Annotated in this window: 53 protein-coding genes and 1 other annotated feature (1 of these 54 running past the window's edge); of the genes, 25 read left to right on the forward strand and 28 right to left on the reverse strand. The window is 46.8% G+C overall.

Translation table 11 applies throughout. The features are described from left to right. Positions 1 to 227: 227 nt before the first annotated feature. Together NE536_RS15390 and NE536_RS15395 are read right to left on the reverse strand one after the other, a co-directional pair. Positions 228 to 587, reverse strand: coding sequence for a TraR/DksA family transcriptional regulator (locus tag NE536_RS15390; RefSeq protein ID WP_261273229.1), 360 nt, complete (start codon positions 585 to 587; stop codon positions 228 to 230). A 251-nt stretch (positions 588 to 838) separates the two neighbouring features. Further along, positions 839 to 1,786, reverse strand: coding sequence for a tRNA-dihydrouridine synthase (locus tag NE536_RS15395; protein WP_106650821.1), 948 nt, complete (start codon positions 1,784 to 1,786; stop codon positions 839 to 841). A 268-nt stretch (positions 1,787 to 2,054) separates the two neighbouring features. Between NE536_RS15395 and NE536_RS15400 the strand changes: the two genes are divergently transcribed. The 10 genes from NE536_RS15400 to NE536_RS15445 all read left to right on the forward strand — a co-directional run bounded on the left by NE536_RS15400 (position 2,055) and on the right by NE536_RS15445 (position 11,906). After that, positions 2,055 to 2,486, forward strand: coding sequence for an HvfA family oxazolone/thioamide-modified RiPP metallophore (locus tag NE536_RS15400; protein ID WP_006082089.1), 432 nt, complete (start codon positions 2,055 to 2,057; stop codon positions 2,484 to 2,486). 115 nt (positions 2,487 to 2,601) lie between these two features. After that, entirely contained in the window at positions 2,602 to 3,471 is an 870-nt protein-coding gene (locus NE536_RS15405; protein WP_261273230.1) for an HvfB family MNIO-type RiPP peptide maturase, read from the forward strand. Beyond that, on the forward strand, positions 3,471 to 4,217 hold the full coding sequence (locus NE536_RS15410; protein ID WP_261273231.1) for an HvfC family RiPP maturation protein: 747 nt from the start codon (positions 3,471 to 3,473) through the stop codon (positions 4,215 to 4,217). Before NE536_RS15405 ends, NE536_RS15410 begins: the two co-directional genes overlap by 1 nt. Before the next feature lie 354 nt (positions 4,218 to 4,571). Next, positions 4,572 to 4,940: a YbaN family protein gene (locus NE536_RS15415; protein WP_261273232.1), complete on the forward strand. Its 369-nt coding sequence runs from the start codon at positions 4,572 to 4,574 to the stop codon at positions 4,938 to 4,940. A 267-nt stretch (positions 4,941 to 5,207) separates the two neighbouring features. Then, on the forward strand, positions 5,208 to 5,759 hold the full coding sequence (apt, locus tag NE536_RS15420) for an adenine phosphoribosyltransferase (RefSeq protein ID WP_086010671.1): 552 nt from the start codon (positions 5,208 to 5,210) through the stop codon (positions 5,757 to 5,759). 37 nt (positions 5,760 to 5,796) lie between these two features. Beyond that, a complete protein-coding gene (gene dnaX / locus NE536_RS15425) occupies positions 5,797 to 9,114 on the forward strand; it encodes a DNA polymerase III subunit gamma/tau (protein ID WP_261273233.1) in 3,318 nt (1,105 codons plus the stop codon). A 237-nt stretch (positions 9,115 to 9,351) separates the two neighbouring features. Continuing rightward, the gene (locus NE536_RS15430; protein WP_028759630.1) at positions 9,352 to 9,681 is read left to right on the forward strand and encodes a YbaB/EbfC family nucleoid-associated protein; all 330 of its coding nucleotides are present in this window, start codon (positions 9,352 to 9,354) and stop codon (positions 9,679 to 9,681) included. 12 nt (positions 9,682 to 9,693) lie between these two features. Then, positions 9,694 to 10,293, forward strand: a complete 600-nt coding sequence (gene recR / locus NE536_RS15435; RefSeq protein ID WP_006082081.1) for a recombination mediator RecR — start codon at positions 9,694 to 9,696, stop codon at positions 10,291 to 10,293. Positions 10,294 to 10,764: 471 nt separating this feature from the next. Further along, on the forward strand, positions 10,765 to 11,256 hold the full coding sequence (locus NE536_RS15440) for a GNAT family N-acetyltransferase (protein WP_259590344.1): 492 nt from the start codon (positions 10,765 to 10,767) through the stop codon (positions 11,254 to 11,256). Positions 11,257 to 11,492: 236 nt separating this feature from the next. Then, positions 11,493 to 11,906 carry a hypothetical protein gene (locus tag NE536_RS15445; RefSeq protein WP_261273234.1) on the forward strand — a complete coding sequence of 138 codons (414 nt, stop codon included), beginning with the start codon at positions 11,493 to 11,495 and terminating at the stop codon, positions 11,904 to 11,906. A 501-nt stretch (positions 11,907 to 12,407) separates the two neighbouring features. Here the strand turns inward: NE536_RS15445 and xthA are convergent. The 8 genes from xthA to NE536_RS15485 all read right to left on the reverse strand — a co-directional run bounded on the left by xthA (position 12,408) and on the right by NE536_RS15485 (position 21,893). Further along, positions 12,408 to 13,220 (reverse strand): exodeoxyribonuclease III, encoded by an 813-nt coding sequence (gene xthA / locus NE536_RS15450; RefSeq protein ID WP_261273235.1) that lies wholly within the window; start codon positions 13,218 to 13,220, stop codon positions 12,408 to 12,410. Next, on the reverse strand, positions 13,220 to 13,519 hold the full coding sequence (locus NE536_RS15455) for a YciI family protein (protein WP_028761008.1): 300 nt from the start codon (positions 13,517 to 13,519) through the stop codon (positions 13,220 to 13,222). The genes xthA and NE536_RS15455 overlap by 1 nt, the downstream gene beginning before the upstream one ends. Continuing rightward, positions 13,519 to 14,064, reverse strand: a complete 546-nt coding sequence (locus NE536_RS15460; RefSeq protein ID WP_012587356.1) for a septation protein A — start codon at positions 14,062 to 14,064, stop codon at positions 13,519 to 13,521. Before NE536_RS15460 ends, NE536_RS15455 begins: the two co-directional genes overlap by 1 nt. 120 nt (positions 14,065 to 14,184) lie before the next feature. Then, positions 14,185 to 15,312, reverse strand: a complete 1,128-nt coding sequence (locus NE536_RS15465; RefSeq protein ID WP_261273236.1) for an IucA/IucC family C-terminal-domain containing protein — start codon at positions 15,310 to 15,312, stop codon at positions 14,185 to 14,187. A 141-nt stretch (positions 15,313 to 15,453) separates the two neighbouring features. Next, entirely contained in the window at positions 15,454 to 17,676 is a 2,223-nt protein-coding gene (locus NE536_RS15470; RefSeq protein WP_261273237.1) for a TonB-dependent siderophore receptor, read from the reverse strand. A 96-nt stretch (positions 17,677 to 17,772) separates the two neighbouring features. Continuing rightward, on the reverse strand, positions 17,773 to 19,698 hold the full coding sequence (locus NE536_RS15475; protein WP_261273238.1) for an IucA/IucC family protein: 1,926 nt from the start codon (positions 19,696 to 19,698) through the stop codon (positions 17,773 to 17,775). 9 nt (positions 19,699 to 19,707) lie between these two features. Further along, on the reverse strand, positions 19,708 to 20,388 hold the full coding sequence (locus NE536_RS15480; RefSeq protein WP_261273239.1) for a GNAT family N-acetyltransferase: 681 nt from the start codon (positions 20,386 to 20,388) through the stop codon (positions 19,708 to 19,710). Beyond that, positions 20,388 to 21,893, reverse strand: a complete 1,506-nt coding sequence (locus tag NE536_RS15485; RefSeq protein WP_261273240.1) for a lysine N(6)-hydroxylase/L-ornithine N(5)-oxygenase family protein — start codon at positions 21,891 to 21,893, stop codon at positions 20,388 to 20,390. Before NE536_RS15485 ends, NE536_RS15480 begins: the two co-directional genes overlap by 1 nt. 99 nt (positions 21,894 to 21,992) lie before the next feature. Between NE536_RS15485 and NE536_RS15490 the strand changes: the two genes are divergently transcribed. Then, positions 21,993 to 22,226, forward strand: coding sequence for a hypothetical protein (locus NE536_RS15490; RefSeq protein WP_261273241.1), 234 nt, complete (start codon positions 21,993 to 21,995; stop codon positions 22,224 to 22,226). Positions 22,227 to 22,748: 522 nt separating this feature from the next. On the opposite strand, the gene NE536_RS15495 is transcribed toward NE536_RS15490, so the two are convergent. The 8 genes from NE536_RS15495 to NE536_RS15530 all read right to left on the reverse strand — a co-directional run bounded on the left by NE536_RS15495 (position 22,749) and on the right by NE536_RS15530 (position 31,118). Next, positions 22,749 to 23,033, reverse strand: coding sequence for a DUF2798 domain-containing protein (locus NE536_RS15495; protein ID WP_261273242.1), 285 nt, complete (start codon positions 23,031 to 23,033; stop codon positions 22,749 to 22,751). Positions 23,034 to 23,269: 236 nt separating this feature from the next. After that, positions 23,270 to 23,680 carry a glycerate kinase gene (locus tag NE536_RS15500; RefSeq protein WP_261273243.1) on the reverse strand — a complete coding sequence of 137 codons (411 nt, stop codon included), beginning with the start codon at positions 23,678 to 23,680 and terminating at the stop codon, positions 23,270 to 23,272. A gap of 383 nt (positions 23,681 to 24,063) precedes the next feature. Further along, positions 24,064 to 24,885: a tryptophan synthase subunit alpha gene (gene trpA / locus NE536_RS15505; RefSeq protein ID WP_261273244.1), complete on the reverse strand. Its 822-nt coding sequence runs from the start codon at positions 24,883 to 24,885 to the stop codon at positions 24,064 to 24,066. Positions 24,886 to 24,890: 5 nt separating this feature from the next. Next, positions 24,891 to 26,081, reverse strand: a complete 1,191-nt coding sequence (gene trpB / locus NE536_RS15510) for a tryptophan synthase subunit beta (protein WP_063884781.1) — start codon at positions 26,079 to 26,081, stop codon at positions 24,891 to 24,893. A 196-nt stretch (positions 26,082 to 26,277) separates the two neighbouring features. Continuing rightward, a complete protein-coding gene (gene trpCF, locus NE536_RS15515) occupies positions 26,278 to 27,756 on the reverse strand; it encodes a bifunctional indole-3-glycerol-phosphate synthase TrpC/phosphoribosylanthranilate isomerase TrpF (protein ID WP_261273245.1) in 1,479 nt (492 codons plus the stop codon). A 6-nt stretch (positions 27,757 to 27,762) separates the two neighbouring features. Next, entirely contained in the window at positions 27,763 to 28,815 is a 1,053-nt protein-coding gene (gene trpD, locus NE536_RS15520) for an anthranilate phosphoribosyltransferase (RefSeq protein WP_261273246.1), read from the reverse strand. After that, positions 28,812 to 29,414, reverse strand: coding sequence for an aminodeoxychorismate/anthranilate synthase component II (locus NE536_RS15525; RefSeq protein WP_261273247.1), 603 nt, complete (start codon positions 29,412 to 29,414; stop codon positions 28,812 to 28,814). The genes trpD and NE536_RS15525 overlap by 4 nt, the downstream gene beginning before the upstream one ends. 9 nt (positions 29,415 to 29,423) lie before the next feature. After that, positions 29,424 to 31,118, reverse strand: coding sequence for an anthranilate synthase component 1 (locus NE536_RS15530; RefSeq protein ID WP_261273248.1), 1,695 nt, complete (start codon positions 31,116 to 31,118; stop codon positions 29,424 to 29,426). Positions 31,119 to 31,216: 98 nt separating this feature from the next. Then, positions 31,217 to 31,324, reverse strand: a sequence feature (Trp leader region). A 210-nt stretch (positions 31,325 to 31,534) separates the two neighbouring features. Here NE536_RS15530 and rnm point away from each other — a divergent pair. The 5 genes from rnm (at position 31,535) to rluB (ending at position 35,428) form a co-directional block, all read left to right on the forward strand. Beyond that, positions 31,535 to 32,395: an RNase RNM gene (gene rnm / locus NE536_RS15535; RefSeq protein ID WP_261273249.1), complete on the forward strand. Its 861-nt coding sequence runs from the start codon at positions 31,535 to 31,537 to the stop codon at positions 32,393 to 32,395. Next, positions 32,392 to 33,012, forward strand: coding sequence for an L-threonylcarbamoyladenylate synthase (locus tag NE536_RS15540; RefSeq protein WP_261273250.1), 621 nt, complete (start codon positions 32,392 to 32,394; stop codon positions 33,010 to 33,012). The genes rnm and NE536_RS15540 overlap by 4 nt, the downstream gene beginning before the upstream one ends. Before the next feature lie 159 nt (positions 33,013 to 33,171). After that, complete coding sequence (locus NE536_RS15545; RefSeq protein ID WP_106650907.1) at positions 33,172 to 33,960, forward strand: segregation and condensation protein A; 789 nt, start codon at positions 33,172 to 33,174, stop codon at positions 33,958 to 33,960. Between the two features lie 3 nt (positions 33,961 to 33,963). After that, positions 33,964 to 34,560 (forward strand): SMC-Scp complex subunit ScpB, encoded by a 597-nt coding sequence (gene scpB / locus NE536_RS15550; RefSeq protein WP_012089553.1) that lies wholly within the window; start codon positions 33,964 to 33,966, stop codon positions 34,558 to 34,560. Then, on the forward strand, positions 34,553 to 35,428 hold the full coding sequence (gene rluB, locus NE536_RS15555; RefSeq protein WP_011847141.1) for a 23S rRNA pseudouridine(2605) synthase RluB: 876 nt from the start codon (positions 34,553 to 34,555) through the stop codon (positions 35,426 to 35,428). Before scpB ends, rluB begins: the two co-directional genes overlap by 8 nt. 63 nt (positions 35,429 to 35,491) lie before the next feature. On the opposite strand, the gene NE536_RS15560 is transcribed toward rluB, so the two are convergent. Next, positions 35,492 to 36,229 carry a YciK family oxidoreductase gene (locus tag NE536_RS15560; protein WP_261273251.1) on the reverse strand — a complete coding sequence of 246 codons (738 nt, stop codon included), beginning with the start codon at positions 36,227 to 36,229 and terminating at the stop codon, positions 35,492 to 35,494. 262 nt (positions 36,230 to 36,491) lie between these two features. On the opposite strand from NE536_RS15560, the gene NE536_RS15565 reads away from it, so the two are divergent. Further along, complete coding sequence (locus NE536_RS15565; protein WP_261273252.1) at positions 36,492 to 38,975, forward strand: VolA/Pla-1 family phospholipase; 2,484 nt, start codon at positions 36,492 to 36,494, stop codon at positions 38,973 to 38,975. Between the two features lie 111 nt (positions 38,976 to 39,086). After that, on the forward strand, positions 39,087 to 40,103 hold the full coding sequence (gene sohB / locus NE536_RS15570) for a protease SohB (RefSeq protein WP_012197295.1): 1,017 nt from the start codon (positions 39,087 to 39,089) through the stop codon (positions 40,101 to 40,103). Between the two features lie 208 nt (positions 40,104 to 40,311). Here sohB and NE536_RS22930 read toward each other — a convergent pair whose 3' ends face one another. Beyond that, positions 40,312 to 40,494 (reverse strand): hypothetical protein, encoded by a 183-nt coding sequence (locus NE536_RS22930; protein WP_261273253.1) that lies wholly within the window; start codon positions 40,492 to 40,494, stop codon positions 40,312 to 40,314. Between the two features lie 209 nt (positions 40,495 to 40,703). On the opposite strand from NE536_RS22930, the gene mprF reads away from it, so the two are divergent. Beyond that, positions 40,704 to 43,256 (forward strand): bifunctional lysylphosphatidylglycerol flippase/synthetase MprF, encoded by a 2,553-nt coding sequence (gene mprF / locus NE536_RS15580; RefSeq protein WP_261273254.1) that lies wholly within the window; start codon positions 40,704 to 40,706, stop codon positions 43,254 to 43,256. A 7-nt stretch (positions 43,257 to 43,263) separates the two neighbouring features. Next, positions 43,264 to 43,989, forward strand: coding sequence for an AcvB/VirJ family lysyl-phosphatidylglycerol hydrolase (locus NE536_RS15585; protein WP_107948118.1), 726 nt, complete (start codon positions 43,264 to 43,266; stop codon positions 43,987 to 43,989). Between the two features lie 90 nt (positions 43,990 to 44,079). Here NE536_RS15585 and NE536_RS15590 read toward each other — a convergent pair whose 3' ends face one another. Beyond that, positions 44,080 to 45,147, reverse strand: coding sequence for a DUF3083 family protein (locus NE536_RS15590; protein WP_006082174.1), 1,068 nt, complete (start codon positions 45,145 to 45,147; stop codon positions 44,080 to 44,082). Positions 45,148 to 45,292: 145 nt separating this feature from the next. After that, a complete protein-coding gene (locus NE536_RS15595) occupies positions 45,293 to 45,892 on the reverse strand; it encodes an arylesterase (RefSeq protein ID WP_261273255.1) in 600 nt (199 codons plus the stop codon). Positions 45,893 to 45,944: 52 nt separating this feature from the next. Between NE536_RS15595 and NE536_RS15600 the strand changes: the two genes are divergently transcribed. The 3 genes from NE536_RS15600 (at position 45,945) to lepB (ending at position 50,145) form a co-directional block, all read left to right on the forward strand. Continuing rightward, complete coding sequence (locus NE536_RS15600; protein ID WP_212600695.1) at positions 45,945 to 46,673, forward strand: ABC transporter ATP-binding protein; 729 nt, start codon at positions 45,945 to 45,947, stop codon at positions 46,671 to 46,673. A gap of 2 nt (positions 46,674 to 46,675) precedes the next feature. Further along, a complete protein-coding gene (locus tag NE536_RS15605; RefSeq protein WP_261273256.1) occupies positions 46,676 to 49,210 on the forward strand; it encodes an ABC transporter permease in 2,535 nt (844 codons plus the stop codon). Between the two features lie 272 nt (positions 49,211 to 49,482). After that, complete coding sequence (gene lepB / locus NE536_RS15610; protein WP_259480561.1) at positions 49,483 to 50,145, forward strand: signal peptidase I; 663 nt, start codon at positions 49,483 to 49,485, stop codon at positions 50,143 to 50,145. A gap of 118 nt (positions 50,146 to 50,263) precedes the next feature. Here lepB and gltS read toward each other — a convergent pair whose 3' ends face one another. The 3 genes from gltS to folX form a co-directional block, all read right to left on the reverse strand. Beyond that, positions 50,264 to 51,487 carry a sodium/glutamate symporter gene (gltS, locus tag NE536_RS15615; protein WP_006082169.1) on the reverse strand — a complete coding sequence of 408 codons (1,224 nt, stop codon included), beginning with the start codon at positions 51,485 to 51,487 and terminating at the stop codon, positions 50,264 to 50,266. 529 nt (positions 51,488 to 52,016) lie between these two features. Further along, the gene (locus NE536_RS15620) at positions 52,017 to 52,910 is read right to left on the reverse strand and encodes a TIGR01777 family oxidoreductase (RefSeq protein ID WP_261273257.1); all 894 of its coding nucleotides are present in this window, start codon (positions 52,908 to 52,910) and stop codon (positions 52,017 to 52,019) included. A gap of 86 nt (positions 52,911 to 52,996) precedes the next feature. Beyond that, positions 52,997 to 53,359 carry a dihydroneopterin triphosphate 2'-epimerase gene (gene folX / locus NE536_RS15625; protein ID WP_006082167.1) on the reverse strand — a complete coding sequence of 121 codons (363 nt, stop codon included), beginning with the start codon at positions 53,357 to 53,359 and terminating at the stop codon, positions 52,997 to 52,999. A 98-nt stretch (positions 53,360 to 53,457) separates the two neighbouring features. Here folX and NE536_RS15630 point away from each other — a divergent pair, with 98 nt between their 5' ends. Both NE536_RS15630 and NE536_RS15635 read left to right on the forward strand, forming a co-directional pair. Beyond that, positions 53,458 to 54,567 (forward strand): AI-2E family transporter, encoded by a 1,110-nt coding sequence (locus tag NE536_RS15630; protein WP_259212727.1) that lies wholly within the window; start codon positions 53,458 to 53,460, stop codon positions 54,565 to 54,567. Positions 54,568 to 54,573: 6 nt separating this feature from the next. Further along, complete coding sequence (locus tag NE536_RS15635) at positions 54,574 to 55,491, forward strand: class I SAM-dependent methyltransferase (protein ID WP_261273258.1); 918 nt, start codon at positions 54,574 to 54,576, stop codon at positions 55,489 to 55,491. 233 nt (positions 55,492 to 55,724) lie between these two features. Here NE536_RS15635 and NE536_RS15640 read toward each other — a convergent pair whose 3' ends face one another. From NE536_RS15640 to pta, 3 genes are all read right to left on the reverse strand, one after another. After that, on the reverse strand, positions 55,725 to 55,949 hold the full coding sequence (locus NE536_RS15640; RefSeq protein ID WP_006082164.1) for a hypothetical protein: 225 nt from the start codon (positions 55,947 to 55,949) through the stop codon (positions 55,725 to 55,727). Positions 55,950 to 56,577: 628 nt separating this feature from the next. Next, the gene (locus NE536_RS15645) at positions 56,578 to 57,012 is read right to left on the reverse strand and encodes a nuclear transport factor 2 family protein (RefSeq protein WP_011847127.1); all 435 of its coding nucleotides are present in this window, start codon (positions 57,010 to 57,012) and stop codon (positions 56,578 to 56,580) included. Between the two features lie 479 nt (positions 57,013 to 57,491). Next, positions 57,492 to 57,671, reverse strand: the 3' portion of a protein-coding gene (pta, locus tag NE536_RS15650; RefSeq protein ID WP_261273259.1) for a phosphate acetyltransferase. It continues 1,974 nt past the right edge of the window; 180 of the gene's 2,154 nt are visible here — the last part of the coding sequence; the start codon falls outside the window, past its right edge; it ends in the stop codon at positions 57,492 to 57,494.

Here is a 57,671-nt window from a genome sequence, read left to right on the forward strand (position 1 = left end):
ACGGTTTCTATTATGTTTAAAGAACATCTAATTTACTAAGTAGACGTTATTGCGAAGAAAGTTAATCGCTGGTTTGGTAGTGTATATTTACTTTAGAAAAAGTATCACTCTGATTAGAGAAAGTTCGCTAGACTTAAATCTCTAACCAAACCTCCGCTTGCGGAGGTTTTTTTGCTTATTTTTTTGCCTGCTTTTCAGGTTGCTTATCGGATATCGGATCAGCGCTGTCAATGCGTGAGGCGCAGCTCGTGGCGGTGTTCGTGTTGATAATGTTCGGCGCAGGAGGCGCAGCGTTGTTCAGTGGGATCTTGGCTTAAGCGTTCGGTTTCGATTTCCGCTTCGCAGTCGGAACAAAGGCCGTAGAGGCCTAAGTCGAGCTGACAAAAGGCGGCATCAAGTTTATTCAGCTGGCAAAATAGCGGGTGATCGGCCATTGGCGTTTGCGCCAATGTATCAATTAATTCTGCCAGACTCAGGCTAGCATAATGCTCCCCTATGGCTTCGAGGAACGGAGGGAGCGCGCCGAGTTCTTTCCTTAGATTAGCTTCAAGCTCTGACAATTCATGTCTGATATGGGTGGTGCTCACGTAAAATCGCCTATTTCATTTGACTCTAGGCGTCCAGTCTAATAGTTCCACTACCAACGACTATGATAAAGATCAAGTATCTGCCATATTTTAAATATTTTCGCCGTTAAAAATCGAAAAAGTACTTCATTCCTATCGCATTATGTGTGCTATGACTAAGTCCCTTTCATTGCACACATTACCGCGTTTGAGTCTCGATTTCTTACCTTTATCAGATAGATTTCCGTTTTGTGGTTGGTCACACTCTATGGTTAGTCGGCTAAGTTTCGCTGCGCAGCTTCTAATACCGCGACGATTTCTTCCGTTGTTTTAAACACGCGCAGCTCCCTAAATAAGGTATCGGCTTCGGGATATTGACGATTGAGGTAGGTAAACCACTGTTTGATCCGGGCGGGATAATAGTCACTCTTGCGACCATTAAGCTCTCTTTGGGTATAACTGAGCATCAGCCCTAAGGTTTGCGCCCAAGTATAAGGGGTTGCGCCTGTCTTGATGGTATCGGCCAAGTTGGGCAATGAAATCGCCCCGCGGCCGATCATAATACTGTCGCAGCCCGTGACGTCGATGCAACGCTTAGCATCGTCGCGGTTCCAAATTTCACCGTTGGCGATCACCGGGATTGGCAAACGTTTACGCACTTCGGTGATGTATTCCCAGTAGGCGGGTGGTTTGTAACCGTCAACTTTACTGCGCGCATGGATGGCAAGCTCAGTTGCGCCGGCTTCATACACAGCGATAGCGTTTTCCATGAACAGTGACTTATCTTCGTAGCCTAAACGTATTTTGGCGGTTACGGCATGTTCTTTCGGTACCGCTTGACGCATGGCTTTGACAATATCGTGCACGCTCTCAGGATATTGCAGTAATACGGCACCACCTTTGCTGCGGTTAACGATTTTTGCCGGACAGCCAAAGTTGGCATCGACACCGTGTGAGCCGAGTTCAATTGCCCGCAGGGCATTTTCACCCATACATTGGGGTTCTTGGCCGAGTAACTGCACTCGCACGGGCGTACCCGAAGGAGTATTCCCCTTGTTGAGTAGCTCAGGACACAGTTTGAGAAAGACTTTTTCAGGCAGCAGTTGGTCTACCACACGCACAAATTCGGTGACGAGCAAATCGTAGGGATTGATGGTCGATAGAATATCACGCATCAAAGCGTCTACTACGCCTTCCATTGGAGCCAAAATCACACGCACTGCAGTAAACCCATATCTATTTGCAAAGGGCGAGCATTCTACCTTATCGGCCTTAAGTTACAAAGTGGCTGAGTGAATGCGGATTAATAGGCGCACTCATAAATAAAATCCACGCTAAACTGATTGTCCTAGCAGGATATTTTGACCATTTCTGTGATTTAGTGATATTTTTTGCAATAGAATTGAAACGGGGCAGGTCTTTTGCAGTAAGCCAGCTACTTCTACTGTTGTTGGTCAACATTACTCAATAAACAAGAAGGAATTATTTATGAATTCAGTTAAAAAAACAGCAGTTGCAGTAGCCTTAGGTTCAGTCGTAATGAGTTCAGCTTTTGCAGTCAATGCTCAAACTAACCCGTTTGGTTTTGAAGCAATGGATGCGGGTTATCAAATTGTCGGCTCAGAAGGCAAATGTGGTGAAGCCAAATGCGGCGCGGATATGAAGAAAGCCGCCGCTGAAAAAGCCAAAGAAGGTAAATGTGGTGAAGCTAAATGTGGCGCCGAGATGAAAAAAGCGGCCGCAGATAAAGCCCATGAAGGCAAATGTGGCGAAGCGAAATGCGGTGCCGATGTGAAAAAAGCCGCGATGGCGAAAGCACACGAAGGTAAGTGTGGTGAAGCGAAATGTGGCGCGGATATGAAGAAAACCGCCGAGAAAGTTGACGCTAAAGTCGAAGCCGTTAAAAAAGAAATGAAATAAATCCGACTGTACTGATTCCCGCAGTGATGGGGGTTATTGAGTCAAAAGAGGCCAGCCCGCGCTGGTCTCTTTTGTTTTATCCTAAAGCGATGACAGCAAGCGTTCGTGAGGTTCTATGAATGATCAAAAAAATGCGGCACAGGTAGGGCTGGGCTTACGGCGAGAAATGCTCAGTGAGTTTTGTGAATCGGTGCCAGAAGTGATTAATTTTTTTGAAGTAGCACCAGAAAACTGGATGACCTTAGGCGGTAAGTTTGGCCGTCAATTTCGTGAACTGACTGAGCAACATAGTTTCTATTGCCACGGTTTGAGCTTATCGATTGGTAGCCCTGAACCCTTAGATCTCACGTTTGTAAAAAACATCAAAACCTTTATGGATTTACACCAAATCCAAGTCTATTCCGAACACTTAAGTTATTGCTCAGGCCAAGGTCACTTATACGATCTCATGCCTATCCCTTTTACCGACGCAGCGGTAAAGCATGTGGCGGCGCGGGTGAAGCAGGTCGAAGATATTTTAGAGCGGCCACTCATTTTAGAAAATGTGTCATTTTATGCCGCCCCCGGCGCGCACATGAGCGAACTTGAATTCGTCAATGCCGTGCTGCAAGAAGCCGATTGTAAGCTGCTACTCGATGTGAACAACATCTATGTGAACTCGATAAATCATCAATACGATGCCGATACCTTTTTACAGGCCATGCCGACGGAGCGTATCGCTTATCTGCATATCGCTGGGCACTACAAGCAAGCTGAAGATTTACTCATCGACACCCATGGCGCCGCCATTAACGATCCCGTTTGGGCACTGTTGCAACGTTGCTATGCCTTACATGGGGTAAAGCCGACCTTGCTTGAGCGTGACTTTAATGTGCCGACAACTGCTGAATTGTTGCTCGAGCTCAATCAAATCCACGCTTATCAAGCGGCAGCGCCCAGATCGCTTGCTCAAAATCGCGCTCATGTTGTAAAGAGGATCGCCTAATGGATTTTAAGCAAGTGCAGCAATCCTTTATCGATTATATCCGCGATCCTTCTCGGCCATTGCCCGCGGATACTGATGTCCGGCGCATGCAGGTTTACCGCGAGTTATTTTTCAATAATGTGCTGGGATTTGTGTCGAATGGCTTTCCCGTGCTGAAAAGTTTGTATTCTGAGGAAGAGTGGTTGGCATTAGTGCAAAGCTTTTTTAGCCAGCACGATTGCCAATCGCCAATTTTTATCGACATCGCGGGCGAGTTTTTAGATTTTTTACAGCAGCAATATCAACCCACGGCGAATGATCCTGTTTTTATGCTCGAATTAGCCCACTATGAATGGCTGGAGTTGGCCGTCGCGGTGGCACAGGGGAGTGGGGATGAATCTCAACTTAGCCCAGCGCAAATTTCGACGCAGGCCTTATGTTTATCGAAGACGGCGAGGGTGGCGCAGTATCATTTTGAGGTGCAGCACATTCGTCAGGATTATCGTCCGCAGCGACAACTCGATACGCCAGTGTTTTTTTGTCTCTACCAAGATGCCGATTGTGAAGTGTGTTTCCTACAGTTAAATCCCTTAAGCGCACAGGTGCTGGCATTTATTCAAGCTCAAGGCCAAGCGAGTTTTAAAGAGATACTTGATTGGTTAACAATCACTTACCCTCAAATGGCACCAGAGATTATTGCGCAAGGTTGTAGCCAGTTACTCGAGCAATTAGCGGCCAAAGGGATAGTGCGCGGACGTCAGTCTTAAGGCTGGGATTATTGCCGAAATAAATGCAATAACCCTACAGTTAGAGGGTTTTTATTAATTTGACAAACCGCTACAATGTCGGCCGTTTTGTGATCTCAATCACTGTACGATTCCTGCGCACTTATACTTGCACATACTAGAGGAGCTGTAATGAGTAGTCAGCCGTTTAAAGACCCATTTAATTTTTTGTATTTTATTGGTTTTATTTTAGTTTTACTGTTGCCGACTCTGCCAGCAAGCCTGTCTTGGTTAAAGCACTTAGGTCTAATTTAAGCGAGCGTTAATCTCGAGCGCATAGACTATTGGCCACTCTTAGAGTGGCTTTTGTTTTTCCGATAAAGGGTAAGTAAATCGATGGTATTAAAGCGCGGATTATTTTTATTGTTAGGTTTAACCGCGTTAGCCTTAGGTTTACTCGGTATCGTGCTGCCCTTGCTGCCGACCGTGCCGTTTATCTTGCTTTCCGCTTTCTGCTTTGCCCGCTCCAGTGAACGTTTACACCATTGGTTGATGACTCACCCTTGGTTTGCCGATGCCTTAACCCAGTGGCAAGAGCAGCGAGCAATGCGTAAGGGGTTGAAACGCAAAGCCATGGTCGTCAGCGCGCTGAGTTTTAGTGTCAGCATTATTGTGGTGCCTATCCTTTGGGTAAAAGGTTTGTTGCTCGTGATGGCACTCGTCTTACTCTGGTATCTCAAAGGGATCCCTGAAATAGAGGGATGATTGAGCGACACTATGGATTCAATGTGTGGCAAATCGTTTTCGTCGCGTCATGGTTGAGGTGATTTAACACTGTGTCGACAGGGTTTGATCTAAGGCACAAATTGATAACCTTTCCATCACTTGTGCGTTGTGATTGTTGCAACTAAAACTAAAGCGGCATAAGCTTTGTCCGACTTTCGACAATGCGTCCACCCAGTGTGGACGTTTTGTTTTATACCGCCAACGCTAGGTTGGTGAATTGATTAAGTAACTTATTAAGTAAATATGATGGCTATGAATACAGAAACCTTATCCTTGATAAAGCAAAGCATTAAAACGATTCCTAATTATCCTAAGGAAGGGATTTTATTTCGAGATGTCACCAGTTTGCTTGAGAATGCAGCCGCCTATAAAGCGACCATCGACTTGTTAGTTGAACATTATCGTGGCCAAGGCTTTACCAAAATTGTGGGCACTGAGGCTCGTGGTTTCTTGTTTGGCGCGCCGCTGGCTTTAGAATTGGGTGTGGGTTTTGTGCCTGTGCGTAAACCGGGTAAATTACCGCGTGCGACTATCAGCCAAAGCTATGAACTGGAATACGGTCACGATAGCCTAGAAATTCATACTGATGCGATTAATCCAAATGACAAAGTGCTAGTGGTTGACGATTTACTCGCGACTGGCGGTACTATTGAAGCGACCGTTAAACTCATTCGCCAACTGGGCGGTGAAGTTAAACATGCGGCCTTTGTGATCTCATTACCTGATTTAGGTGGTGAAGCTCGTTTAACCGCATTAGGGCTTGAGTTGGTTAAACTTTGTGAGTTTGAAGGCGAATAAATCTGCAGCTAAAGGCGCCTTGGGATAGTTTGATGGCATGTCAAATCATGACATGTTATCTTTCAAAGTTCTCGGGGCGCATGCTCCCGCTCTTGTATCACATACTCTGGGGAGTTCCATGTCATATCAGGTGTTAGCCAGAAAATGGCGCCCTGCCACATTTGATCAAATGGTTGGCCAAAGCCATGTTTTGCATGCCTTGACCAATGCGTTAAGCCAGCAGCGCTTACATCATGCTTACCTGTTTACGGGAACGCGCGGTGTCGGTAAAACCAGCTTGGCGCGACTCTTTGCCAAAGGCTTAAATTGCGAACAAGGCGTGACAGCGACTCCCTGTGGGGTTTGCGGCAGCTGCGTGGAAATCGCTCAAGGCCGTTTTGTCGATTTAATTGAAGTCGATGCCGCGTCCCGAACTAAGGTCGATGACACCCGTGAGCTGTTAGACAATGTGCAGTATCGTCCGACCCGTGGCCGTTTTAAGGTTTATCTCATCGACGAAGTGCATATGCTGTCGCGCAGCAGTTTTAACGCACTGCTAAAAACCTTAGAAGAACCCCCCGAGCACGTTAAATTTCTTTTGGCGACAACTGATCCACAGAAACTGCCCGTGACTGTGTTATCCCGTTGTTTGCAATTCAATTTAAAAAGCCTTACCCAAAGCGAAATTGGCACTCAGCTCAATCATATTTTGACTCAAGAGCAATTTCCCTTTGATGCTGAAGCCCTAAAGCTTCTTGCCAAAGCCGCCAATGGCAGTATGCGTGATGCCTTGAGTTTGACAGATCAAGCCATCGCCTTTGGTGGCGGCAATGTGATGCTCACTCAAGTGCAAACTATGCTTGGCAGTATTGATGAGCAGCATGTAGTTGCCTTGCTTAATGCCTTAACCGATGCCGATATTGGTGTGTTAATGCATACCTGTGCCCAAGTGCTCGCGTACGGCGCAGATGCCCAAGAAGTGCTACGCAGTTTACTTGAGTTGTTACATCAAATTACCTTGACCCAATTTGCCCCCGCTTGCGCGCAGCAATCCTTGTATAGCGCACAAATTCGCGCCTTTGCCGAGCAGCTGACGCCGGAGCAAGTGCAGCTTTATTATCAGATTTTATTAACGGGCCGCAAAGATTTACCCCATGCACCCGATCCTAAATCGGGTCTTGAGATGGCGCTGTTACGCGCAGTCGCATTTGTGCCAGAAAAGCCGGTAAAGCGTTGGCAGCCTGAAGCGGTCGCTGAGATCCGTTTACCCGAAGGGCAAACGCCCGTTGCGGCAACTGCTGCAGCGCAAGCTCCTCATGTAAATGAACAACAGTTTGCTGAAACACATACTGCTGAACCACATAGCACTAAACCGCATACCATTAAAACAGTGCCTGCTGAAAAAAAAACAGCATTAATTGAGCAAACTAGCGCTAACCAGCAAGTTGAAACCGCGCAAGCGGACGCTGTTGACATGGCTGACGTGTCAATTGAGCCAGCAGATACTGTAGAGCAGGCGCTTGATGCTGAGCTCGAAGCGGATGCGGCATTAATTGCCGAACAGGCGGTGATTCTAAGTCAGGCGCAGAGTCAGGGATTTAACGCTGACAGCTTAAACACTGACACAGTGAATGCAGAGGTAGAGCCTCAAACTCAAACAGTATCAACCGCTCAAGCGCCTTCTCAAGTTACTGAAGCTGCTGCTGACATTGAGGCAGCGGTTGCGAGTTTAGATGCTCAGAATAGTGAAGTTCCTGAATTAATCGGGGCAACTGCCGAGTCGAGTATTGTTAATCCAGCTATGGCTGAAACGCTTGTTGATTCAACACCTGCTGATAACGACAGCGCAGTTGAGAACACACTGGATAACAATCTCACCGCTAACAACACGCTAGAGCAAAAGGGGCTTGATGAACATAGTCCCTATGGAACTGAAGCAGCGCATTCTTATCCAGCGATGGGAGCTTATGCCCAAGAGTCAGCGCCGCTCGATTCCTATCAAGATGCTTATGTTGAATTTTCTTCTGGCTCTTACAATGATGACGACTTTCATCACAGCTTTGAGGCTCATGCGGTACCTGATGATGTTCAACACTCAGCTAATGTGCAACACTCGGATAGTGTTCAACATTCTGCTGATATTCAAAGCACAGGTATTCAAAGCACAGGTATTCAAAGCATAGGTATTCAAAGTGCAGTTGGCATGCAAGGCTCTGTTGATAGTCAGTCAGTAGTAATGGCTCAAGTGTCTCCTCAGACACTAACTCCAATTTCAATTCCAACACTAGCCTCCGCATCCTTAGCCGATGATGATATTCTCTCGGCTGTGTTGGCTGCGCGGGATTCACTGTTATCGGATCTTGATGCCTTAAGTGTTAAGGACGGTGATGAAAAAAAGTCGTCACTGGACTCAAAATTAAAGACATCAAACAGTAAAGCCAATGGGATCAGTTTATCAAAACCTACCAGTAAAAGTGATGCAAGTCAGGGGTGTACGTCATTCTCTGCCGATCCCGCCGCTGATTTAGACCCCGATTTAACAATAGATTTCGATGATGATTTTGACTTAGATCTTGAGCCAATTGCTCAGCATCAATCAGTGCCTTCGGTTGCAAGAGCCTCTAGTTCTGTCCCAGCTGATCCAGTCAAACCGGCAGCATATGACCGTCCTCCTTGGGAGGCTGCGCCAGAAGTAGCGTCAACAGCTGAGCTTATCGAAACGACTCAGGTTGATAGCGGTAATACTGATATCGCTGATGCTGTGATGGCTCAAGGCTCTGATATAAATGATGACTCTGCCAGCAGTGGCCAAGGATCTTTAGAGGCTAGCAACACTGCTAATGATGCACTAAATCAGACGGCTAGTGCTGTTGAACGCACGCAGGAGACACACGTTGCGCTCAGTTCGACTCAACCTATTAGTGGTCATCCATTAGATTTGCATTGGTACAAGTTGATGGCGAGCTTAGAGATCGGCGGACGAGTGCGGCAATTGGCGGTGAATTCCGTTTGCCAAACCCAGAGCGATCCTTTGCCGCTGTTGCTTAAGCCAAACCAGAAGCATCTAGCGGCCGATGTGGCCATAGTGCAGCTCGAGCAAGCCTTAAGTGCTGCGCTCGGGAACCCAAGACGGGTGCAAGTGGTCATAGGAATCGATGAACAGCGGGAAACGCCTTTAGAGTTACGTAAGCGTTTCCACCAAGAGTTGCTGCAACAGGCGCATCAATCATTGATCCATGATGACAATGTGCAATGGTTGATCCAACGTATGGGCGCCGAACTCGATGCCGATAGTTTAGTGTACCCACCTGAGTTGTTGAATTTACGCAGTCAGCAAATACAAGCTTTACCTGAGCTAACTGAGGCCGCGAGTTAACCACTATCGATTATCAACAATCGACGAGTCCTAGGGGCAAAGTTTGGTCGTTAATTTGTTACGCCGTGGTTTAAATTTGAGCTTAAAGTACCTATTTATAGTAATGCTGCTGAGAAACTCGGCATCGAGATCATAAGTTTATTAACAAGATAACGGCATTGATTGCCAATCCCATTTATTTAAGTAAGATTAGCCGCGTTAATGCTTGCGACTAACCCTAATAGAAGAGAAAAGACTATGTTTGGAAAAGGCGGTATGGGCAATCTGATGAAACAGGCCCAGATGATGCAAGAAAAAATGGCCAAAATGCAGGAAGAAATCGCCCGTATGGAAATGGTGGGTGAATCGGGTGCAGGTTTGGTGAAAGTCACCATGACAGGCGCGCACACAGTACGTAAAGTCGAAATCGACCCAAGCCTGATGGAAGACGACAAAGAAATGCTGGAAGATTTGATTGCTGCAGCTTGTAATGATGCAGCCCGTCGAATTGAAGAAAATCAAAAAACTAAAATGGCCGAAGTCACTGGTGGTATGCAATTACCTCCAGGCATGAAGATGCCATTTTAATTGAGATAGCCGATGAAATTTAGTCCACTGTTAGATGAGTTAATTCAGTCCCTGCGTTGTTTACCTGGGGTTGGGCCTAAATCGGCGCAACGTATGGCGTTTCAGTTACTCGAGCGTGACAGAAAAGCAGGGCTTAAATTAGCCAGTGCGCTGTCCAGTGCGATGAGTGACGTCGGTCATTGTCAGTCTTGCCGAACCTACACTGAAGAAACCCTCTGTCCGATTTGTGCTAGCCATAAACGCGGCACGTCTTCCACCATTTGTGTGGTGGAAACGCCGGCCGATGTGTTAGCCATTGAGGCGGGTGGACATTTCACTGGTCGCTACTTTGTGCTTTTAGGTCATTTATCGCCACTCGATGGTGTTGGGCCAGAAGAGCTAGGTTTAGCGTTACTCGAGCGCCACTTGGCTTCGGGTGATGTTGCCGAGTTGATTTTAGCGACCAATCCGACGGTAGAAGGCGAGGCCACAGCGCATTTTATTGCTGATATGGCCAGACGCCATAAGGTGATGATCAGTCGCATCGCCCACGGCGTACCCGTTGGTGGAGAGCTTGAATACGTGGATAGCACGACGTTAGCCTTGTCATTTAATGGTCGTTTACCGCTTTGACAGAACACAGTGACTCAGTTTAGTTAGTGTAATGTGATTGATTATACTAGCTTAATTTTAATGCTGAACTGTTCGGCTCGACTTAAGTGTCGCGATATCCCATAAACCCGCCAAGAACTTATCTTGAGCGGGTTTTTTATTTGCTTAGTGTTTCAATCTAGATGTCGAGGCAGGATTGTCGAGGCGGTGTGGTAGGGCAATGGAGATAGCACCGTGGTTTTAAATGCTCATCTCAATTGATATCTATCCATATAAAAACTAGGTTTATCAATAGTTTTTTAAATTTCATACTTGTCTTATGCGAGCTTCATCCGTAAAGTCGGTTAGATAAGAAGCGGGCTAAGTTGCGATTCGCCACAGTGTTCGCGCCTTTGTGCCTAAGCTAATTCGTGGATTTAGATCCGTGTGCTTAGCTCTATGTACGTTGAACCGGACAGGTATTTTTTATTAGAAAACCATGGAGGGGACTCATTGGAAAAGATTACGATTAGGCATGCAGAGAAGCGTGACGCCGCAGCCATTCAAGCCGTATATGCCTGCCCAAATGCCTATACGGGTACCTTACAACTCCCTTGGCCATCGACCGATAAATGGGAGTCACGCCTTGCGGCAACATCGAATCATATTAGTCGCTATGTCGCAGAGATTGAAGGTGAAATTATTGGCGAGTTGGGTTTTGAGGTGTACGAGCAACCCCGTCGTAGGCATGTTGCCTCCTTTGGAATGGGGGTAAAAGACAGCTACCAAGGCCGCGGTGTTGGTAGCGCTTTGATTAACGCTATGCTTGAGCTTACCGATAAATGGATGAATATAAAACGAATTGAATTAACGGTTTATACCGATAATCATGCCGCCATTGGTCTGTATAAAAAGTTTGGCTTTGTGATTGAAGGTGAGTCGAAGGATTTTGCTTTTAGAAATGGTGAGTTTGTCAGTGTGTATCATATGGCGCGGATAAAGTAGCATGCTGGTCTTGGCGCTATTTTAACGGTTGCTTAAGGCATTTACTTTAAGAATGGACTCTAAGCGCTCATTCCAAGTCCTAACTTTCTATAGGATCTGACGCTAAGTGCTCAATCTAAGAACTTACTTCAAGCGCTCACTTCACGAACCGAGGTCTGGGATAGCATTAAGCGCCTATTTTCAGAGCTCGCTTTAGGTGCAAAGTGCATGTATATCTCAACTTTTAAGGATAAAAAATGGGACTCATTTTATTGCCACTACTGATACTTTGGTTGGGTGTCGGTATTTATGCCATTCGTATCGGCTATCAAGTCTTGGCCGGGACATCTCAATTAAGCTATACACTCAGCGTTTGTGCGATCGCTATGTTGGCATTGCTGCTTTATCTCTATTTCGGTTTCGCTCAATTTAAGGAAAATAAAGCGTTGTGGGCGTTCGAAATTCCGATGTTTTTTGCCGCGAATAAGCTCGCTTTTGGTGTCATGATCCTTGGTCTTTTACTGCACTGGTTCGGTCAAGGTGTTCTCACTTTCGCTTATTTGAAACCTCTACCTTTCATCATGATTTTCACCGTTTCCTTTGGTGCTATGGCAGGAGTCATATTGTCCGACACCTTCATGGCGAAATTTGAGATCCAAAAAACGCATTGATATCAGAAGTAAACCTTATCACTCGGAGAGTGAAATATGAATAAATGGCCCTCCACTTGATCCAAACTGTTGAACAAGAATAACTCCAACACAACAGAGAGTCAGTGCATAAATTGGGATGAGTGTTTTACTACCTTGATTGCTGGCTTTTTTTACAGGTTTGCTTTGCTTAATGGCTTTGCAATATCCGCATTCTTTGGAGGAGTTCAAGTGTTGCAGGAAAGCTTTATAGCTTCTTTGCCAGCCCCAAAGTAAGCCAGCTGTCTATATAAGAAAACTAATACATTATTGAGCTATCAAGACGCCAGTTATGCTGGTGAATGGGAAGAAACGAGTGATTCGGGTGCGGGCTAATATTTCAAATACTTACATAAAAATCCGATGACATAGGTCATCGGATTTTTAGATTTCAGCGAGATAGTCAAGCAATTTATCTAAACTAATCGGTATTAAGCTTAAGCCGATGTTTTTTATGTCTACAAGATAGTTAATTCTAGCAGATTAAGCCTCTTTGAACGTGCTCCAAATGGGCGCGTGGTCTGAGGGTTTATCTATGCCGCGAAGATCGTAATCGACATCGGATTCGACTAAACGTGCTGCCAGTGAAGGCGTTGCTAAAATCACATCAATTCGCAGGCCGCGGTTGTCGTCAAACCCTTTGCTGCGGTAATCAAACCAAGAATAACGTTCGATGCGCTCTGGATGTAATTGACGGAAAGTGTCGATTAAGCCCCAGTCTTGTAAGGTTTTTAACCACTCACGTTCTTCCGGTTGGAAGCTACATTTGCCGGTTTTCAGCCAACGCTTACGATTGACTTCACCTATGCCTATGTCTAAATCGGTCGGCGAAATATTGATGTCACCTATGATGGCGATATCTTCATCGTTGTTGTGATTTGTCTGCAAGTAGTGCATTAAATCCTGATAAAACTTACGTTTAGCAGGATATTTTGTTGGGTGGTCTATACTTTCGCCCTGGGGGAAATAGCCGTTGAACACAGTCAATGGACGACCATTCGCTTGGGTAAATGTGCCGATAATCATGCGGCGCTGGGCATCTTCATCATCGGTTGGAAAACCCTTTTGCAGCTTTTCTGGTGCGATTTTAGACAGCATGGCAACACCATAGTGAGCTTTACCGCCGTGGTAATGCACTTGATATCCCATGGCTTCGACTTCGGCTAATGGAAACGCCTCATCGTGCACTTTGGTTTCTTGCAGGCCGATGATGTCGGGCTGGTGGCTATCGATTAAGGCTTGCAATTGATGCAAACGTGCCCGCAGACCATTGATGTTAAAGGACACTATTTTCATTAAGGCAGGACTCGTTTAAAGGGTTTAACCACAACACTTTGGTAAACGCCCGCTTCGATATAGGGATCGGCATCAGCCCAGTGTTTTGCTGCCACTAAGGATTCAAAATCTGCGACAACCAGTGAACCACTAAAGCCTGCATCACCTGGGTTTTCGCTGTCGATGGCTGGGTGTGGGCCAGCGATCAGTAAACGACCTTCATCGGCGAGGGCTTGCAGGCGAGCTAAATGGGCTGGGCGTGCGGCTAAACGTTTTTCTAAACTATTCTCAAAATCTTGAGCTGAAATCATATACCACATTATTTGAGTTCCTTGCGTTGATCTTCGGGAAGGTGTTTATAAAGATAAAATACGGTCAGGACAGTATTAATTAAGGTTAAAGCGGTTAAACCAAACACTTTAAAATTGACCCAAGTTTCTAATGGCAAACTAAAGGCGACATAAATATTGACTAGGCCACAGCTGGCGAAGAAGACGACCCAATACCAAGTTACGCGAGCCCAAATCTTGTCTTCTACTTGCATTTCTTTGCCTAACATCGACTTTAATATCGATTTATTGAGCAATTGGCTGACACCTAAGGCGATAGCAAACAAACTATAGATAATGGTCACTTTCCACTTGATAAAAGAATCATCGTGGAACACTAAAGTGAGTGTGCCAAACACTGTCACCATAGCAAAGGTGATTAAGTGCATCTTTTCAAGTTTCTTATATAGCGCATAGGTCACGATCAATTGAAGCGCGGTGGCTGCGATCAATGCGCCGCTGGCGATATAAATATCGAAAAATTTATAGACGGCAAAAAAGATGACGAGGGGCAGGAAATCAAGCAGTTGTTTCATAATTAATCGTGTTAAAGAGACATGGGCTTGAGTGTAGCATGTGCAACATAAGGGCAAAAGCATCATGGGCCTAGGATTGCGATCTTGCCCATTAAACCGATTTAATCTTATAAGCTCGCTTCACGTTTGCTTGGCGGCGTTGACGTTAACCTTTGCACGACTTAACAGCGGGCAATCGTGGCATTGGCCAGTGTTGGCGAGTTGATACCTTAAGCAGCAAGTACGGCGAATGCAGTGGATTTTGGGACTCGTTGAGCTCGATGCTGTACTCGTTACTATTCTCGCAACTGTATTCGGTGTTGCGCTGTCTCGCTCTGGTTCGTTGAGTAAGTTAATGCTGTTATACAGCGGATTTGTGCTGCCATCTAAAAAGGTCGTGCGGCGAAACAGGGCTTGTTTTAGTTGCTGGCTGTACTGCTCGGTAAGTCCCAGTTCCCCAAGATACCAGTGGATAAGATAGCCTAAGTGGCTCCAATATAACTTGGCGGGTACAGGGCTCAGAGTGAGCAGGCGCTCAACACTCGGCTGCAGTAAGTTTAAGATAAAACCTTGTAGGACAAGTTCTTTATCAACTGGCGGCTTATATGGGCTTAATGGCGAGTGCACCTCAGTGTCTATCTTGATACTTGGCTTAGTGTTGGTTTGGGAAAGTGGCTTGATGCCGTGATGTTTTTTAAAAGTCAAAGCAGTAATTGGCTGGTGTTTTGCGATGTTAAATTCAAATTTTGCCACTCGGCCACTGGCATGTAGCTGCATAAACACGGACCGTGGCTGCCAGTGAAGAGTCTCGAATGCGGCTTTTGGGGCATTGAAAATCCATTCCATCATAGGCGGAACTAAGAGGCCGAAATACCATTGGCCCCAAAGTGAATGCAGCGCTTTGCGAGTGTCTTTTCTACTGGGCACAGCGTTTTTACTGACCAAAGCGCTTTTACTGGCGAAAGCGGGCGTTTGGCTGGTTGCAGCTGTTTTATCCGTCTCGGTTTGAATCTCAGCTTCAGTCTGAGTTTCGGCGCTAGGGTGCGCTATAGCAAAACGCGCAATGAGTTTTTGATAAGTATCGGCGCAGCTCCATTCATCGAAACTGAGTCCCGTGGGTGAGGACGTTGCGCTAAGGTGCTCGCCATAGAAGGGCGCCCGCTCATGTAACAGCTGATTGAGTGTCAAAATGGTGTGATTCAAACCGTCGTGGCTGAGCGAGGTATCGCGCAATCGTTGCAGTCTGGTGTCTCCTCGTTGGCTTGCCATAGTGACTCCTTAATGGCTGTAATTCATTGCCGCTGTGATTGATAAGCCCCGCTATTATTGATAAGTCCAATAGATGAGTACCTTGTGAGCCCAAGATTTGGACTCACAAGGGTTTTCGAACTATCTCAATAAAGGTCTGACTTAGAAGCGATAGTCCAAGGTTAAGCTGGCACTGCGCGGTGTACCGTATTGGAACTGGCTGTATTGACCGACTTGGCTGTAGTAGGTTTTATCTAAGGCGTTGTGCAGGTTGGCGCTGAGCTTAAGTTGCTCGGTGAAGGCGTAACTTGCCATCAAACTTGCCAGTGCATAGGAGCCTTGCTCGACTTCGACTCTAATCTTGTCTATACCATTGCCTACCGGTTTATCAGCCTCTTGGTAGACGCGGCTCTGCCAGTTAACCCCTGCACCAATTTGCAATTTATGCCAATCACCACCAAAGGTATAAGTGGTGAAGAGTTTTAACTGCTGACGTGGTGATGTGGTATTGATGCGTTTGCCCTTAGGATCTTCGGTGGTGAACTGGGTGTAGCCTAAGTAAACATTCCAGTCATCAGTGATTTTACCTGTTGATTCAAATTCGAATCCCTGTGTTTTTGTACCGTTTACGCCTTCATACACTTGCGTTGTGGTACCAGGGATCACATCGCCAGTGCTGACTCCGACATTGTCTTGTCTGACCTCAAACACCGACAGCGACATATCTAAAGCCTCATCGAACAGGCTCGCCTTAATCCCACCTTCGTAGTTTTTCCCTTTGACCGGATCTAGATAGCTTTTATCGATTCTTTGTTTAGTTTGCGGTGCAAAAATGTCGGTATAGCTGGCATAAAGCGAATATTGCTCGGTCAGAGCGTATGTGAGGCCGAAGTAAGTAGTGAGTTCGTTGTTGATGTTGAAATTGTATAGGCTTTTAAAGTTATCTTGGTCGGTTTTCCACTCATTGAGGCGTAATCCGACGAGGACTGCTAAAGCGTCGCTGAGATTTAGCTGCGTCGCCACATAGGCTGCACTCTGCTTGGTTTCGCCAGATGAGCCAATGTCTGAGGTATCTTGCCATTGAGGTTTAGGGTACTGGAAGTTCGGATCGCGAAAATCTCCCAGTGGTGGCGCCTTTACTGTGGGATTATAGTAGGGATTGGCGAACTCTTGGCGTTGGCCATTCCAGCCAAACATCAATTGATGTTCCTGACCAAAGAGCTGGAATTGTCCTTCGGCACGCAAATCCACATTGTGTTGGGTGCGACTGCCGTCGACATAGGCAATAGAGCCTGCTGTTGCGCCTATATTGGTTACAGGATCGGGATAGCCCGTGGCCCATAGCACATCGAACTCCAACGAGTTGTCTCCATAAGTGTAAGTCCCTTTTAGGTTCCAGCCATTATCAAATCTGTGTTCTAGACTGGCAAAGGTGTTGAGGCCTTGGGTATGCGCCGAGCCCCAATCGGGCGCTGTTGAAGTGGCGCGATCATAGTTAGTGCGGCTGCCATCACTGTAAAATAGTGGTAAGCCGCCCGACATAGTGCCGCTCGGTGTGGCATCTTGGTAATCAACCCCTAGGGTGAACAAGGTGCTATCGCCAATATCGGTTTCGACTATGCCGTATAAGGTGGTGCGCTGCTGCTCATATCTGTCTTGGAATGAATCTTTATCCTGATAGGCGGCCACCACGCGACCGCGCACAGAACCCGAATCATTTAAGCCGCTGGAAACATCGACCATACCACGCACATTATTCCATGAGCCCACGCTTAACGAGGTGCTGCCCATAAACTCTTGGGTCGGGCGTTTACGGATAAGGTTAATCGCCGCCGATGGATTACCGGCTCCCGTCATGAGTCCCGTCGCGCCGCGTACCACTTCTACTCGCTCGTAGATGGCGGTGTCGATGAGATTATCCCCATAGTTGAAGCGGGTGTCGTAGGTGGTGGGCACGCCATCGTACAAAATGCTGGTCACGGCAATACCGCGGGCACTAATGCTGTATCTGTCGTTATCCATAGGGCGAGCATTGATCCCAGCGACGCTGGTCATAGCATCAATCACACTATTAAGCTGTTGATCGTTCATCATTTGACGGGTGATAGACGTGACCGACTGCGGCGTTTCTAAATAGGATAAATCGAGCCCAGTTGCCGTGTTCATCGCTTGGGTTTTATAGCGATTGTCGTGTAAATCCTTAGCGCCAATGACATTGATGACTTCAATTTCTTTCTGGTGCTTTTTAGTCTTACTATCCGCATCGACAGTGTCAGCTGTGGCATGGGGAACCGTGGCTAACATGGCTGAGCACAGCAATAGCTTCGGGTTAACGAGGGCTTGCCGACAGACGAGTGCGATGCTGGAGAGAGGAAAAGTCTTCATAATGTTGATCTTTAATTCCGTTTAGGTTGGGGGTTAAACAAGCTGGGCCAACATTGGCCCATGCTAAAGTTTCGGGGTTATCCACTTTGTGGTGTGTTAACGTTTCCTTTGCTCAGCGCTGCTAAGCATAGGGCGCTTAAAGGCATGGCTTTGTCTAAAGGCCGCCAAGGGATTGTCGATGCCGCCGGCGAAACGCAGGTTTTTCTCCCTGTCGGCGAGGTCTATCATTTGCTGGTTATTATTCAATTGGATACGATTGAGGCACGTGCGTACAAAGCTGTCCTTAAACAGATCGTATTGGGCAAACTTGTCGGCCAAATGTGGATGCTGGGCTTGGTAATCACGTACATTGTCCGCCACTAACTCCCAGAATTGGCTTTCACTGACACTGGTTTGCTCATCGAGCAGCGGTGCTAAATAGCGGAAAATACAGTCAAAAATATCCAGTAAGATGTAGTTAAGCTTCATCTCTTCTTCAAGGCTTACTGCAAGGCGTTTTACATCATCAGGTAGCGGCTTCGCGCCATTGAGTACCGCGACTTCTTCACCTATGTCTTTCATTAAAATCTTGACTGGCACGTATTCATCGAGCACTAAGATCAGGTTTTCCCCGTGCGGCATAAAGACCAGATCGTAGGCAAAAAAGGCATGTAACAGCGGCGATAAATACAGGTTTAAGTAGCGACTGACCCAATCCTTTGCTGGTAAGCCTGAGGCGGCTATCAAGGCTGCAATAAGGGCCTTATCTTCATGATCCGTATGCAGTAGCGCAGCCATGGTCATCAGATTTTGTTTAGGCTCAATGTGTGGCAGTGGGCTTTCGCGCCACAGGGCAGAGAGCATTTTTTTGTAGGCGCTATCTTGGGTGAGTGCCTGCTCGTAATAGGTGTGGTGATAACCTATGGCGGCAATTTCTTTGAGGATCACAAAGCCTTGTTGGGCAAAGTAAGGATCGTTTTCAACCAAGTTCGCCACCCACGCATTGATTTGCGGTGTGCAGCTCATGTAAAGGGGCGACAGGCCGCGCATAAAGCCCATGTTTAAGATGGAAAGCGCGGTTTTGACATAGCACTTTTGTGGCGATGAAAGATTGAAGAAAGTGCGTATCGATTGCTGTACTTGGTACTGTTCGCTGCCTTCGCCAAGGTAAACCAGATCGCCACGGGCGATGTCGCCGGCAAAGACGCGGGCGATTTTTTCACGCCATTGCCAAGGATGCACAGGCATAAAGTAGAAGTCCTGCGGATCGTGCTGCTGGGTTTTAAGACGTAGTTGGAAGTCAGTGAACTGCTGGCCAAGCTCCTCCTTAAGTAATGCGTCGTGACTCAAGTTTTCGAGGGCGGCAAATGTGGTTTTGCTCTTGCGCACGCCTAGCCAGACTAACTGCATCGGCATCGCGCTTTCTGGGGCAAATTGACGATAATCCTGCATATCAAAGCCAATCCGACCGTTATTGGCAATAAACACCGGATGGCCTTCAGTCATACCCGCTTCTATGCTCTGATAATCGGCTCGCGCCAGTGTGGCTGCGGGGATCGCCTGATGCGCTAACTTGTACGCCTTGCTGTAGAGGGTGCTGGTGATTTCCTCTAAATAAGTGGGCAGTAAGGTTTCGCTGATCCCTAAGTCATTTTTAAGGGAAATGATCAGCGACATCGCATCGAGAATTTGCTCTTGTCCTGCGACTGAAACGCGGATGGAGTCGGTATCAATCGCCAGATGATCGAGCTGATAGTGCCGCGCACTAAAATAGTAAGTGCAGTCTTTGAGCCGCAGTTCATAGTGGTTAAGCCCTGCTTTTTGCCCGTATAGGGTCGGCGTGATGATTTTCTCGTGGGTGAATTCGCAGAGGATTTTCTTCACTAAATGCCGATTAGCCGCTTGCCAATAGGTGGGAGTCAAATGTTCTGGCATAGAAGTCGAGGTTGACGACAGCGTTGGCTCGAGTTGAGCCGCTGCATGAGTTGGATGATCCTGCGTTGGCAATGGATCCATTAGTAAGGCTTTTGTGGGTAAGTTCATCTTGTTCACCTAAAGAGTCGATAATGTTATGGGGGAGGTTGCGGGTGCTTTGAACGAGCTTGGCAGCACTGAGCTTGTCTGGGCTAAGCCCGTCGAAGAGGGCGTGTTCGATGCCAGCTGGCGATCGGCCGCAGTGCAAAATCCGAGGTAAGCTGCTTTAGTACTTAATTGAATCGCTTTTTCATAGCGAATGCCCACTCGGCTATTTAAGCGATGAATTTTGCCATTGAGTTGATCGGGTTCAACCACAAGGCGGCTAAAGGCCAATTTTTCAAGCACAAGCTGCGCTATCGCATCCATCACTTTGAAAGATAAGCCGCTGATTGGGCAGCCATCGGGCGGCGCGATAATCAGGTGCATACCGCAATCCCCCTTCGCAACAGGATAGTGGTGACCGATTTCATCGTGGGCGGGATCGTAGAGCTCCACCATAAAGAGTGATTTGCCCTGCCACTCACCTATCAAGGCAAACTTGTGCTGCGTGGCTGCCATAAGTTTCTCTATGGCGGCGAGACTCAAGCCTTGCATGCCCCAAAACTGCGCGTACTCTTGGTTAAACCAAGACTGGAGTGTTGGTGTGTCTTGCTTAAGATCTAACGCTCTGAACTGGAAACCATTGATGCTTGTCATCGCTGATAGCTGCGTTAAACATAGCTGCGTTAAACAATGATCACAGAAATGACTCGCCATTATTGCGCCTCCTTGTTTGGCGCCATCAAGACCGACATCTTGGTTCCCGCGCCTGCGCTCATACTCGAAGTCGGCGTTTGGCTTGGGTAGAGATGCGGCGATGCATCAGCGGTATTGCTGTGCGGCGACGTCTTAGGGAAATGTTTAGGGTTAAGATTCAGTGTGTTAATTGCATTGCTGCCGCAGGGCTGATGATTGGCAAATTTGGCCGGATCGAAGGTTTGAAAGGCGATGTGTTCTTCGATGTGGTAGGGCGCATAACCAAGCACGGCTTTTAAGATGATGCCGTTGCGATAACAGCCCATTCCCAGATCCGGGGAACTTATTCCATGGGTATGTAAACCGACATTTTGGACAAAAATATCCCCGCGAATATCTATGCTGTAGTCGCGTTGTACCGCAAGTTGTCCCGCATCATCGAACTCGATCTGTTGCTTTATCTCTTTGATAAATTCAGGTAAACGGTAGTGATAGCCAGTGCCTAACACCACTGCACCCGTGGTTTGGCTCAAAGGGGTATTTTGCTCTTGATGCTGGAAATGTAACTTGAGTGCATCTGGATCAGTTTGAATACGGGTTAACGCCACATTGGTCATCAATTGGCACTGGAAATCCGCAATCAAGCGCTTTTGATATAACAAGTCATAGATGTCGTTGATAAGCTCGGCATTAATGCCCTTGTAGAGCGATTTTTGACTGGCGATCAAAGCACAGCGTTTTTCCGGTGCTAATTCGTGGAAGTAATCGACATAGTCTGGCGAGGTCATCTCCAACGTCAGCTTAGTGTATTCCAAGGGATAGAAACGTGCTGACCGTGTCATCCAATTCAGTTGATAGCCATAGGTATCAATATCTTGTAGTAGATCGTAAAACACTTCCGCCGCACTTTGGCCACTGCCAATGACAGTGATGGCACTCTGACTCTGCAGGTAGGTTTTTTGCTGCATATAGCTGGCGGTATGCATGACCCGCGCATCTTGAATGGGGCAATCCTTTGGAAGGTAAGGCTCTGTTCCTGTGCCTAACACTAGCTTTCGGCATTGATAGGTATGGGTTTTGCCACTGCGTCTATCAAAACCTGTGACTCGATAAATACTTTCACCGGCGTTGTAATCTACTTGAGTGACTTTAAAGCCAAATTTTAGATTGCTGAGTTGCTGGCTTACCCATTGGCAGTACAAGTTGTATTCGTGGCGAGGTAAAAAGAAATTCTCACGAATGTAAAAGGGATAAAGTCTGCCCGTCTTTTTGGCAAAATTAAGGTAACTGTAACGGCTGGTAGGATCGGCCATAGTCACCAGATCTGACATAAAGGGGGTTTGCAGTCTTGAGGATTTGAGTAGCATGCCTGGATGCCAGTCAAAGCTGGTTTTAGCATCTAAAAATAAGCAGTTAAAGCCGTCGATAGGTTCTGATAAGGCGGCGAGGCCAAGATTGAATGGGCCAATACCGATACCGAGTAGATCAAAGATTTCGCGATCCATTTCCCTTTGTTGAGTAGTCACTTACGCCTCCTTTGGCAGCATGCTGTTGCGTGTTGCCGATCCAGTAATCAGTTACCTAAGGACGCAAACCAAGTTAATGCGGCTGTCAAAATAGCCTGTTTGGCTATCTATTTTGCTGTGGTTAATTCGCTATGTTTAGCGCAGTCCTTAGGCTATTTCCCTGCTGCCTCTGTCCCGACAACGGCGAGTAAATTAGCACGTGAAAATATTCAAATGCAAACCATTCTCATTTGGGTGGTGGTGAGGGTTAATACTTTTAACTTACGGATAAGCGGGCTAAGTACGGTTAATAACGTATGTGACGGCAAGATAATTGGCTGGCAAAAAGGCTAAACTTAAGGGGTGTATATTCGAGGAGATTACGAGCATCTTGACTTTTAAGGCTATAAATACAAGTGGTTATATCGATATTTGTGTTGGTTTATTAATCGAGGGGAATTGATTTAGATTGCGGTAATGTCGGCTGAGTCCAATGGGGATAGGTGCCGCTAAACAGTCAGTGTAAATCCATTGTAAAGCGCAGGTTGGAGCCTCGCTGAAGGCGCTGGGTAAATGAGTCGGGTGTGGGTTAAGTTTAAATGCATTGGCTCAGATACATTGGCCCAGATGTATTGGCTCTGATAAATGAGTTTAGAGGCATTGCCCCAGGTGTATTCGCTTAGCTTGGTATTTTCTCAGAGAGCTATTCGCTTAAAACTGCTATTGGCTGGAGCTGTAAATAGGGCGGTTATCTCGGCATGGATAGCGGCAGTGCGCGTTTATTAAGGGCATGAACTTAAGCTAAAGCCGTCCTAAGACGGCTTTGAAATGTGGCTGTTAACTCAGAATGCGAGTTCGAAAGGCTAAATCGTAAAGCTAGCGTAAATCGACAAAGTGTCCGGTAATTTTACGCACTAATGGCAACACCATCAGCAGTGTCGGGAAGGCAACCACCCATGAGATCAGCCAAGCACCGAGCCAGAGTTCGATAAACTGCGGTGAAGTGCCAACGCCATTGAAAGTACTGATCCCAGAAACGATACAACTCATTAGAATAGAAAGAAAAAATGGCATTACAACCGTGGCGTACTTGGCTGGTAATTTAGGCGTGCCCAAAAAAGTACGAGGTTTGTCATCGGGCAAAGATTTAGAAATAGTCATCGGATCCTCTATTGGAAATTCATCAGGCGAATGATTTGTCACAGGCTAGCACTGTCAATCCCATTATCGACTTCATTTGCTTTCCCAATTGGGTTCAATAGCGGAAGCAAGGTATTTAAGCGATTGATGAAGTTTAGCCCGCGCGGCGACATTCTAGGTATTGCACCGATAAAGCGCAATCATTAAAGCCACAGCTAGCCTATCTGTACGTTCACAGTTAGCTCAGGGATCAGCACTTAATTCATTCCATTTATTACCCAAAGCTCGCCCGTCACATTGACCCAGTGACCGAGCGAAATAGGGGATTTGCCCAGCTCAGTATCAGAGGGGAGTGCAAGGTTTGATTGCGACAGGTAAATCGTATCTTCGGGTGTTTGGCTGATGTCGACGATTTGTCCTGAAGTTTCAAAGTTCAATTGAATTGGTAGGCGTGGAGCTTGCTCAATGATGTCAACTTGAACACTTGCTAGTCGGCCGAGTAATTCAACCGTCACCCATTGGTTAACCGGAAAGCGCATTTTTGCCTGTTGATCGCTGCCTTGGTAATAAAACCAAATCGGCGCGCCATTGTCGCATTTGCCTGCGACTTCACCTTCAACACCATTGCCACATGGAGTTAGCTCGAGTATATAGATCCGATACTGCATATAAAGTCCATTTCATTTCGATACAGACATGCTACCGAGGAACTGTGACTAAATAACTGCGACTAAATAACCGCTAAGCTATCAGTTTGATTTCTTGTCACGGTAGGGGTGGTTTTTGAGGCGTGATTGTTGAGAAAGATAAGAGCCGTAAGAGAACACTAACAATGAGGTGAGCAAGGCAGGGTAAACATAGGAGTCGGTCAATCTAAAGCAAAATAAGTGAGGCTGCGAATGTGCCCCACTTATTCTGTTTATTTTTCTCTTTCTTCGCGTCTTAAGCACTAGCGATTCAGGCTAGCGATTTAGGCTATCAATTTAAATCAGTGACTTAGTTTATCAATTTCAATCAGTAATTTATCTCAGAGATTGAAATCTTGATTAACTTAGGTCGCCGCTTTCATGGCGCGAGTAAAATCGCCAAGTGTCGCCAGTAGCTTAGCTTCATCGTGCTGGTGGGTTTCGATGATCTTCACAACGGCAGAGCCAGAAATTGCCCCAGCAGCGCCTGCTTTGATGGCGGCGCTCACTTGAGCGGGTTCGGCAATACCAAAACCGAGGAGCGGTGGTGGGGCGTTAAAGGCTTTTAATTTAGATAAAATTTCCTCTACCGGCACGCCAGCTTTCGTGTCTGTGCCTGTGACTCCCGCGCGGGATAAGAGATAGGTGTAACCTTCACCACTTTTACTCACTTGCTCCAGGGTTTCACTGTCGGCATTGGGCGGCGCGATAAAAATCGGCGCAATACCATGGGCTTTAGCGGCTTCGCTAAAGGGCGCGGATTCTTCCACTGGCACATCGGCGATAAGTACTGAATCCACACCCGCCTGCTGCGCTTTGGCGTAAAACGCATTTATGCCGTTAGCAAAGACTAAGTTCGCATACAGCAGCAAACCGATTGGCAGTTCTGGATATTTAGCACGCACTTGCGCCAGTAATTCAAAACACGCCGTTGGAGTCGTGCCTGCGGCTAAAGAACGCAGGTTAGCGCCTTGGATCACTGGGCCATCGGCCAAGGGATCGGAAAACGGAAAGCCCAGTTCTAAGGCATCGGCACCGTTTTGCACTAAGGTATCGATAATTTTCAGCGATAACTCAGGGCTAGGATCGCCAAGGGTGACGAATGGGACAAAAGCGCCACGACCTTCGGCTTTGAGTTTGGCAAAGGTGGCTTGGTAACGGCCAGTGTTGGTAGACGTGTCACTCATGTTTATTATTCCTCTTTACCATTCAAAATGTCAGAAACGGTGAAAATATCTTTGTCGCCACGACCGGAAAGATTGACCACTAAAATGGTTTCTTTGGTGCACTCGCGCGCCATTTTCACGGCATAGGCGATAGCATGTGCCGATTCCAATGCGGGGATAATCCCTTCACAGCGAGCCAGTTGTTGGAAGGCTTCTAACGCTTCATCGTCGGTGGCGGATTCATAACGGGCGCGGCCTGTGGCATTAAGATGCGCGTGCTGCGGGCCAACGGATGGGAAGTCTAATCCAGCTGAAATTGAATAGGATTCTTCGATTTGGCCTTCGCTATCTTGCATCAAAGGCGCTTTCATACCGAAGAAAATACCTGTCTTACCGTGTTTAAGCGGCGCGCCGTGCATTGGCGTGTCGATGCCTTTACCCGCAGGTTCGACGCCAATCAGTTCGACACTTGGCTCGTCGATAAAGTCAGCAAACATGCCGATGGCGTTGGAACCGCCGCCCACACAGGCGATAACCGCATCGGGTAGGCGACCTTCGCGTTCCAGCATTTGCTTCTTGGTTTCTTCGCCAATAATGCGTTGAAATTCACGCACGATTGTTGGGAATGGATGTGGCCCCGCGGCTGTGCCGAGTAAATAGTGGGCTTTTTCGTAGCTGCCAGACCAGTCGCGCATCGCTTCGTTACAGGCATCTTTTAGGGTGGCAGAACCTGAGGTGACAGGAATGACTTCCGCGCCCATCAAACGCATTCTAAATACGTTCGGTGATTGGCGCGCAACGTCTTTAGCACCCATATAGACTTTACATTTTAAGCCTAATAGCGCGCAGGCAAGGGCGGTGGCAACGCCGTGTTGTCCTGCGCCAGTTTCAGCAATGATTTCCTTTTTGCCCATGCGTTTAGCCAGCAGAGCTTGGCCTAACACTTGGTTAGTTTTATGTGCGCCGCCGTGGAGTAAATCTTCTCGTTTGAGGTAGATTTTTACCATAGGATTGGGGCTTAAATTGCGGGTTAAGGTGAGCGCCGTTGGCCGACCCGCGTAGTTTTTCAGTAAATCGGTAAATTCGGCTTTAAAGTCGTCATCTTCCTGCGCTTCCACAAAGGCAGTTTCTAATTGCTTAAGGGCTGGCACTAAAATCTGTGGCACATACATGCCGCCGTATTCGCCGAAATAAGGGTTAAGCTTTAACTTGGACATACCTTTTTCCTTATCTTATCAATCAGTTTGTCAGTGGTTTGATGGTTCTAACAGCGTTTTGGTGTTAACCGTATAAATAGTGTTAACTGAGCCGTTATCTATTTGGCCACTGGCATTAATAGGTTCATATTTTTTGTCGAGCATCACGCTTGTCGAGCACCAACTGCATCTAGGGCTTCTTGCTTAGCGCGATAGGCTAGAGACGTAAATGGGTAAAAGCCATTTGGATCAGTTGCGCCGATTTAATCCCTGCGGCGGTTTCTAGGCCAGAATTAAAATCTAAACCGTAAAATCCTTGGGCATTGGCACTGGCCGCATTGTCGGCGTTGAGTCCGCCCGCCAACATGGCATGGGCCTTTTGCTGGCCTAAGGACTTCACATCAATAATTTGCCAATCAAAGGCTTGGCCCGAGCCGCCAAATTGACCTGCCGTTTTACTATCAAACAGATATCGCGATGCTCCCTGAGGTAAGTTGCCAAGTTCACCCGTTTGCGCATCGACGCTGACGGCTTTCCAAATTTGGGTGGTGAGTCCCGCTTGCTCAAGTCGCTCAGCGAGCTGTGCGATTTCAAGTTCAGTTTCCGTGCCGTGCAGCTGTACGGCAGATAACTGCAAACTGGCGGCGATATCGGTGATGGAGCTTGGCGCTGCATTAACAAACACGCCGACGAATTCAATGGCGGGGACATCGGATGCGCGATACTCCCTGAGCAGTTGTTCTGCGCAATCAAGGGTTAAGGCGCGCGGGGATTTTTCAGCAAAAATCAGCCCACCATAGACAGCGCCTGCTGTTGCCGCGGCGCGGATATCTTCCACACGGGTGAGGCCGCAGACTTTATTGTGACCGAAGATCAATTTACGGCAGGCCAAGTCGATATCAGTCTCGGCCATAATCGAGCTGCCGACAAGGAAGCCATCTACCAGCGGACTCAGGCGGCGTACTTGCTCATTGTTGTAGATGCCAGATTCGCTGATCACCACGCGGTCGCTGCCAATGTGTGGCGCTAAGGCTTCTGTGGTGGCGAGATCGGTACTCAAATCCCTTAAGTTACGGTTGTTGATGCCGATAATCGGCGCATCTAATGCGATGGCGCGCTTAAGTTCTTCTTCGTTACTGACTTCGGTCAGTACATCGAGTTGATACTTAGCCGCTTCTTTCGCTAGATGTTGATATTGTTCATCATCAAGCACGGACAGCATCAACAGAATCGCATCGGCGCCTTGGTGAGCAGCGAGTTTGATTTGGTACTCGTCCACAAAAAAATCTTTGCACAGAATAGGTTGGTTTACCCGAGCGCGCACCTTAGGGATATAGTCCATATCCCCTTGGAAAAACTGCTCGTCGGTTAATACCGAAATGCCCGCCGCATATTTACCGTAAATATCGGCAATGGCTTCTACATCAAACACATCGCGGATAAGCCCTTTGGAGGGACTGGCTTTTTTGCATTCTAAAATGTAACCCGCCTTGGGCGCCTTGAGTGCGGCAAATAAACTGCGGTCAGAGATTTTTGGCGACAGACTGGCCTCAGGGAAACGCAGCTTCAGGGCGGCAATATGGGCCGCTTTGGTATCGACAATACGGGTTAACACATTACTTTTTGGCATAGGATTGGTTTGTGCCTGTGGCTGAGTTATCACGTCTTTGCTAGGTGTTATCAGTTCTTGAGTCATTGCCACTTATTCCTTAGTTTCACTGCTGACTTTAGCTAATTGGCTTAACAATTCAAAGGCTTTGCCGCTTTGAATGGTAGCGAGTGCCAGTATGGTTCCGGCTTTCACTGAATCCGCAATCCCACACACATACAAAGCACAACCGGCATTGATGGCGACCGCATTGGCGTGTGCTTCAGTGCCGCGACCTTTTAAAATTGCCTCGGTAATTAAGGCATTCTTGGCGGGCTCGCCCCCTTCTAAGTCTGTTATCTGCGCTAAAGGCACACCTAAATCGGCGGGCGTGAGTTGATACTCAATAATGTCGCCGTCTTTTAACTCAGCAACTTGGGTGTTGCCGTGTAGCGCGACTTCATCTAAACCGCTGCCGTGCACTACCATAGCGCGTTTTGTGCCAAGCGCCTTTAATACTTTCGCTATCGGTAAGACTAACTCAGGGCTATACACGCCAAGTAACATAAACTCAGGTCGTGCGGGGTTAATTAGCGGCCCTAACACATTGAATAAAGTGCGCGTTTTCAATGCTTGTCTTACGGGCACCGCATGTTTTACCCCGCCATGGTAGTGGGGCGCAAACAAAAAGCACAGATTCAATGCGTTAAGGCAACGACTGGCGGTCTCTGGCGACATAGTTAGGTCTATGCCAAATTGCGCCAAAAGATCCGATGAACCCGATTTACTCGACACGCTACGATTGCCGTGTTTGGCGACCTTAGCGCCTGCCGCTGCGGCCACAAAGGCTGCGGTGGTGGAAATATTAATGGTATTAAAGCCATCGCCACCCGTGCCAACAATGTCAACTATGCCATTATGAAGCGGATTGTTGTTTCGCTCAGGGCAAGGAAAAGGTTTGGCGGCGGCGCGCATGGCATCGGCGGCGCCGCTGATCTCATCAATGGTCTCACCGCGCATTTTCAGCGCAACTAACATTCCCGCCATTGCCGCTTCACTCATCTCACCGCGAATTAACGCGCCAAAAAGTTCGGCGGTTTGCTCGCGGCTTAAACTTTTACCTTGGTATAAAACGTCGAGTAAAGGCTGAATAGGGTTGGTACTCATGCGCTTACTCCTGTTGTCATGTCTTGGGTAAGAAAGGCTAAGGTTTGAATGAGCAATGTGCTGCCTAAGGTGGTGAGAATCGATTCAGGGTGGAACTGAAAGCCAACGGCTCTGTGCTCAGAATGCAGAATCGCCATCGGCATAGCGTCAGTCGTTGCGATTACTTGTAAGCAATCAGGCACGTGAGTGGCGACCAGACTGTGATAACGGGCAACGGGCAGGGGGGAGGGCAAACCGGCAAATACGCCAGTGCCATCATGGAAAGTCGGGCTTGCCTTGCCATGCACCACAAATGGCGCGCGCGCCACTGTGCCGCCGTAATATTCCACCATAGCTTGATGCCCAAGGCAGATACCCAGCATAGGGACTTTACCGGCGACTTTGGCGATAAGCGCCATCATAGAGCCTGCTTCATGGGGCGCACCAGGACCAGGTGATAACACTAGGGCTGCGGGTTCTTGTTCGTTAAGCAGTTTTTCAGCGATAAAATCGGCGGCAACATCGTTGCGGTAAATCACCACTTCACAGCCTAGGCTGCGAAATTGATCCACTAAGTTGTAGGTAAAGGAGTCAAAGTTATCGAGTAGATAGAGTTTCATGTTTGGCTCCTATTTAGATTGTACTGAAGTGGATGGCACAAAAGTCGATTGAGCTGACGCGTCATTCGCTGGCGATTCATTGACTCGCAGTCCAGCGCCCATCTTGATGGCTGAAATCACGGCTTGAGCTTTTTGACGGGTTTCGTCAGCCTCGCTTTGGGGATCCGAATCAAACACCACGCCCGCGCCCGCTTGAATAAAGGCGGTGCCATTTTTGACAAAGGCCGAGCGGATCACAATACAGGTGTCCATATCACCAAGGGCATTAAGGTAACCGACAGCGCCGCCGTAGCTGCCGCGGCGGGCTTTTTCCGCTTGGCGAACCAGTTGTGATGCGCTTACTTTGGGCGCGCCAACTAAAGTACCCATATTCATACAGGCCTGATAAGCATGCAGCGCATCTAAATCTTGGCGCAGTTGACCCGTTACGCGACTGACGAGGTGCATCACGTGGGAATAACGGTCCACTTTCAATAATTCGGCGACTTTACGGCTGCCGCTTTGGCTGATACGCGCGATATCGTTGCGAGCTAAATCGACCAGCATTAAGTGTTCTGACAGTTCTTTTTTATCTAAGCGCAGTTCAAGTTCAATGCGGCTGTCTAAGTCAAAATCAATCTCGCCCGTGGCGGTTTTGCCGCGTTTACGGGTGCCGGCAATCGGGTAGACTTCGACTTGATTACTGCTGGCTTCGTATTTGAGTGCGCTTTCGGGTGAGGCGCCAAAAAGGGTGAAATCTTGGCCCCTGAAATAAAACATATAAGGGCTTGGGTTAGTTAGACGCAGGGCGCGATAAGCCCCTAAGGTATTCGGGCAAGGTAAACTAAAGCTACGCGATGGCACCACTTGGAAAATATCGCCCGCAATAATGTGTTCTTTCAAATCGATAACGGTTTGTTTGAACACCTCATCGGAAATATTGACTTGCTCAGTAGCGTCGATGGCGACCAGTGTCGGCACATCGGCAGGTGAATTACCCAGAGTTTTACATTGGGTGCTTAACAGCTGTACTCGCTCGCTCAGCGCTGCGGTGATGGCGGCATACTGGACTGAATCACGGCTGAAATTATGGGTAATGATGTCGGCTTGTTTTAGTTTATGGTCAATAAGGATTAAGGTTTCAGCGAGGTAGAATAAGTAGTCTGGACAATCATTATCGCGGTTCGGTACGGCTGGCAGCGGTTCGACGGTATCAATCAAGTCGTAGGCCAGCACGCCACCTAAAAACAGATCCTCAAAGGCGGGTTTACTTTGGCTGTCAGTATGAGTGCCACAATCAATTTGCTGGATAAACATCCGTAGGCCATCGAGTGGCGAGGTAGATTTTAGGCGTGCATCTTCATCCTGCAACTTAGTGTCTTTTTGCAGCGTCACCACTAAGGTCAAGTTATCACGGACTAGATTGGCACTCATATCAGCACGATCGCCGCTCTCGCTGAAGAAGGTTTCGATTGGGGCAAGTAAGCTCGCGCCATTGTCGGTCAGTGCGGTAAAGGTCAGTTGATAACCGTCGCAGCGGATCATCATGGCGGCATGGGTCATCACCATGCTTTTTAAGTGATCTTTACTGTCGATTTCGGCCGACTCCAACAACATAGTATGGGGCGCATCTTGGGTAATGTGCTGATACAAACGCAGTGGATCGCTGTGATAGGTTAATGCCGTCTTGAATGTGCTTGAGCGTGCGAATGTCTGTTTGGGCATGTTCATACTCCAGCTACCTTATAAAATGTCTTTAACATCATGAGTTATCTCGCTTTATTAATCTTGTTACCCGAGTCTGCCGACATTTTTCGCACCTAACAAAAAAGCCCGCATTTCTGCGGGCTTCTTGTTGATTCTGGTCACTTTCAAATGAGCACAGAGCTTCACACCACCCGCTAAGTTGGGAAGTGCCACCACCAAATGATGTTTAATGAAGCGTTAATGTGTGTCATTCAAAAGGGTCTCGCTAATTCAGTAATTGGTGTATAGAAAACCTTAGCTGGGGTCGAATGTCAATTGAATATTTTTCATTTTCTGCGATTTATTCACTTTAATGACGCAGAAAATTTAAGTCACATAGCCACAAAATGCGAGATAGCAGCGCATTGATTAACAAATTCACGTACAATAGCCCCATGAATACTCAAAGCATATTGGCTGATCTGCACAGCCACACGACCGCATCCGACGGTCAGTTAACGCCGTCTGAATTGGTGGCTAGAGCCCTTGAAAAGGGCGTGCAGTTATTTGCGATTACTGACCACGATACGGTAGCAGGTTTACCCGAAGCCCGCGCCTTTAATCAATCGCAAGCAGAACCATTGAAATTGATCTCTGGCGTAGAAATCTCTACTCGCTGGAACAGTTATGATATTCACATAGTGGCGCTTAACTTCGATGCGGAAACTCCAGCGTTATTAGCATTTTTAGAAAATCAGCGTGAATTACGTGAATCACGCGCCCAAGAAATTGGCCATAGATTAGCCAAGGCCGGTATTGAAGGCGCTTACGAAGGTGCCAAGGCGTTGGCGGGTGAAGCGGCATTGAGCCGTGGACATTACGCCCGTTGGATGGCTGAAAATGGTCATGCTGTGGATATGCCTAGCGTGTTTAAACGCTACCTTGCCCGCGGTAAAACTGGTTATGTCCCCAATAATTGGGGTGATATGGCCAGCGCCATCGATATCATTCATAACGCGGGTGGATTAGCTGTGTTGGCGCATCCCAGTGGTTATAAGTTATCGGCAAAGTGGCTTAAGCGCTTAGTGCGCGAATATAAAGAAGCGGGTGGAGATGCCATGGAAGTGGTACTTGGCCAGCAAACATTAGACGACAGGGCCAACCTTGTGGCCTTGAGCTTACAAAATCAATTACTTGCATCGATAGGGAGTGATTTTCACTTTCCAAGTCATTGGATCGAATTAGGAAAAAATCTGTATCAGCCCCAAGGTATTGATTGGGTCTGGCAATCGGAATCTTGGGTGGAACGACCATGAGTCAGTTTTTTTATGTACATGAAGTAAATCCGCAAACACGCCTTATCAGTCAAGCTGTTGCCGCCTTAAGAGCGGGCGGTGTGATTGTTTATCCCACCGATTCGGGCTATGCCTTAGGCTGCTTGATTGGTGAGAAAGATGCGATGACGCGGATGGCGAGAATTCGTCAAATCGAGAACGATCATAACTTTTCATTGATGTGCCGCGATTTATCTGAGCTTGCGACCTACGCCAAAGTGGATAATCAGGCGTATCGCATCCTAAAAAGTTGCACGCCTGGGCCTTATACGTTCATTTTTAAAGCGACCAAAGAAGTGCCGCGTCGTCTGCAAAATGACAAGAAAAAGACCATAGGTATTCGTGTGCCCGACAATGTGATCGCACTGGCGTTGCTTGAAGCCTTAGATGCGCCGCTGATGTCGACCAGTTTGGTGATGCCAAATGCAGAATTCGCCGAGTCTGATCCTGAACAAATTCGCGATTTGCTCGAGCATCAAGTGGATGTGATTATCCATGGCGGTTATTTAGGCGAAAAGCCGACGACAGTGATTGATATGTCTGAAGATGGCGCCGAAATTTTGCGTGAAGGCGCGGGTGATATCACGCCTTTCCTCTAAATCCAGCGCAATAGATTTATCGCTAATGGATACGAGTGAGCGATGCGGCGAGTGGCTGTGCACATTTGGCAGTTTTATCGTCGCAGATTTACAGGTATAATCGCGCGTTTGGCGTTAGCCTAAGTTGGGTAGCGCAGCGTTAACGGAGCAAGATAGCGGATGCAGGGCACGCAACAGAGTTTACCCTTAGCCGTTATTCGTGGTCAGGCAATGACCGAAATGCCGCTGGATTTGTTTATTCCGCCGGAGGCGTTAGAAGTGTTCCTTGAGTCCTTTGAAGGGCCATTGGATTTACTGTTATATTTGATCCGTAAGCAAAAATTAGACGTTGTCGATTTACCCATTCAGCAAATCACCGCGCAGTATTTAGAATATATTACGTTGCTGACTCAGGCTCGAATTGAACTTGCCGCCGATTACTTAGTGATGGCGGCAACGCTTGCCGAGATTAAATCCCGTTTGCTGCTGCCGCGTATGGTGGCTGAAGATGAGGTTGAGGAAGATCCTCGGGCTCAATTGATCCGTCAGTTGAAAGCCTATGAAGTGATTAAAGAAGCGTCGCAAAAACTCGATGATTTGCCGCGGCTCGAGCGGGATGTGTTTCAAGCCAAAGCAGTGGCAGCACCCGACATTAAGCCGTTAATGATCCCGCCAGAAGTTTCGTTGTTTGAAATTGCCCGCGCCTTTGGTGATGTACTCAAACGTATCGATGCTTATGAAGATCATCATGTTAAGCGTGAACAGTTATCGACCCGTGAGCGCATGAGCCAGATTTTAGCCATGCTGAACTCGGAAGATTTTACGGCATTTGATCGTTTATTTACCGTAGCGGAAGGCCGGGCAGGCGTGGTCGTGACCTTCTTAGCACTGATGGAATTAGTCAAAGAATTATTGGTTGAATTGTACCAAACAGAACCGTTTTCAACTATTTACGTTAAGGCCTATTAATTGATGCAGATAAATCCGACTCAATTAAAACAGCTTATTGAAGCGAGTTTGTTTGTATTGGGGAAACCCTTGTCGGCGAAAATGTTGAAAGACACTGTATTGGTGGATTTCACGGTTTCCAGAGACAAAATAAAAGCTGCATTGGATGAGCTGCAGCAGGATTATCAAGACAGAGGTGTACAACTTGTGAAAGTCGCTGGAGGTTATCGCTTCCAGACCTTAGAAGTCTTAAGTCCTTTTTTGCAGCCCCTGTGGCAAGAAAAGGCGCCTAAATATTCGCGTGCGACATTAGAAACCTTGGCGGTGATTGCTTATCGTCAACCTGTGACTCGCGGCGATATTGAACAGGTGCGCGGTGTGGCCATTAGTAGTCACATCATAAAAAGTTTGTCAGATAGACATTGGATTAAAGTAGTTGGCCATAAAGAAGTACCGGGGCGACCCGCGTTGTATGCCACTACCTTAGAATTTTTAGCATATTTTGGCTTAGACACCTTAGCGGATTTACCGCCGCTGTCGGATACTGAGTCATTGCAGGCGGTTTTTTCAAGTGTGAAATTAACGCCGGAACAGTCAGAAGAGCAAAATACTAATGAGTGAAAAATTGCAGAAAGTCTTGGCCCGTGCAGGCCATGGCTCCCGTCGTGAGATGGAGGCATGGATTGCTGCAGGCCGAGTTAGTATTGATGGTGAAATTGCTAGCCTTGGGGATCGGATTGAAGCCGATGCCAAAGTGCGTATCGATGGCAGAGCCATTTCGTTAAAGTCTGCCGAAGACGTGATCTGTCGCGTATTGGCATATCATAAACCTGAAGGCGAAATTTGTAGTCGTAAAGATCCTGAAGGCCGTCCAACGGTATTCGATCGCTTACCTAAAGTGCGTGATTCACGCTGGGTTGCGGTAGGTCGTTTAGACATCAACACCTCTGGTTTATTACTGTTTACCTCAGATGGTGAATTAGCAAACCGCTTAATGCATCCATCGAACGAAGTCGACCGCGAATACGCAGTGCGTACCTTTGGTGAAATCCCTGAAGCCACAGTACAACGTTTACGTACCGGCGTGATGTTAGAAGACGGCCCAGCGCAGTTTGATAGCATCAAGCCAGCGGGCGGTGAAGGTATGAACCAATGGTGGCATGTGTGTTTACGTGAAGGTCGTAACCGCGAAGTGCGCCGTCTGTGGGAATCCCAAGAAGTGCAGGTGAGCCGTTTAATCCGTATCCGTTACGGTATGGTTGAATTGCCAAAATCACTGCCTCGTGGTGGCTGGGTTGAATTGCCAATGGAACAAGTTAACTACTTGCGTAAACTGGCAGGTTTAGAACCAGAAACCCGCACTATGCTTGCCGCCGATAAACACAGCGTAGCTCGTGCACAGGTGAAAAGTGCTAAAATTCGCCGCGCAGTACGTAAGCATAAAGTGACAGGTTCGGGAAAACCTAAGCCATCGCGTCAGCGCAGCTAAGTTGTTTTATCCGAATGAAAAAGGCCGCTAAGCGGCCTTTTTGCTTTTGTATAAAAAATGAATTTACTGTGCGTTAAACTGCTGACCATTCACTGTGCTAGCATCTTGACCCATTAAATATAAATAGGTCGGCATGATCTCTTCTGCGGTTTTGAGATCCAGTGGATTCTCAGCTGGGTAGGCTTTAGCGCGCATCTCAGTGCGGGTTGCACCTGGATTGATACTGTTGACCCGAACCGAGGTGCCATCGCACTCATGGGCGAGGACTTGCATCATGCCTTCGGTGGCAAACTTAGAGAAGGCATAAGGTCCCCAGTAGGCGCGGCCTTGACGACCCACACTGCTCGACGTGAAGATAATCGATGCACTGGGCGCTTGGCGCATCACAGGTAGTAATGCTTTAGTTAGCATTACTTGGGCCGTGACGTTCACTTTGAGTACGTCTTCGAGTGATGGAATATCTATGTGTTCAAACGGGCCTAGGGCACCGAGCAGGCTCGCGTTATGTAATAAGCCGTCTAAATGATCGAATTGCTCGGCTATGGTATCGGCCATATCGCGATAATTTTGCTCCGTCGCGCCCTTAAGATCTAATGGCACTATGGCAGGTTTTGGATAACCGGCTTGTTCGATGACATCGTAAACCGCTTCTAGTTTTTTCACTGTTTTACCGAGTAAAATCACAGTGGCGCCGTGCTTTGCAAACTCAATGGCAGCGGTGCGACCTATGCCTGCGCCAGCGCCTGTCACTAAAATTGTTTTGCCTTTGAGTAAATCTTTTGCTGCTTGATATTCCAACATGAGTCTCTTTTTCCTCTTGGCGAGAATGCCCGCCACTTCTAGAGTCGCCGAAGTGATAAACGCATGTTTCAAACAAATGAATGAAACTTTGTTATAAATAGCTAAAATGTTTGTGACAAACTTGTGGCTAACTCAATATTTTTACGTTAACTTGAAATGAGTTAGGGGCTAACATAAGCCCTATTGGTCACAGATTTAAAAGCTATTGTGACTAATTTCTTGGGGAAAACAAAACTATTACAACAAGATTTGGGGAAAAAAGATGAAAAGACTCATTTTGGGTGTTGCGATTGCATCTGCACTGGGCCTCACAGGATGTGGTGAGGACAGTTATAACGAACTCAAGGATAAGACAGAACCGCTCGTCCCTGAATCGCACATGGTGTTCGACCCTGCTAATTCAAAAGTACCATTACCGAATGATTTGCTATTCAGTGGAACCAAGGATGGCACATTATCGATTCCGGGTGAAAGCTCAGGCAATTATGTTGATCCACAAATAGCGCTTGGGGCGTTAGATGGCTGGTCGACAACATCACCGATTTCCATTGATATTGATTTAGCGAAAAAACACGACGGCACACCGCTGACCTTAATGGCGGCATCGGTTGCACAACCTGGCGCAGTCAGAATGTTTGAGGCCACTGTGGGTGGTCCATTGTCTTCTGATACTGATTGTACTGCTAAACCGTCAGTTTCAGCGTGTAAAGTCGGAGCAGAACTTCAGTTTGGCGTTGACTTTGTATCCACCGCATCAGGCAATAAAGTGGTGATCGTGCCGCTTAAGCCACTCAAAGCTGGGCAGTCGTATATTTATGCGACAACCAATCTTATTCAAGATTCTGAAGGTCGTGGCATTGCGCCTTCAACTACCTATGGTTTGTTGAAGCTAGACATCACGACATTACCTTTAGAAACGCCCGATCAATTGATGCTGCAAACCTTAGTGAACAGCTATGAGAAAGGCATTGCTGCGGCCCATAATGTCGATCCTTCTACCATAAGCTACTCTGGGTTGTTTACGACTCAGTCTGTCGCTAACGTCTATGAAACCACTAAACTGCTGATGGCGAAGGGCGCGCCTTATGCCCCCAGCTTTGCTCAGATGCCAACGCCAGCCGGTTATACCGTTGCACAAGCTGCGGGCTTAACACCGGCTGCTGGAGCTGCCTACGTGGTATCAAGTTTAGCCGATGTGTATACCGCCAAAATTAAACTGCCGATTTACGGTGACTGCTCTTCGGTCAGTTGTTTATCAGCAGAAGGAAAACCATTAATTAATGGTCATTGGAAAGCACAAGGCGATAGCCCAGTCTCGGTACTATTAGCTTTGCAAGCTGGTACACTCAGCCAAAATAATTTTGGTATGCAAGCCGTGGCCAATGGTATTGCGAACCCTGCCGATGCGTTAGCCAATCCGTCTCTAATGGCGGGTAAAACTTGGTTGTTAGACGATGGTACAGCGGTAGATAAAACTAAGCATCTGACTAAGTTCAACCCAATTCCAGCGATTAAAGGATATGAAACCGTACCTGTACTGATTTCTATGCCTAATGCGGCAAGATTAGCGGACTTTTATCAGCAACAAGGTATTCCCTTTACTCCGCCAACAGCGGGTTGGCCAACCACAATCGCACTGCACGGTTTAGGTGGCGGTAAAGAAATGTCACTGGCCTATGCAGGTTCGTATGCGGCCATGGGCGTTGCAACTATTGCTATCGATATGCCACTGCATGGGGCGCGTTCGTTCGATGCTAACGGCGATGGGGTTTATGAAGTCTCTGCGACCGATCCTTCTTTTGGGGCTGTAGTCGGTACACCAGATGCCTTTAAAAATGGTAATCCGTTGGTATTCGTGAATATCTCTAGCACTTTGTCGGTGCGTGATAATTTCCGTCAAGCGACGATGGACCATTTAGGTGTTCGTCTTGCTCTAACGGGATTAGCACAGGGCTTAGCACAAGCAGGTCAACCACAAGTATTTGATGTTTCTAAAATCAGTGCCCAAGGTCTGAGTTTAGGCGCGATTGTCGGCACCGATTTTGCGACCTATGCCAGCACTGGCATGAAGAACCCTGCAACCGGCGATGCCTTGCCAAATGCCTATGTCATCAATGCCTTATCCCTAGCAGCGCCTGCAGGGGGATTAGCAGGGTCATTTGCGGGTTCTGCAACCTTTGGTCCAGTGCTGTTTAGCAATATCAAGGCATCTGCGACTTTCCAAGCACTGGTCGATAAGGCTAATACTGCAGGATATGAGGTGGGGAGTCCTGAATATGAGGCACTGGTGCAGGCAGTATATGCCCAGTTTATTCCTACGTTTGCCTTTGCGGTTCAAACAGCTGTGGATTCTGCTGATCCAATTAACCATGCCGCTATGTTAAAGGCGACGGACTTACCTGTTCATTTAATTGAAATAGCCGGTGATGGCAACGGTAACTTACCTGATCAAGTGTTACCGAACCGTGTAGATAACTTCCCGTTATCGGGCACTGAGCCGCTGATCTCTGCTATTGGCCTACCTTGTGTTGATAGTACGAGTAAAGGTCATGGCGTAGTGCGTTTCTCTAAAGGTCACCATAGTTCGATTGTGAGCCCAAGTGAAACGGACGCTACAGATGGTATGGCTGCCGCTGCTACCGTTGAAATGCAGACTCAAGTAGCAACCTATGCTGCAACTGCAGGTAAAGGCGATGCGACGATTTTAGTGACAAACAGTGATGTCATTGCGACTTGTCCTAACTAATCTGCGCTTAATCGGAAAAACCCAGCGAATGCTGGGTTTTTTTATGGGCCTTTAGGCTGTTAGAATAGCGCGCAATTGACTGATTGATGTAACGCCCTAACGGAGAGCACTTTGGAATTTTTATACGAGTATGGAATGTTTTTGGCGAAAGCCGTCACGATAGTGGTCGCAATCGTTGCGGTTATTATTGTGGTGTTGGCTTCCACTGTTAAACATAAGTCAGATAAGGGCGAGCTGAGGATCACTAACCTGTCTGAAGAGTTAGAAGAACTGAAGCATGGCTTAAAAGAAGAACTCCTTTCAAAGAAGCAATTCAAAGCCTATGAGAAGCAATTAAAGGCTGAAGAAAAGGCGAAAGACAAAGCTGCTGATGATGCCAGCACGGGCAAAGTGTTCGTGATCGATTTCAAGGGCAGTATCGATGCTGCTGAGGTTGCGTCACTGCGTGAAGAAATCAGTGCCATTTTAGCTATCGCGGAAAAAGGCGATGAAGTGGTTGTTAATGTCGAAAGTGGCGGCGGTATGGTGCATGGCTATGGTTTAGCCTCCAGCCAGCTTGACCGTTTACGCCAAGCCGATATTCCGCTAACAGTATGCGTTGATAAAGTGGCTGCTAGTGGCGGTTATATGATGGCCTGTGTTGCGAATAAAATTTATGCGGCGCCTTTTGCAATTGTTGGTTCAATTGGTGTTGTTGCTCAACTGCCGAATTTTAATCGTTTGCTGAAAAAGCATGAAATCGATTATGAGCAACATACCGCCGGGAATTTTAAACGCACCTTGACAGTGTTTGGTGAAAACTCCGATGAGGGAAGACAGAAGTTTCAAGAAGAACTCGAAGAAACCCACGTCTTATTCAAAGCGTTTGTCGGTAAATATCGCCCTGAGTTGGATTTAGTGAAAGTGGCTACTGGCGAGCATTGGTACGGCCAGCAAGCCATTGAATTAGGGTTGGTTGATGCGATTTCGACCAGTGATGATGTGATTATGTCACTTGCCGCAGAGCGCACTGTTTATAAGATGCGTTATCAGGTGAGAAAGAAACTTGCCGATAAAATTGCCCATGGCGCCTCTTTATCTGTGAATGCTATTTTTAATCGTCTTATCGAGAAAAACCGTCCAATGTAACGGAATCTAGTGTGAATACTTTTTGAGTATTCACACTTTTTTGTTTGGCTTAACGCCCAAAGCTGCGTATCTATTACAGATTTTTTTGGCTTTTATATTATTCCCCCCTCAATTTAAAATCATTAACTCACTATTGCTATCAGTTTGTTAAGCACATTAATAAAACGTCATGCAGCAAATGCGTAAATTCATTGCGAATGAAAAATCCCTATGTTAAAAATCCCGTCGATAAAGTGGTGTTACAAATAATACCAATCGTATTAAATATCTGTTCATTCAGCGGGAGTTCAACGCGCTTTAGACAAGGCGAAGGCTTGAAGGCATAGTGGTGCTCTGTCGAAAGCCTTAAACGCAGTATAAAGCGCGTTGAAACCCGCCCTTCGGGAGCCACACAGGCATCCCACTCCCGTGTTGCATTGACTTAAAAGGGAATAACCATTTCCGCGTCAATGCGCCTTGGATTGAGATGCCTGTGAGGCTCTGAACTGATTAGATATTTAATGTGACTGGTATTAAACTAAGTTAATTAATTTTTAATGCTGTTTCAATGTTGACGTTAAATAACCTTAGCTGAATCAGTCTTAGGTGCTGGAGATTAACATGGGGAGACGAGTGCGGGTGTTTATTAGCCTTATAATATTCACTGTCTCATTACTCTTGCTTTATAATTTAGAGCAAGAATATCAATTAAGTGACATTATTAAAGAGGTTAAAGGATTTTCATTTGTTGAGTTGTTATGTGCAGCGCTACTCACAGTGGGCAGTTACTCTTTATTAACCTTGTACGATTTTATTGCCGTTTGGAATATCGACAAGGAGATACCTTATCGTAAAATAGTCCCTATTTCCTTTCTGGGTTTTACCTTCTCCAATACTATTGGGTTCTCTCTGTTAACGGGGACGTCGATAAGATATAAGTTTTATTCCGAACTCGGCTTAAGTGGTAATAAAATCACTCAAATAGTTATTTCATGTTCAGTGACATTCTTCCTCGGACTCTTTTTCATTTGTGGTATCGCACTGGTATGCTTTCCTGCTGAACAGTTATCAGCCTTACCTTTGCCAACATGGCTATTTTCATTAACCACAGTAATCGGTATTGGTATGCTGCTCAGTGTATTCGGTTATTTACTGATGAGTGTGCTGCGCAAAAAGCCATTTAACTATCGTGGCTTTGAAATTACGCCACCTCTATTATCTGTATCTTTAAGACAGTTGTTGGCGTCTTCACTTGATTGGATTGTCGTAGGAACCTTGTTTTATAGCTTACTGCCCGCGGTAGACAATTTGGGTTATATACAGGTCTTAAGTATTTTCTTTGTTGCGAATGCGCTTGGGGTGCTTGCCCATGTGCCGGGTGGTATTGGGGTGTTCGAGTCCGTCGTGACTGTGGCCTTATCGCAATATTTACCGGTTGAGCAAATCCTCGGCGCCATTATTGTCTATCGGATCATTTATTACATTATTCCATTCTTAATCTCTTTGGCATACTTTGTTATTACAATCGCGCTGTCAAATAAAGATAAAATTGTAAAATTAAATACTCGAATTGCATTTATCCGCCAACTGTTACCACCGCTACTGAGTATCAGTGTATTTAGCTCAGGTTTATTATTACTCTTGTCAGTGGTTAACCCTTCTATTATTCATAAGTATCACTGGTTGGGCGAATTAGTACCGCTGCCGATCATCGAAATATCGAGCATCATTTTGAGTGTGAGCGGTGTCTTGCTATTGTTGTTATCCCATGGGTTATTTAAACGCTACCATAATGCCTTTGAATTAACGAAAAAGCTGCTGTTGGTGGGCATGTTATTTATTATGCTTAAGGGCGCGGAATGGGAAATATCACTCGCGATCGGATTAGTTTACGCATTGATGTTGCCATGTGAGAATTTGTTTTATCGAAAGGGTTCAGTCGTCGGGATTAAATACTCTTTGGGTTGGCTGTTATCACTTTCTGCCGCTTTACTCTTAATGATTTGGGTATTATTTTTCTCCTATCAAGATGTTGATTATGATCATTCACTCTGGTTTACCTTCTCCCCCGATAGCCATGTATCACGAGCATTGCGAGGAGGAGCGATTGCTATCTTTATCGTGCTTACCTTTGCCGTGCGCTATTTCTCGTCACGAACTCAGCTTAAATCACCACAACTGGACACGCCTTCATTAAAGCAGGCTATGGAGATTGTCGCGCAGTCGCCGAGCAGTCATGGCTATTTAGCCTTAGTGCAAGATAAATCAATCCTATTTAACGAGGATAAAGACGCCTTTCTTATGTATGCAAGGGCCGGACATTGCTGGGTGGTAATGGGCGATCCAATTGGTAATCAACATAAATTTGATGATTTGTTGTGGCAGTTTAGGGAGTTATGCGATGCCTACGATGGTTGGCCGGTGTTTTATCAAGTGACGCAAAAATATCTGCCGAGCTTTTTAGAGCAAGGATTAGGTTTATATAAATTAGGCGAGGAGGCGATTGTTCAGCTCGACCAATTTGACTTACCGTCGAGTCGCTACAAAAGTTTGCGCCAGAGTCATGCCAAGGCGCAGCGTGAAGGCTTAAGTTTTGCAGTGATTGAGGCGAGCCAAGTGAGGGCCATACTGCCGCAATTAGAAGCCATATCATCGACTTGGTTAAAGGCGAAGCAAGGGCGCGAAAAGGGGTTTTCTGTTGGCTATTTCTCTGCCGCTTATCTGTGCTCGACACCTATGGCATTAGTGTATGCAAACGGCGAACTCGTGGCGTTTTCAAATATTTGGGCGAGTGCTGCTCAGGTTGAATTTTCTGTCGATCTGATGCGTTACGAGCCTAAATTATCGAGCAGTAATATCATGGATTTTCTGTTTACTGAGCTATTGCTATGGGGAAAACAGCAAGGCTATCAGAGGTTTAATCTCGGGATGGCGCCTATGTCAGGCTTAACCGACAGAGCGTTAGTGCCATTTTGGACTAAGTTGGCGAAGGTTGTGTATAAGAAGGGTAATAAGTTTTATAACTTTCAGGGGCTTAGAAGATACAAGGATAAGTTTAATCCAACGTGGGAGGCCAAGTATTTGATTTGTTATGGCGGATTATCTCTGCCAATTGTGGTGGGCAGTTTAGTGACATTAACGAGTCGTGGTGCAACCGGTGTATTTAAAAAGTAGGTGAACGATGAATAAATCCTTTGTGAAAATACTAAGCCTTATGATGATGTTTTGCAGTAGCTTTAGTGTCTTAGCCGATGACTTTGCTGACTCACTCGGCTTGACACTTCTGCCGGTCGCTAATAGCGCAAATGATAAAGCGAGTGCGAAAAAGCCGCCCTTAGTCATCTTTATGAGTGGCGATGGTGGCTGGGCTAATTTAGATCAAGGTGTGAGCCAGTTATTGCAACAGCAGGGCTGGCCAGTGGTGGGGTGGAGTTCGCTAAAATACTATTGGAAACAAAAAGATCCCAAGGATGTGACTCAAGATACTATGGCCATTATCGATAAGTACGAGGCCGAATTTGGCACACAAAAGGTGGTATTGGTTGGCTATTCTTTTGGCGCCGAAATTATTCCTTTTGTGCTTAATGATCTGCCACTCAAGTATCGACATAAGATCCTCGGCGGGGTGTTATTGTCACCTTCACAGACGTCGGATTTTGAAGTGCATGTGAGTGAAATCGTCACGTCTAGCAATGAGTCCGCAAGTTATCTGACGTTGCCCGAGGTAAATAAACAGAAGACAGTGCCTATGCTGTGCTTATACGGCAAAGACGATGATGCCCCTAAGCATTTGTGTCCAGTAGTAAAACAGCCGAATGTGACTGTGATGGAGTTAGACGGTGGCCACAGCTTTGATGATGATTACGATAAAGTGGTGACTATCATAAAGCATTGGTTGAAAAGTTAAGTTATCACCCGATATCAGCTTGAATACATTCAGAAAGGAAAGGGCGCTTAATGCGCCCTTTGGGTTTTAGCGAATCGAATGTCGCGTTAATCAGATTTGATAGCTGATATGTTGATGGAAGCGTACGACGAGATCTTCACGCTCTGGGTCTACACCGATATCTGCGGCGAAGGCCTTCAGGGCTGTTTCGACATTGTTCATAAAGCGTCCGAAGCCTGAATCATCACAGTCTTTGGTGCCCGCGACTATGGTGAAGTGCGCGGCTTCGACTAAGTTATCGGCATTCCAGCGACGGATCACTTGCTGCTCAGTCGCATTAGGATCGAACCCTATCATTTGTACTTCGGCTTTGCTGTCGAGTTTTTCAAACTTACTGTTACGCACCAGCGGGGTTAAGCCATTTGCTATCATGGCAAGACGCGTCAGTTGTCTGTTGGCTGCCGCTTTGAGGAAGCAATCTTCAAGGTGTTGATATAAAGGCGTAAAGTCGGTTGCCGAGTCAGGTAATAAACCCTGCTTAAGTTTACGGCTCAGTGGCAAGCTTACTGTTACATAAGTGAGAGAGCTGACGTTCTCTGGTAATTCGCACTTTCTGGCTTTATATCTTGGGCCGATGGCACGCAGTTTATAGCCATAGGTTTCTTTATAGCCCTTGGCTTTTGCGAACAGATCATAGGATAAATGCTGATGGTCGCGGACCTTAACTTTAAGATCGCTTATCGGCATTAAAGGCATCAATTCTGTCAGTAATTCGCGCACTCTAATGTGGAAACTGGCGGAATTACTGCGGATATCTTCACCCGTGGCAAGGAAGACAATGCGCAGTTTACGGGCGCGATAGTTTTCTTGCGAGAATAAATTTTGTGCTTCGTGGTAGGCTGGATTATAAAAAAATAGAATTTGTTCAGTGGTTTGGAAGCAATAGGCTTCGGTGTGGTAACGGACAACAGGCAGTTTATCGTTAGTGATCACGTGGACATTACGCAGATCGTGTTGTTCTGCCAAATTAAATATCAAACGGCTTAAGGTTTGATAACAGCTTTGATAATCAGGATATTGACTCAGTAGTTCATCCGTCACCTTGATTTCGGCTGTGATGTATTGATTGGTACGGGCTTCCTTGGGTATGTACACTTTTTGCTGATGGCTAAGGGACATATTGACTCCTTGTTTGAGTTAACCATTTGCTAACACGAATTTTACTGTTTATCTATAGGGTTAATCTTGCGTTAGAACACGTTTTTATCCGTTGAGCATGAGTTTAGCTAAGTAAGCGGTTCGTTAGCTTAAAATAGCAGCTATTTTATTGGGTTAACGCATTTTCTATCCATGGTTGCATCCAAGTTGCTATCTGTACCTGCGCCTTTTCGTTGGGATGAATGCCATCCCTTTGCATTAATTCTGGATGGGGCGCGATATCCTGCATAAAGAAGGGGATCAACACTATATCCTGGGTTTTAGATATGTCTTGATACACTTGGGTGAACTTTTGGGTATAGCGAGGGCCATAGTTAGGCGGTACCATGATCTCGGTCAGCAGCACTTTTGCGCCGCTATCTTTGGCTAGGGTAATGATTTGGATTAGATTATTTTCGAGTTGCGTTGGGGGGAATCCACGTAAACCATCATTACCTCCTAGCTCAACGACCACAAGATCGGGAGCAACAGAATCGAGCAAGGCGGGTAATCGGCGTAGGCCGCCCGCTGTGGTTTCGCCGCTCACTGAGCCATTGGTAAACTGATGTTCGGGCAGATTTTTTTGCAGTAGTGCTACCCAGCCTGACTGTTCTGCCATGCCGTAGCTAGCGCCTAAGCTATCGCCGAGGATCAGTATTTTTGCCGCGTGAGCGGGCGTGACCATGAGTACACTCAGTAGGATGAATGCCCCTAGGGTCTTCGCCATTGATTTTAATCTTAGCGATTGATACCAGAACGATTTATATAAGAAGGATCCTATGTCTAACGTCATCTTAAAAAACAGTGCCATTAATGTTGTTAACCTCGAAAAATCAGTGATTACTCAGGAAGGAACGCTCACTATCCTCAAGGGCATTAACTTAGATGTCAAGCAAGGTGAGAGTGTGGCTATTCTTGGCCCGTCGGGTTCGGGTAAGTCTACCCTGCTCGGGCTGCTTGCGGCGCTTGATACGCCTACCTCTGGCGAAATTTGGCTCGATGGCGTAGCGTTATCCCCACTGAATGAAGAGCAAAAAGCCGCGCTGCGTAAACAGAAGGTCAGCTTTATTTTTCAATCCTTTATGTTAGTGGATACCTTAACCGCGCTGGAGAACGTCATGTTACCCGCCGAGCTTGCGGGCGTGAGTAATGCCAAGGAAAAAGCGCAGGCCATGTTGGTGCGTGTTGGTTTATCCCATCGCTTGACCCATTTACCCAAACAGCTTTCGGGTGGTGAACAGCAAAGGGTGGCGATTGCCCGCGCTTTTATCTGTGAACCTACAGTCTTGTTTGCCGATGAACCAACAGGCAATTTAGACAGCGTCAACGGCCATAAGATTGCCGATATGTTGTTTGAGCTTAATCAAGAAAGCCATACAACCTTAGTCCTTGTTACCCATGATCTGCTGCTGGCCAAACGGTGTGAGCGTCAACTGGTGATGGATAACGGCCATTTACAGGAAGATATTACTCAAACAGAACCGCTAGCCGATGTTAAGGAGGCTTAATAATGGAGTTAAGTCTGGCATGGCGCCTGTTTAAACGCGAGTTACAGCAGGGACAATTGTTATTGATTATCCTCGCTATTACGCTCGCGGTTTTGTCTGTGAGTGGCTTGGCGCGGGTGAGTGAACGTCTGCAAGTGGCAATTAGTGGTCAAGCTTCACAGTTTATTGCTGCCGACCGTATTATCGATTCGCCGGTTAAAATAGATGCGGCGATTTTGACCAAAGCCGAAGATCTTGGGCTTAAGCATGTGACGAACATGCAATTTAATTCCATGGTCTATTCGGGTGATAAGTTTCAGTTAGTCACAGTTCGCGCCGTTGAAACAGGTTATCCACTCAAGGGCGACATTGAACTCACCAGCGGTAAAACCAAGGCTTTACCCCAAGCGGGAGAAATCTGGTTTGAAACTCGCTTAGGTGGACTCCTCGGTTATCCCAAATCCATCGAACTAGGTAATAGCGAATTTGTGCTCAGCAATGAGATCAGCCGCTTACCCGACGCTGGCTTTAATCCTTTTGCTTCCTCGCCCGTGGTATTGATGCGCATGGAAGATGTCGCCAAAACGGGAGTGATTCAACCGGGCAGCCGCGTGACCTATCTGTATCAATTTGCAGGCGATGAAGCCTCGCTTACGGCTTTTGAGCAAAGTGTTAAACCGCTTCTCAATAGCACCCAGCGCTGGGTCGATGTGCAATCCGGTGACTCGCCGATTGCGGGAGCCGTTAAGCGAGCTGAGCGCTTCCTACTACTAGCCAGTTTGATGGGCATTGCACTGGCCTGCGCCGCGATAGGCATTGCCGCCCAGCGTTATTGTCAGCGCCATTACGATGTGGTGGCCATGCTGAAAACCTTTGGCGCCTCGGCAAAGCAAATTCGGTTGTTGTTCGGCACTCACTTATTGTTAGTGACGTTAATGGGGATTGTGCTTGGCCTTATCGGTGGTGTGTTACTCGATTTTGGGATCAGTTATCTATTGCCGCCCGAAATTGCCGCCTATTCGCCGCCACTCACACGGCCATTACTGCTCGGCGTCAGCACAGGGCTTATCAGCGCCTTTATGTTTTCGGCTTATCCATTGATGCGCTTACTGGCCATTCCGCCACTACGAGTGCTACAGCGTCAGTTAGAAGGCCTACAACTGGGGATGTGGCTGCATCTGCTATTGAGCTTAGGGGCGATGGCGTTACTGGGCTATTTGTATTCCCAAAGTTGGGCTTTGACCCTGACTGTGGTCGCGGCCGTGTTGCTGCTCGGTGTGCTGTTAAGTGTGCTTGGCTTTGTGATGATACGTTTAGGCCACAGTGTCGGCATGAAGACAACCAATCCCTTACAGTTGGCCCTTGCAGGGCTCAGACGTCGTGCGCGGCAAAATGCGGTGCAATTGGTGGGATTTAGCGCCGCACTGGTATTGTTATTGACGATTCTGGCATTAAGACAAGATTTGCTCAACGAGTGGCAAAAACAGTTGCCCGAAAATGCACCTAACTACTTCCTCGTTAATATCGCACCCGACGATGCTAAGCCCTTAAATGATTTTATGACGGCTAAGGGCATTGTTGCGACGGACATTTATCCTGTGATCCGTGGCCGTTTAACACAAATTAACGGCGAAGTGCTGATTTCGAATGAACAGTCTGAAGCGGGTGAAAAGGGCAGAGTGGGTATTTCCCGCGAGTTAAACCTCACGTGGCGTAATACGCTGCCTGCTAACAACGAACTGTTAGAGGGGCATTTTAATCAAGCGGCCGATGAAGTGTCGGTGGAATCTGGCGTGGCGGACCGTTTGGGTATTGGCATTGGCGATAAGTTGACCTATGTGATTGATAATCAAGAGCTCACAGTCAAGGTTGCCAGTATCCGCGCCGTGCACTGGGAAACACTGCAGCCAAATTTCTTTATGATTTTCACCCAAGAAGCTCTCGCGCCCTTTGCTTATACCTCGATGGCGAGTTTCTATCTGAACGATCAAACTACTAATAGCCAAGCGACGAATGACCAGTCAACAAATGACCCAGCAACAAGTGGGCAAGCACTGAATGCCACGCCTAAGGATGCAGTGATCCTTGCGCTTATTCAGCAATTCCCGACCATATCGATCATCGATGTGGGCGCTATGGTGGGGCAGTTACGGCAGATCATAGAGCAAGTGTCGCTATCGCTGACCTTAGTGCTGGCCTTAGTGTTACTGGCAAGTGCCTTAGTCTTGATTGCACAGACTGAAGCGGGCATGGCAACTCGGCAGCGCGAACTGGCGGTGCTGCGTACCTTTGGCGCTTCGGGATGGTTATTGCGCAGTGCAACGGGTTTAGAGTTCGCCTTGCTTGGCGGTATTGCGGGCGTGTTAGCCGTCATAGTGGCCGAATTTGCGTTATATCTACTTAAGACGCAAGTGTTTGAGCTTAATGTGTATATGCACTGGCCTTGGTGGGGAATCGCCCCTGTTTCTGGCGCCTTAATCGTGGCCTTACTTGGGGTGTGGCGTTGCCGACAATTGCTCAGCCAATCTTGCTCTGAACTATTAAAGGCGGGCAGCTAATGGTTGCTTGCATGGGCTAACACTATAAGTTTATGACTTAAGTAGGCAGCGTTAACAACAAAAAGCACTGATGCAGCCAAAGCTCAGTGCTTTTTATTGTCTGGCTGACTGGTTCTGCTGATTCTGCTCAGTTTGAACTTAAACATGCGAGTTTACATTGGCTTACAAATTGACCAGTACTTAAGTTGCTGGCAACAGAACTTAGTGCAACGCAATGGGTCTATTTAACTGAGAAATGCGACTCGCTTATACATGCCATAGAGAGGGAATATATGTTCAAAGGAATAACCAAACTGCTTAAGGATAACCGCTCCTTTTTTCTGTTTATCAGTTTAATGTTAGTGTTCAGGAGCGCTGTGGCTGATTGGAATACAGTGCCATCGGGTTCTATGCTGCCGACTATCGTCGAAGGTGATCGCATTCTGGTGAACAAGATGGCCTACGATCTTAGGGTGCCATTTACCCATATCGCCTTAGTCAAACTGGCGGATCCCGCCCGCGGTGATATCGTGGTGTTCGATTCGAAAAAGGCCGATAAAAAACTCATTAAGCGGGTGATTGCTGTGCCAGGCGATACTGTGATGATGCGGGATAATCGTTTGTATTTGAATGGCGAACCTCTTGGCTACGCATCCCAAGCATTGAGTCCTTATGCTCCCGCTGATGTCACAGAAATGCAGGAGAACTTACTCGGTATGGCCCACAGTATTCGCCTTAATCCTGTCCCTTCAAGGCTCGCCAACTTTGGACCAGTCACTGTGCCAGACGCGCATTATCTAGCGCTGGGTGATAATCGAGATAACAGCGCTGATTCTCGGGTCATTGGCTTTGTGCCACGGGATGAGATTGTTGGCCGTTCAAGCTCAGTGGTTTTCTCCCTCGATTATGATGATCATTACTTGCCTCGACCTGAGCGTCTCATGCGCGAGTTTTAGCATGCGCGGATTCTAGTATTCGTGATGTTGCTCTATAAAGAAGGGCGCCGAATGAGGCGCCCTTTTGTTAGCTGGTTGATTCAAAATGCTTTACTTTAAGCAACTTCTTCAAAAGCGACTACTTCATAAAGCTCAGATAGCCCTGCAAGACAATCAAGTTAACTATGTCGATAAAGAAAGCGCCGACGATAGGCACAACCATAAAGGCTTGGGGTGACGGCCCTGTGCGCGAGACGAGCGCGCCCATGTTCATTACCGCCGTTGGCGTTGCGCCCATACCAAAGCCGCAGTGGCCACCGGTGATCACCGCCGCATCGTAATTACTGCCCATCACTTTGAACGTCACAAAATAGGCGAACACCGCCAGTACTGCGGTTTGCACCAGTAAGATGACTAGCAGCGGGATGGCTAAATCAAAAATCTCCCATAGCTTTAAGGTCATCAAAGCCATAGAAAGGAACAGTGACAAAGCGACTGTGCCTATGACATCGATACTTTCAGTATGGGGCTTATAGCCGCGGGTGAGTTCAGTGATATTGGCTATGATAACGCCAAGGAAGAGAGCATAAACAAAGTCGGGCATTTTGAGCCAAGCTATGCCCGATTGGCTGATCCACAGCGTGAGCCATTTTGAGCCTGCAACACACAGCAGCAGTACAAACAGGGTTTCTAATATGGTTTTGGCTGTAACTTGATCTTCTTCTAACTGATCGTAAGTCACTAAATGCGGATGTTCACTGTGATGCTTGCGACCAATCCCATAGCGAGAAACAAGATTATGTTTACCGATTAATCGCTGCGCAACGGGGCCACCTATAATTCCGCCCATGATTAAGCCAAAGGTCGCAGCGGCCATAGCAAATTCTAAAGTATTGATACCGTAGTTTTCCGCAAAGGTTTGTGACCAAGCGACGCCCGTTCCATGGCCACCCGACAGGGTAATTGACCCTGCGATAAGGCCCATAATCGGGTCGAGCCCTAACAGATTGGCTAAACTGACGCCGACGGCGTTTTGGATAACAATATAAATCGAGGCAACACCCAGAAAGATAAAGACTTTTTTACCACCGCTGAGTAACAGCTTGTAGTTTGCCGAGAGGCCAATCGTGCTGAAAAACATCAGCATTAAGGTATTTTGCAGCGATAAGCTGAAGTCGAGACTGATATTTTGAAAGTGAAGAAATGCGACACCCGCGGCTACAACGAGGCCACCCACTATGGGTTCGGGGATATTATATTGCCTAAAGACACGTACATGGCGATTGATGGAGTGGCCGATAAACAGCACGAAAATGGCAATTAAAAATGATTCTAGCTCGCCAATCGTATAGGTCGTGTGCATGAAAATTCCTTACAAACTGTCTTAGTGTGGGCATTTCAGTGAGCACAATGCCCATTGAGGAGTCACCCATCTTGTTATTAAGTACCTGCTAATGCTGGATGTTAAGCGCTTGATGTCGAGGACAGATCAGTGTCAATCCGATAAAAATTTAAAGGATGAGTGAGCGCGAGTGTGTTTCGTTTTATGGTTTACAGGCCAAGAACAGCAGATTAAATAGCCTGTTCTTGAGCATAAATAACTGTCTATTTATGGGGTGTTGCTGAGTCTATCTGTGGTCAAGGTTGAGGCGATTAATGCGTGCCTCCTATGACCGAATGGAGGCGAGTTTAGCAGAAAAGTGTCGTAATGTCGCTAAATCACATTACAAATCATGATGTTACGATATTGTTTTTCTAGTGTTGCTAAAGTGGCGCTTGTGCTTACGTCAACATCTAGCCTGCCTTAGCACCGAAATTCGTGCGCATTAGCGCCCGAATATGTCGATGTTTTATGCAAGATTCCGCAAGATTGTTAGCATCAGCGTGCTAGCCTATTTGGCTAACACGTCGGTTAAGGCATTGTCGAGGTCACTGAATTGAAACTGAAAACCGGCTTCGAGGGCGCGTTTAGGATAAACAAACTGTCCTTCGGTCAACAGCTCCGACATTTCACCCATAGCCAAGCGTAATGCAAGCGGAGGGGTCGTGATAAGGGCAGGGCGATTGAGTGCTTTTCCAAGTGCTTTGGTAAACACAGCGTTACTGACTGGGTTGGGGGCTGTGGCGTTGAATATGCCTTTGCAATGTTCTTGGCTGAGTAAAAAGTCGATAAGGGAAATGAGATCTTGCACATGGATCCAGCTCATGCCTTGACGTCCATGACCAATTGGGCCACCGAGTCCGAGCTTAAAGGGCGGTAACATTTTCTCTAATGCGCCGCCTTTTCCTAACACAATCCCGATACGGATAATGCAGACGCGGGTTTGCTCAGTATTTGCATTAAGCGCTTCTTGCTCCCATTTTCGGCAGATGTCATGGCTAAACTCAACATGGGCACCACTGGATTCATCGAGCAATTTATCATCATGTCGACCGTAATAACCCACTGCCGAACCACTCACCATGATCTTAGGCGGATTACTACTCTGCTGTATTAGCTGAGTTAATCTTGCCGTGATATCCCAACGGCTATCACAAATCCGCTGCTTCTGGTTTTTGCTCCAGCGCTTAGCTACGATCGGCTCGCCCGCAAGATTCACTATGGCGTCGATATGATTTACGTCGCTCAGCGCATCGAGGCTCTCAAGGTAATGGTGCTGATTACCGAGAATTCTTTGCGTTTGTTGCACTGAACGCGTTAATAACGTCAGTTGATGATGGGGCGCCAATCGTTCGACTAATTGGCGGCCAATAAAGCCGCTTGCGCCAGTGATCAGTATATTCATGGAACCTCTCTTATCGGTTGAGCTCTGAGGATATATACCGAAATAAGGTGTGCAACGATCACTTAGTCTGGCTATTTCTAGCGAGATTATTTCTGATAACACAACTCCATAGAGACTGAATCAGCAAAGCGCAGGGCATGGGGTTTGTCGATTTCGACACTGGCAAATTCAACCCAAGGATGCTCACTGGCGATGGCCAGCGTTTGGCTGGTAAGATTTTCGAGTAATGAGAAACGGTTATTCTCAATCAGCTCAATGATCTTTTTGGTGATAGTGCGGTAATTGAGTGCATCCTCAACATTATCACTGTTACGGGCACGCTCGGCACAATAATGGATCACGACATTGATGATCACGTCTTGGCGATTTTGAATTTCATCTTCTTTAATGCCGATAAAAGTACGAAGTCTTAAGTTTTTAATGCGTATAATCGCGGTTTCTGGTTTCATAATGGCAAATGGCTATCTTAAGCTAAGGTTTCTGAGGTTAAGTGTGTTCTCGGGTTAGCCTAACAATTTTATCTAAGATCAAGAAGGATTTTTAATAAATGACACGACCTAATGCGCCCTCCGCTGCTTACCGTGGCTTTGCGGTTATGGCCTTTGTAGTGATTATTTTGGCAGGGATTAAGGCGGCGAGCCCGATTGTGGTGCCGTTTGTGCTGTCCAGTTTTCTGGCGGTGATTTGTAATCCCGCGATTGGTTTAATGACAAAATTCCGTGTGCCTAAATGGCTTGCGGTGATCCTCTTGATGGGCTTTATTGTGTTGATGGGCCTCTGGTTAGCCTCGGTTGTCGGCAGTTCAGTCAATGAGTTCTCCAAACAATTGCCCCAATATCGGGTGCAGTTAGTCGAGCAATTTGCTTGGATATTAAATAAGTTACATTCCTTCAATATTCAGATTTCGAAGGATCAAGTGTTAGCGTATTTTGACCCTGGCATGGCCTTGTCTATGACCACTAATATGCTGTCGGGTGTCGGCAATGTGATGGCGAATTTATTTCTGATCATCTTAACCATCGTCTTTATGCTGTTTGAAGCACAATCGTTGCCAAAGAAATTGCATCTGGCGCTGGACGATCCCGATATGCGCCTCAAGCAGATTGACCGCTTTTTGCAATCGGTTAATCAGTACATGGTGATCAAGACGCTAGTAAGCTTAGCGACCGGGGTTATCGTCGGTGTCGGTTTAACCATTATTGGCGTGGATTACGCCATGCTGTGGGCGGTGATCGCCTTCCTATTTAATTACATTCCCAATATCGGTTCTATCATTGCCGCCATTCCTGCGGTGTTATTAGCCTTCATTCAGCTTGGCCCTGCGGCAGCGGGCGGTACTGCGCTTTTGTATGTCGGTGCCAACATGGTGATGGGCAATATGATTGAACCTAAATTTATGGGCCGCGGCTTAGGCTTATCGACCTTAGTGGTGTTTTTATCGTTAATTTTTTGGGGCTGGTTGCTAGGTTCTGTCGGCATGTTGCTGTCGGTGCCGCTGACTATGGTGGTTAAAATTGCCCTCGAATCGAGTAAAAGTGGTAACTGGTTAGCCATTTTATTATCGGACGATGTTGAAGATAAGTTCGTGGCCAACAATACGGAAAACTCAAGTTCCGATGGCGATGACGCCGATACAAGTACAACAGAGAGTAAGTAATAGAAGATGCAAAGTTTTATACAAGCGCTAGCGACAATTGAATTGGGTGATGATGCAGTGCGGTTGTTCCACGGCCGCGGAGGACACTACGCGGGTTGTGAACACCTATGTTTAGATTGGTTTACGCCAGTGCTATTGCTGACCAGTTTCACTCCCTTAGCCGATGACGATTTAGCCACATGCCAGCAGGCCATTGCGGCGCGTTGGCAGGCCATTCGTCCCGATAGCCAACTGAATTTAGTCTACCAATACCGCAGTGCGGGCGAGACCTTTACTCAAGTGCTGCAAGGCGAAGTGCCTGAGCCGCATATTGTTAGTGAAAATGGCGCACGCTTTCAGGTGCATTTAATGCGCGGACAAAACCACGGTTTATTCCTCGATATGGCCAACGGCCGCGAGTGGGTGAGAGCAAATGCCCGCTATAAAAAAGTGCTTAATTTATTTGCCTATACCTGTGGTTTCTCGGTGGCGGCATTGCAAGGCGGCGCCGATGAAGTGGTCAATATGGACATGAGCAAAGGCGCATTAGGCATAGGCAAACAGAATCATTTGCTGAATGACTTTAGTGCGGGAGCACGTTTTTTAGGCCATGATATTTTTAAATCTTGGGGCAAACTGAAAAAGCTCGGTCCCTACGACATTATTGTGGCCGATCCACCGAGCAATCAAAAGGGCAGTTTTGTCGCGACTAAAGATTATGTACGTTTAATCAGGCGTTTACCTGAGTTACTTGCCGAGAATGGCGAAGTGTTACTCTGCCTCAATGCACCCGAGCTCGATACCACTTTCCTACGCCAGCAGGTCGCAGATGCGGCGCCAGCACTCGAATACATAGAGCGCTTAGCCAATCCGCCAGCCTTTATGGATGTGTCTGAAGAGAAGTCGCTTAAGGTGCTGCGTTACCGTTTATCGGCTCAAACCTAGTCTTGATTTAGCTTAATAGGCCAGTATTAACTGGCCTTTTTTGTCGGTTTTTAATGAAGCTAAATGGAAAATTTAATTGCTGATTTTAAAAGTGCAACAAATATGGATGTGCAAACTCAATGCAACCTTGCTGCCAAACTAGCTTGAGTGTTGAGCTTTTTACGCGGTCACTTGTTTATGAGCAAATGGCTACTCAGTCATATAATCGCCCAATCATTAGCTTAAACGCTCCGTCAGTAGCTTAATCGTTCAGAGAGCTGCGATTGTCCAAAGGTTTCAATCACTTTACTGACTTGATGTTGATCTAAGTGTTTGAGGGCGGAAATTTCATCATAAAGCCTGTCCTGAACATCTAATGGCATATTCATGTGCTCCATAAACATGCGGATCCCTAATACATCGCCGTGGCTAAATAATGTCGTTAGTGTGGTGGCTTCAAGCTCAATGAGTGCGTTCATATCTTACCTCCTACTCGCGTCATTACTTAATTGATAGCAGCTAGCGTCACACTTCCCTAGATTCATTGTTTGTAAGCGATTTCTGTTAATAGCGTTTGTGCATATAGGGCTGCATTTAAATGGCGTCATGGGCGGCTAAATATCATCGTCAAAGATGAAAGGCTTTCAGTTTTTAGAACAGATTTTGAGCCTTAAAAGTGATAAGACGCCTTAAGTGGCATTGGTTCTCGAACAAAACTGAAAGTTTTCTGTAATTATGATTTTGGCTTTGTTATACTCCTGCCCACGGAATATATCCCTTTCCTCATAGGCAAAATGTCAGCATAGAATGACATGCCTCTGCGACCTTACCCAATCAAGCAGGAGTTGTTATGGAAGTTCATGAATACGAAAATGCTTATTATCAAGTGAAAGACGATGTACTGACGTCTTTACCTGCTGAAAGCGAAGAAGAAGTGATCCAGGCTTAATCGATAGCGATTAACTGACGGTACTTATGAGTTCGACGTAACAAAACAAGCACATTGAAATAGCAACCTTAGGGTTGCTATTTTTTTAGCTGAAATCGGCGCTAGGATTGAGCGCATGAGAAGACATGCGCAATAAAAGTGGCGAGCGGGAAGGGAGATTAGCCGTTTACTTTGCGCTTTTCTGGCATCAGCTCGACGATAGTCCACTTACTGCCAATCTTGTGAAGGCGTATGGTCCTGTCATCAATCCACGGCTGACCGCCTTTAAGCCCTTTCATTTTGATCACGACAATGACGTCTTTGGTAAATTTACGGAAGAAGTCGATATCGATATCATCAATTTCCATTTCAACATTGGTCATCGACAGGCCGAGCATATTACGCTGCACCGCGGCGGCAATATAGTAATGGGTGAGCACTTGTTTAATTGGCTCATCGACAAATTGCTTGGCTTGTTCAACATCGCGATCGACATAAATCGCTTTAAAAAAGCCTAAGCTCACTTCTTCGGGTGATAACTGGCGTTGATCTTCCGTCGAGGGATCGCCACAACCAAAGAGGAACAGCAGGGAGATAAATAATAGAGTTCGCATAAATTTTAGTTATTGGAATTTGTTCTGAGTATCGCGATTTTAGCCCTAATGCACAAGTTCTGTCGTTATTTGCGATCTACTGGGAAATGCGTTGACTCAAGCCTATTGAGTGTGGCATATAGTTAGGAGGCATATAAAAAGGTTATCCACAGAAACTGTGGAAAACTATGTTGAAGACTTCAGTGATACTTTGTAAGTCACTGATATTGTCTTGCTTTATCTGCTGGTTAAAAAGTGACGCTTTTCAGTTTTCCGCCATGTTCCACTTTCAGTTGTGGATATTTTTCGCTGTTTACTCACCTTATTAACATCGCTTAATTCGTTTTCCCTCGTATTTTGTCTGCTTATTTTGCCATATTGGCTTTGTTATTGAGCCATTATCGCAGCGCGATAGCCTTGCTTAAGCTAAATTTGAGCATAAAAAAGCACCGGTAAGTACCAGTGCTTTTTGCGCGTAACGCTATGCAGATTTCGCTGTGTTAGCCTTTAGCTGCGTCGTTTTGTGCTGCTTGAATTGCCGTTAGGGCGATAGTGTAGACGATATCATCGACTAACGCGCCGCGAGATAAGTCGTTCACAGGTTTGCGCATACCTTGCAGCATAGGACCGATACTGATCAGGTCCGCGCTTCGCTGTACAGCCTTGTAAGTCGTGTTGCC

The sequence above is a fragment of the Shewanella septentrionalis genome (genome assembly GCF_025370265.1).
GTDB lineage: Bacteria > Pseudomonadota > Gammaproteobacteria > Enterobacterales > Shewanellaceae > Shewanella > Shewanella hafniensis.

Coding starts and splice junctions, on each gene's coding strand:
- NE536_RS15400 (WP_006082089.1), top strand. CDS start 2,055: ATGAATTCAGTTAAAAAAACAGCAGTTGCAGTAGCCTTAGGTTCAGTC.
- NE536_RS15405 (WP_261273230.1), top strand. CDS start 2,602: ATGAATGATCAAAAAAATGCGGCACAGGTAGGGCTGGGCTTACGGCGA.
- NE536_RS15410 (WP_261273231.1), top strand. CDS start 3,471: ATGGATTTTAAGCAAGTGCAGCAATCCTTTATCGATTATATCCGCGAT.
- NE536_RS15415 (WP_261273232.1), top strand. CDS start 4,572: ATGGTATTAAAGCGCGGATTATTTTTATTGTTAGGTTTAACCGCGTTA.
- apt (WP_086010671.1), top strand. CDS start 5,208: ATGGCTATGAATACAGAAACCTTATCCTTGATAAAGCAAAGCATTAAA.
- dnaX (WP_261273233.1), top strand. CDS start 5,797: ATGTCAAATCATGACATGTTATCTTTCAAAGTTCTCGGGGCGCATGCT.
- NE536_RS15430 (WP_028759630.1), top strand. CDS start 9,352: ATGTTTGGAAAAGGCGGTATGGGCAATCTGATGAAACAGGCCCAGATG.
- recR (WP_006082081.1), top strand. CDS start 9,694: ATGAAATTTAGTCCACTGTTAGATGAGTTAATTCAGTCCCTGCGTTGT.
- NE536_RS15445 (WP_261273234.1), top strand. CDS start 11,493: ATGGGACTCATTTTATTGCCACTACTGATACTTTGGTTGGGTGTCGGT.
- xthA (WP_261273235.1), bottom strand. CDS start 13,220: ATGAAAATAGTGTCCTTTAACATCAATGGTCTGCGGGCACGTTTGCAT.
- NE536_RS15455 (WP_028761008.1), bottom strand. CDS start 13,519: ATGTGGTATATGATTTCAGCTCAAGATTTTGAGAATAGTTTAGAAAAA.
- NE536_RS15460 (WP_012587356.1), bottom strand. CDS start 14,064: ATGAAACAACTGCTTGATTTCCTGCCCCTCGTCATCTTTTTTGCCGTC.
- NE536_RS15465 (WP_261273236.1), bottom strand. CDS start 15,312: ATGGCAAGCCAACGAGGAGACACCAGACTGCAACGATTGCGCGATACC.
- NE536_RS15470 (WP_261273237.1), bottom strand. CDS start 17,676: ATGAAGACTTTTCCTCTCTCCAGCATCGCACTCGTCTGTCGGCAAGCC.
- NE536_RS15475 (WP_261273238.1), bottom strand. CDS start 19,698: ATGAACTTACCCACAAAAGCCTTACTAATGGATCCATTGCCAACGCAG.
- NE536_RS15480 (WP_261273239.1), bottom strand. CDS start 20,388: ATGGCGAGTCATTTCTGTGATCATTGTTTAACGCAGCTATGTTTAACG.
- NE536_RS15495 (WP_261273242.1), bottom strand. CDS start 23,033: ATGACTATTTCTAAATCTTTGCCCGATGACAAACCTCGTACTTTTTTG.
- NE536_RS15500 (WP_261273243.1), bottom strand. CDS start 23,680: ATGCAGTATCGGATCTATATACTCGAGCTAACTCCATGTGGCAATGGT.
- trpA (WP_261273244.1), bottom strand. CDS start 24,885: ATGAGTGACACGTCTACCAACACTGGCCGTTACCAAGCCACCTTTGCC.
- trpB (WP_063884781.1), bottom strand. CDS start 26,081: ATGTCCAAGTTAAAGCTTAACCCTTATTTCGGCGAATACGGCGGCATG.
- trpCF (WP_261273245.1), bottom strand. CDS start 27,756: ATGACTCAAGAACTGATAACACCTAGCAAAGACGTGATAACTCAGCCA.
- trpD (WP_261273246.1), bottom strand. CDS start 28,815: ATGAGTACCAACCCTATTCAGCCTTTACTCGACGTTTTATACCAAGGT.
- NE536_RS15525 (WP_261273247.1), bottom strand. CDS start 29,414: ATGAAACTCTATCTACTCGATAACTTTGACTCCTTTACCTACAACTTA.
- NE536_RS15530 (WP_261273248.1), bottom strand. CDS start 31,118: ATGCCCAAACAGACATTCGCACGCTCAAGCACATTCAAGACGGCATTA.
- rnm (WP_261273249.1), top strand. CDS start 31,535: ATGAATACTCAAAGCATATTGGCTGATCTGCACAGCCACACGACCGCA.
- NE536_RS15540 (WP_261273250.1), top strand. CDS start 32,392: ATGAGTCAGTTTTTTTATGTACATGAAGTAAATCCGCAAACACGCCTT.
- NE536_RS15545 (WP_106650907.1), top strand. CDS start 33,172: ATGCAGGGCACGCAACAGAGTTTACCCTTAGCCGTTATTCGTGGTCAG.
- scpB (WP_012089553.1), top strand. CDS start 33,964: ATGCAGATAAATCCGACTCAATTAAAACAGCTTATTGAAGCGAGTTTG.
- rluB (WP_011847141.1), top strand. CDS start 34,553: ATGAGTGAAAAATTGCAGAAAGTCTTGGCCCGTGCAGGCCATGGCTCC.
- NE536_RS15560 (WP_261273251.1), bottom strand. CDS start 36,229: ATGTTGGAATATCAAGCAGCAAAAGATTTACTCAAAGGCAAAACAATT.
- NE536_RS15565 (WP_261273252.1), top strand. CDS start 36,492: ATGAAAAGACTCATTTTGGGTGTTGCGATTGCATCTGCACTGGGCCTC.
- mprF (WP_261273254.1), top strand. CDS start 40,704: ATGGGGAGACGAGTGCGGGTGTTTATTAGCCTTATAATATTCACTGTC.
- NE536_RS15585 (WP_107948118.1), top strand. CDS start 43,264: ATGAATAAATCCTTTGTGAAAATACTAAGCCTTATGATGATGTTTTGC.
- NE536_RS15590 (WP_006082174.1), bottom strand. CDS start 45,147: ATGTCCCTTAGCCATCAGCAAAAAGTGTACATACCCAAGGAAGCCCGT.
- NE536_RS15595 (WP_261273255.1), bottom strand. CDS start 45,892: ATGGCGAAGACCCTAGGGGCATTCATCCTACTGAGTGTACTCATGGTC.
- NE536_RS15600 (WP_212600695.1), top strand. CDS start 45,945: ATGTCTAACGTCATCTTAAAAAACAGTGCCATTAATGTTGTTAACCTC.
- NE536_RS15605 (WP_261273256.1), top strand. CDS start 46,676: ATGGAGTTAAGTCTGGCATGGCGCCTGTTTAAACGCGAGTTACAGCAG.
- lepB (WP_259480561.1), top strand. CDS start 49,483: ATGTTCAAAGGAATAACCAAACTGCTTAAGGATAACCGCTCCTTTTTT.
- gltS (WP_006082169.1), bottom strand. CDS start 51,487: ATGCACACGACCTATACGATTGGCGAGCTAGAATCATTTTTAATTGCC.
- NE536_RS15620 (WP_261273257.1), bottom strand. CDS start 52,910: ATGAATATACTGATCACTGGCGCAAGCGGCTTTATTGGCCGCCAATTA.
- folX (WP_006082167.1), bottom strand. CDS start 53,359: ATGAAACCAGAAACCGCGATTATACGCATTAAAAACTTAAGACTTCGT.
- NE536_RS15630 (WP_259212727.1), top strand. CDS start 53,458: ATGACACGACCTAATGCGCCCTCCGCTGCTTACCGTGGCTTTGCGGTT.
- NE536_RS15635 (WP_261273258.1), top strand. CDS start 54,574: ATGCAAAGTTTTATACAAGCGCTAGCGACAATTGAATTGGGTGATGAT.
- NE536_RS15640 (WP_006082164.1), bottom strand. CDS start 55,949: ATGAACGCACTCATTGAGCTTGAAGCCACCACACTAACGACATTATTT.
- NE536_RS15645 (WP_011847127.1), bottom strand. CDS start 57,012: ATGCGAACTCTATTATTTATCTCCCTGCTGTTCCTCTTTGGTTGTGGC.